Raw genomic sequence first — 57,671 nt, 5'->3', positions numbered from 1 at the left:
CAATACACCGATCAACCTGGGAGGCATGGTCATTGAATCGGGAGATCTGATCCTCGGCGATAGCGACGGTGTTCTCGCTGTTCCCTTCGACGATGCCGAGACGGTACTGAAGGCTGCACAAGCCAAGCAGGCAGCCGAAGAAAACCAGATGGCTGCGATCCATGCCGGAAAGAACGATCGTACCTGGGTGGATGCAGCACTCAAGGCCACAGGATGCGAGATGGTCTGAACAGACACTCAGAGATGGTGACGTTGCTTCAAGACCACGTTTCACGTCGCATCGGTATCACGTACAACCAAGCCACATATTGCAGCGTCACATCTCGTTCAGGGATACATCATCTCGATATCCATCGCACGATTCTCCAGACTTTTCGTGCCATCAAGGCTTCAATAAAGACTATCTGCCCTCTTTCAAGCGACATGTCATACATAAAAACCAAACATAATGACGGCGATTTAGAAAAGAAATTCACCCATAACACCAATCGTCATTTTTCAGGAGCACGCCGTGAAATTCTCCAAGCACTACCTGCTTGCAGGTTTACTGCTCTTCACTAACGCAATATCAGGCACGGTTCAGGCTGAAACCTGGACGGGTTATACCTACTCGGCCGTTTCCACCACGGCAGCCGTTCAAGGCATGCAGCGGATCGCAGATCGCGTCAAGCAAGAGACGGACAATGATCTGTCCATCACACTGCACCTGGGCAAGACACTACAAATCGCTTCCACCGATATCACCCAAGCGGTTGGAGACGGCATCGTAGACTTTGCAGGCGACCTCTATCTTGCTGGAAATATTCCCATCGCCCGAGTCCTCAATCTTCCTCTGTTGATCAACAATGAAGAAGAGTGGGAGAAAGCCTATACCGTCATGAAGCCCTACCTGGACAGTGCATTTTCCCGCCAGGGCATTACTTATCTCGGCAGCTACCGCTATCCACAGCAGGTCGTCTTTACCCGCTTCGAGATGAACTCTCTCGACGATCTGGCCAACCACAAGATTCGCGTGACATCTCCGGAACAAGGCGCATTTATCGATGCCTTTGGCGGCTCCCCTATCACGCTGTCAGGATCAGAGGTTCCAACCGCTCTGGAAAGAGGCGTCATTGATGGGGTCATTACCGCCAGTGCGGGCGGCGCCAAGAACTGGCACGAGTTCCTGCCCTATAACTACCGAATCCCCGTCAACTATACCTTCAGTGCCATCATCGCCAACGACACCGCCCACCAGAACCTGCCAGATACCACCCGCGATGCGCTTGACCGAATCGTCAACGAGGAAGCCCAGAGGATCACTCAGGACTTCATCGCAGATGAAAAAAAACAGAAAAAGAGCCAAGCCAGTGCAGGCATGAAAATCATGGAAGCTTCTCCAGAAGACATGCGCATAGCCCGAGAGGCGATGGCCCCTTGGTGGCATGAGTGGGCCAAGGAGGCAGGGCCAGAATACGAGCAGGCCCTCAAGGATATCTTGACGACCCTCGGCAAGTAACGGGAGACCTCACATGAGTCAGACCAATTCCAAAAAAGCCAGTCAGACAGGCTCATCCGGATCGATCTTCGATACCATTGCGCTGTGTGTTCGCTTCTTGTCGGGACTTATCCTGGTGCTCCTGGTGGCGCTGATATCTGCCGAGATCATCTCTCGATTCTTCTTCAATTATTCATTGAAGGTTGTGGATGAAATTGCAGGATATCTTGTCGTGGCTCTGACCCTTTTCGGGGCCAGCCTGGCATTACGAGACAAACGTCTCTTTCAGGTTAGCTTTTTATTGAACAAGCTACCCTCTGCTGCACAGAAATATCTGAACTACGTTTACCTGATCATTTCCCTGGGTGTTTGCAGCATACTTATCTGGAATACTTTGCAGCTTGTCCTCAGCTCGTTCAATTGGGGAAATTTCGCACCGACCAACTTGATGACACCGTTATGGATTCCACAACTCGTGCTACCCATTGGTAGTTGCTTTATCGCCATTTTTCTCATCGAACGCGCTATCCTCTCACTGCGCACCGGAGGGCATGACTGATGGATGCTCTCATTGCATTCGGCATCTTGTTGATCCTGATTATCGGCGGCCTTTGGGTCCAGTTTGCGGTAGGCGCTGCAGCATTGACCTACCTCTGGCTGATGGAAGGCACCTCCGCCTGGAAGGCCCTCGGCCTGGTTAGCTGGGGCTCTGCCAACAGCTTCACCCTGGCTGCTATCCCGCTGTTCATTCTGATGGCGGAAATCCTGCTGGCCAGCGGCTTGAGTAGCCGTCTCTATAATGGCATCGCCCCTTTCATGCGGCGTCTTCCCGGCGGCCTGCTTCACACCAATATCGTCGGCAGTGGTGTCTTCGCGGCTGTCGCTGGCGGCAGCGCACCAACGGCAGCAGCGATGTCTACCGTTGCTCTGCCGTCACTGACGTCGCGCGGCTATGACCGTCGCTTCGTGGCCGGCTCTCTCGCTGCCGGTGGCACGCTGGGCATTCTGATTCCGCCCTCGATCACCATGATCATCTATGCCACGTTCACCGAGACATCCATCGCCAAGCTGTTCGCCGCGGGGCTCGTACCAGGCATTCTGCTCGGGGCCTTCTATAGTCTCCTCATCATTGCCCGAGCCCTTTCCAACCCAGGGCTCGCACCTCAGGACACCAGCCACCGAAAGCTCGGGGACTACCTACGAGCAGCACTCGATGTCTTTCCGTTCACCGTCTTGATCGTGTTCATTCTGGGCAGCATCTATGCCGGTCTTGCGACTCCGACCGAAGCAGGGGCACTTGGCGTCATTGGAGCAATACTGATCTCGGCTCTCTACGGCAGACTCAACATCGACATGTTGAAGTCCGCGCTTTCCCGCACTCTGACGATGAGCGGTAACGTGCTGTTCATCGTATTCATTTCGATGCTCTTCGCTTACGCATCGGCACTTTCCGGGGTGGGCGAAGCGTTGGTTGACCAGGTCGCAGAGGCCGGCCTGTCGCCGACCGCCATGCTTCTGATTCTGGTAGTGGTCTTTGCCATCCTGGGATGTTTCATGGAAGGACTGGGCATGATCGCCATCATCGTGCCAGTCATATTTCCCACACTCATGGCCATGGGCATCGATCCCATCTGGTTCGGTGTCTTTGTCGTCATTCTGGTCGAGCTCGGACAACTGACACCGCCCCTTGGCGTTATTCTGTTCGTCGTTGCCAGCTCGGATTCCAGGACCCGCGTCGAAGACGTAGTGATGGGTGTGCTGCCCTTCTTCGCGATCATTCTGACCTTTCTTGTCCTCCTGATCGCTTTTCCTGATATTGCACTTTGGCTTCCCAACCTGACCTCTGGAGGTTGATTCATGGCGTTTCCTCATCCCGACCCCATCCTGATCGAGGCAGAGGTCTTCACCGCATTGCCGGATTCCCTGCGCAACACAGGCAAGCCTTCATACTGGGCAGACAAGAACCGCCGGGGAGCTACCGTCGACAGCTTTATCGAAGGCCCCTCTTTCGATCTGGAAGGCAACCTCTGGTTCGTCGACATTCCCTTCGGCAGAATTTTCCGCGCCTCCCCAGAGGGGCATATTGAATTGATCAGCCAGTATGACGGGCAGCCTAACGGTCTGAAGATCGATGCAGAAGGGCGCATTTTCATCGCCGACTTCCAGAACGGCATCATGACGCTCGATCCAGACACAGGTGAAGTGACAACGGCTCTGGGAGACGCGGACACCGAAGGCTTCAAGGGATGCAACGACCTGCATTTCGGTCCCGACGGTGCCCTCTATTTCACCGACCAGGGGCAGACCGGCCTGCATGACCCCAGCGGCCGCGTGTACCGCTGGTTGCCTGACAGCGGCCGCCTGGAATGCCTTATCGACAAGGTTCCCAGCCCCAATGGACTCGTGCTGGATACCAGCGGTCATACCCTCTACGTCGCCGTTACCCGCGCCAACGCTGTTTGGCGCCTGCCTCTGTCGCAAAGTCAGCGGGTAGTCAAAGCCGGGCTGTTCCTGCAGTTCTCGGGAGGCCGTGCAGGTCCGGATGGGTTGGCCCTGACGCGTGACAACGGCGTTGTCGTGTGTCAAACCGGCATGGGCCTCGTCTGGGTGCACGATGCTCTCGGCATCCCCATCGCCGTTGTGAAGTCACCCAAGGGACTAGGCACGACGAACTGTGCATTCGGCGGACCCGAGGGGCGCACGCTGTATATCACAGAATCGGACTCAGGCTCGATCCTGCGTGCCGAACTTCCGGTAAGCGGCTATCCCATGGCTTCAGGCTGGGGCAAGCCTGGGAGCCATTGATGTCATGATATTGAATCTCGATGACTACGAATCAGCGGCGCGGCGTCGCCTTCCTCGTCCACTCTTTCACTACATCGCGGGTGCAGCCGAAACATCGGCATCCTTGCATGACAACCAGGCAGCACTGAGCGAGTTGAAGCTTGTCCCTAGGGTTCTGCGCGGTGTCGAGGGACGCACAACCGAGAGCCCGCTGTTCGATGAAACCTGGTCGGTTCCTTTCGGGATTGCACCGATGGGCATCAGCGCATTGATGGCCTTCGATGGCGACAATACTGCGGCCCGGGTCGCCTACCGCGAGAAGATGCCTTATATCTTGAGCGGTTCATCTCTCACCAAGATGGAAGACATCATAAAAGCCAACCCGAATGCATGGTTTCAAGCCTACATTCCTGGGGAAGAGGACAAGATCGATGCATTGCTTGAGCGAGTCGAAAAGGCAGGTTATCGCACCCTGGTTCTGACGGCAGACACCGCGGTTCTTGCCAATCGGGAAAATAACCTTCGTGCTGGATTTTCCACTCCTTTGAGACTGACGCCACGCATGGTCTGGGACTTCGCCATAAAGCCACGCTGGGTCCTCACGACATTCGTGAGAACGCTATTTCACAGCGGCATGCTGCATTTCGAGAACTCAAGCGCCCAACGCGGGGCGCCGATTGTCTCGAAGCATGTCGCTCGCGACTTCGGACGCAAGGACCACCTGAACTGGGAGCATGTCCAGACCATTCGCCGCCAGTGGCGAGGCAAGCTCATTCTGAAGGGGTTGCTGTCACACAGAGATGTCGCTCTGGCACGGGATATCGGCTGCGATGGTGTGATTCTCTCCAACCACGGAGGGCGCCAGCTCGATCACGCCATTTCCGCGATCCGAGCCCTGCCGATGGCAAAAGCGGTGGCCGGTGATATGCCCGTCATGATCGACGGCGGTATAAGGAGAGGGACAGATGTCATCAAGGCCATGGCCCTGGGTGCTGATTTCGTTTTCATCGGCAGACCATTTCTCTATGCCTCCACGATCGGCGGGGAACCGTCTCTCGAACACGCCATACAGATCATGAAAACGGAAATTCATAGAGACCTGGGTCTACTCGGCCTGTGTCGAATTGAGGAGATCACCTCTGAATTACTGTTTGACCCGGCAGCCCTCCCTACATGACCCCACGTCCCTCTCTATGTACCCCACGCCCCTCTCTATGTAACCCCACGCCCCTTACTCGCGACGGCGCGGTATGTCCTGCGTGTCCGGTGCAGCGGCGCCTAGGGCGGCAAGACGACGGGCTGCCTGTACACGCACATAGGTCTTCAACGCCTCTCGCAAGAGGTCCGACGGATTGTCTAGCCCTGGGTCGGCCACTTCCAACGCCTGTTCGTATCAGGCGTCATCCATCGTGACAGTGATGCGCATGGCAATACCTCATCTAATGATCCTGCTCGTCATCAGGTGAACGATACGCCTTGATCAGTCGCTTCTGCACGCTCTCCGGTACCGGCTCATAGTGGCTGAACCGCAGGCTGTAGGTGCCGGCTCCGCCGGTCATGGCATTGAGGCGGCTCGGATAATCGAGCACCTCGGCGAGCGGTACCAAAGCCTGGAAGCTGACCTGGTCCCCCAGGCTACGGGTGTCGAGAATACGCCCGCGGCTTGTTGTGAGATCAGCGGTGAGATCGCCCATGGCGCCACCGGGAGCATCCACGGCGAGTTCTGCCAAAGGCTCCAGCACCAGAGGGCTGGCCTTGCCCACGGCATCCAGAAAAGCCTTGCGACCCGCAATCACAAAGGCGATTTCCTTGGAGTCCACCGGATGCGTCTTGCCATCGAGCACCGTGACGCGTACGTCCTGCAGCGGATAGCCTGCCAGGGCACCGCTGGCCATGGCCTGACGCACGCCTTTCTCCACCGCCGGCAACAACGATGACGGAATAGCCCCGCCGCGGATGGTATCGCTGAACTCGAAGCCAGCCCCGCGGGACAGGGGCTCCACCTTCAGGAACACTTCGCCGAACTGGCCAGCGCCGCCGGTCTGCTTCTTGTGCCGGCAGTGTCCTTCTGCAGGCGCGGCGATGGTCTCGCGGTAAGCAATGGAAGGTATGCTGGTCGTCACCTCTATCCTGAAACGCTGGCCAAGTCGCTCCAGGGCTGTATTCAGGTGCAGCTCGCCGAGCCCTCGCAGCACCGTTTCCTGCGTCACGCCATCCCGCGCGACCTCAAGCCCCGGATCTTCCTCCACCAGTTTGGCCAGAGCTTCGGAGAGGCGCTGCTCATCGCCATGGCGGGTGGTCTGAATCGCCAGGCCAAATACTGGAGCCGGCAGAGCCACCGGGCGCAAGCGGATATGGTCTTCATCGTGGGAATCATGCAGCACGCTATCCAGCGTAGCTTCCTCCACCTTGGTCAAGGCGCAGAGTTCGCCGGGCCCACAACGCTCCACCTCTTGAGGGCGACGCCCCTGAAAACGCAATAGCGTGCCCACTCGAAACGGCTTGCGGGCGTCCCCGGCAAATAGCCGAGTGTCGCGAGTAACAGTGCCTTGATGCACGCGAAACAAGGCCACCTTGCCCAGGTAAGGGTCATGTTCGATACGCACCACATGCGCCAGCACATGGGCCTCGGGATCGGGCTGGGCCAGGAACTCGGTTTCTTGCTTGATCTCGGTCTCTTGCTTGAGTTCTGTCTCTTCCTTGAGCCCTGTCTCTTTCTGGACCTCCGCGCGTAAAAAAGGAGGCGGGTTGCCCTCCAGCGGATTGGGCATCATGCGTTCGAAGACATTCAGCAGTTCCACGACCCCGGCGCCGCTGGTCGCTGAGACAAAGCAGATCGGCACCAGATGGCCCTGGCGCAGGGCGGCCTCGAAAGGATCATGCAGCTGGGCCGGCTCAAGGGCCTCGCCCTGCTCCAGATATAGCGCCATCAGCTCTTCATCCAGTTCCACGACCTGGTCCACCAGCATCTCGTGGACATCCGCCACCGAACCGAAATCCGACTCGCCATCGGGAGCGAAGAAACAATCCACCACTCGACTCGCTCCCTGAGCCGGAAGATTGAGAGGCAAGCATTCCGGCCCGAACTGTTCGCGCAGGCTTTCCAGCAATGCCGGCAAGCGCTCGGGAGCGGCATCGATACGATTGATGACGATCAGCCGGCACAGACCACGCTCCGCGAGCCACTGCATCATCCGCCGGGCACTGACGTCGATACCACGTTCAGCATCAATGACCACGGCCACCGTTTCCACGGCAGGCAAAATGGAGAGCGCCATGCCCTGAAAGTCGGCGTAACCAGGCGTATCGATCAGATTGATATGCGCCTCGCCCCAGGTGAGCCCCATGGGCGTGGCGGTGATGGAGTGTTCGAGCATGGCCTCCTGAGCCTGGCTATCGCCAAGGGGAGTGCCCTTGCGCAGTTGGCTGGTTTCACTTTCTCCAGCCGCCTCCAGCAACGCTTCGGCCAATCGCGTCTTGCCTACCCCGGCCTGGCCGGCCAGAGCGATATTGCGAATCCGTTCGGGACCTCGTTCGACGTCGCTCATCGGAGCACCCTCCAGGCAGTGGCAGCCTTAAAAGGGTAGCAGCTGGAGCGCTTATCGGATCTATCGACGAATGGCCAGATTCCTTTCGAGAAACGGCCAACTTCCTCACCCTTCTTTGCGTCTTTCTTCTTTGCGCCGTTCCCCTTCACCTCTAGGCGAGAGTTCTTCGCGAATCAACTCGGCCAGACGCCGGGCAGGTTCGGTGGGACGCCGCGCAGCCAGGTGCAAGGCCAGTTCCACGGCAGGCAGCGGTGGCAGGCCACTACTCTCGTCCAGCACTCGCAACTGCGCGGTCAGCATGCTGCGGGTCACCACCACGATGGCCAGGCCGGCCTGCACGATCGGCGCCAATCCTGCCATCGACTGGCTGGTATAGGCCACGCGCCAATCACGGCCGGTCGTGGCCAGTGCCTGTTCGACCACTTCGTAGCACCAATCGACGCCGGGGGCATACAGCGCCAGTGGCAAGGGATCGATCAGCGGGGGCTGCCGCTCCAGCCCTACGGCCCAGACCAGAGGTTCGCGGCGGATCACCTCGCCCCCAGGAGCATGGCGCTGGCGACTGACCAGTGCCATGTCCAGCTCATCGGCACGTACCTGCTCCACCAACGAGGCGCTGTTGCCACAAGTCACCTGCAGCCGCACCTCGGGATAGAGCTGATGAAACCAGGAGAACACCGACGTCAGCAGGATCGCGTAGTCTTCGGGAATCCCTAGATTCAACTCCCCCGTCACCCGCCTGCTGCGCATATCAGCCAGCGCTTCATCGTTGAGCGCGAGCAGGCGACGAGCGTGCCCCAGTAAGCGCTCACCATCAGCCGTGAAGCGTAGCTTCCGCCCTTCCCGTTCATGCAGCGCCACGCCCAACGCTTCTTCCAGGCGCTGCAACTGCATGCTGACAGTGGACTGGGTATAGGCCAAACGCCGCGCAGCGGCAGTGACACCTCCGGTATCGGCGACAGCCACCAGGGTACGCAGCAGGGTCAAATCGAGAGTCGGGGCACGCATCAATACATCACCCATCTTGATGAATAAGATCAATAAAGATCGTTTTCATGATGAATCATGGCTGATTATGCTGCTGGCGTCATCCACCCGGAAACAGGAGCTTCGACCATGCAGGCCCAGACGCCCCGCCCCTATTCCTCCACCTGGCACGGCACCGGTGCCGCCCTGTTGGCGGTGGTGCTGTGGGCGCTGATACCGTTGCTGGTGGCCTCGGCCGAAGGGCTGCCACCATTGCGGCTTTCCACACTGGCACTGCTGGCCGGCGCACTGGCGACCCTACCCATGGCACGCCGTCGGCACCGGGGCGAAGCATCCTGGCCACTGAGCCGCGAGTTGGCTGTCTACGGCGGAGTATCGTTGCTGATCGCACTGGCAGTGGGCGGCTGCTTCATGAGCTTTTCCCTGGTCCCGGCCGCCGAAGCGGCGTTGATCACTTATACCTGGCCGGTGTTCTTCCTGCTGGCAAGCCAATGGCTAACGACGAAGCGCTTGACGCTGACCACGCTGATCGGGGCCTTGCTGGCGTTCTCCGGCGCTGCCCTGCTGGTCGCGCCTCAGGCACTGGCGAGTGGTCTGTCCGGACACTGGCATGGCTATCTGCTGGCACTGCTCGCTGCACTGTGCTGGGCACTTTATTCTCTGGCCTGCCAGGTTCCCGGTTATCGCCTCAGCCAGCGCCTACCGCACATGCTGCTGATCGCCAGCCTGATCACCGGTGCCGCCAGCCTGGCTCTCGAAGGAATGAGTGCCATGCCCTCACCCACGGCACTGCTGGCCACAGCCGTTCTCGGACTCGGCCCTTATGGCATCGCCATGCTGGCCTGGGGACGCGCTCTGCAAGCGCCGCAAGCCCAGCGCCTGGGCAACCTGGCCCATGCCGTACCCGTGCTGGCGACCCTGTTCCTGATGTTGGCCGGGGTGGCAACGCCGGACTGGCGCTTGCCGCTATCCGCTGGCCTGGTGGTATGGGGCAGCATCGTCGCCAGCGCCGGAGCGAAGCCCAACGCACCGAAAGGCAGCCAATTCGGATAGCTCACGAATCGGAAGCGCCCCACCATTAAAGTAATTTCTCATTCGGCCGACACTCCATGTATGAGTCGATGATTGCATCATCTGAATACTGGATGGGCTTGCGAGTATCGCGCCATTGACACTCGGAGCATAAATGCCGGAACGCTGCTCTGAGGACAGAAGACCGCCTCACCAGTGGGTTGCCACCTCAGGTAGGCCTCGAGAGGATATCGAAATAGATACTTTAGACATGAAACACCCTCGGCCCGCCTCGACAATGCATGAGCCGGCCCCACATCCTGTTCACTCGCATGCTGCCTTTTCAACCACACCGCAGGAATTCAATTTCCCCGATAACGTTACGCTGATGTCCACCACGGATACCAGCAGCCACGTGACCTATGCCAATGAGGCTTTCCTACGTGTCAGTGGTTTCACCCGCGCAGAGCTTCTTGGCCAACCCCACAACATCGTTCGGCACCCGGACATGCCCAGGGAAGCATTTGCCGACATGTGGGCGACTCTCAAGTCTGGGGATGCCTGGACGGCACTCGTCAAGAACCGCCGGGCCAACGGCGATTACTACTGGGTTCGAGCGAACGTTACCCCCATTCGACGCGATGGCCAGACCGTAGGCTACATGTCGGTACGTACGCGTCCCGATCGCGCGGAGATAGAAGCGACCGAATCACTCTACAAGCGGTTTAGAGAAGGCACGGTCCGTGGCAAGGCTTTTCATAAGGGGCTCATTGTTCGCCGAGGGCTGCTTGGCTTCACTCGTTGGGGGCAGTTGATGCCCGTTCGCTGGCGGCTCCGTATTGCCCTGGGATGCGTGGCGGCATCCTCGGTCGCAGGCAGTTTGACGATCGGCGACATGGGGCATCTGCTGATTCCTGCCATACCTGTCTTCGTGGTCGCATGCCTGGCCAGCCTGTGGCTCGAAAAGCAAATAGCGAAACCCCTGACCCAAGCGCTTGATCAAGCGAAAGCTGCGGCAGCCGGACAACCCGGTGCCAACATCAACATGAACCGTGTCGATGAGATCGGGATGATCATGCGTGCGGTGAACCAGGCAGGGCTGAATCTTCGCTCGCTTGTCGACGATGTCGCCACACAAACCAGTGGCCTTCATCAATCCAGCGGACAGGTTGCCAACAGAAACAAGAACCTTTCCAAGCGCGTCACCGACACACAGCTCAAATTGCACGAGACCGCAGCCGCTGCAGAACAGATCACGACGGCTGTAGAGCAAAGCGCCACGAACGCACGTTCTGCTCGGGACCTGTCGACCGGCGCACATCATGCTGCAGAACATGGCAGGCAAGTCGTCGACCAGGTTGTTCAATCGATGTCAGGTATCGCTGCCGCGTCGGCTGAGATTAGTGAAATCAACAACCTGATCAACAGCATCGCATTCCAAACCAATATCCTGGCATTGAACGCAGCCGTTGAGGCCGCACGTGCAGGAGAGGCAGGACGCGGTTTCGCGGTTGTTGCAGAAGAGGTCCGCAATCTGGCTCAACGCTCGGCAGTCGCAGCGGCTGATATCAAGATTCTGATCGACAAAAGCGTCCAGCAAACCTCCGAAGGATCAAGGCTTGCCACTCAAGCCGGCACGACGATGGGAGATGTCGTTGCCGAAGTCCAGCACGCCAACACTCTGATATCGGAGATTTCCACCAATGCACAGGAGCAAAGCATCGGGATTGCCCAGATCAGCCAGGCAGTCGCCGACCTGGGGCGCATTACCCTGCAGAACGCTGACCTGGTACAGGAATCCTCCGATTCCGCCCATGACCTTTTCGCTCATACCGCCATGCTCAACAGCACGATTAGTGTCTTCGAACAGAACCGGCAGAACACACCCGCTGCATCCACGACCATCACGCCATGAGCCATGCTCGAAGGGGGTGGTGAAACCAGCTTGCGGCGAGAAGGTGACACCAGGAAATATATCGCAGCCACAAAGCGGGCACTGACTTGCAGGATGACCTCACCCGACTACATTGAGCGGGGTGCAAGCAAGGAGGTAACGCCATGAACAGCGACGAACTGTCGGCCCGCTATCGCGGCTACATCGAATGCCTGAACCAACAGGACTGGGACAACCTGGGGCGCTATGTCAGCGAGAACGTCAGCCACAATGGCAAAACCCTAGGCCTGAGTGGCTATCGCGCCATGCTGGAAGGCGACTTTGCAGCCATTCCGGACCTTCACTTCAACGTCGCCCTGCTCGTCTCACAACCCCCGCATATCGCCAGCCGCCTGAAATTCGATTGCACCCCCATCGGCATGCTGTTCGGGCTCCCCGTCAACGGCAAGCCCGTGCAATTCGAAGAGAATGTGTTCTATGAATTCGATGATGATGGAAGGATCAAGGCCGTGTGGTCGATCATCGACAAGAGTGCTATTGCTGAGCAGGTATGAGGGTTGTTGACACTTTAAGGTGTCAGCAGGTTTTCTCAATCACACTACTAATGGCAATGCACTTTCCCAACGCTATTATCCATATGGCAGCACTGCCCAGGAGGAGAGCTTTTCCGGCATCCACCACCGTGAGCCAATGCTGTACCACTCACCAACACCAAAGCAATTGCAACAATAAAAATTTTCATAACATCCCCTACGCGCACTATTTTTTATATATACACATTAATTAAAAACAACGTTTCCTGACCTCTATCCCTCCTCGCTCTTGAGATATCTTTCACATCAGAAATTTAGCGCGTTTCAGCAAAAAATAAAAGTTAACACAGATGAAACAGCGCTAGCCATTTGTAGAATAAAGACTCATCTGACTTTCTCATTACTGATTTCACAGAGCTTGGTGTAAGCACTTACTTTCGTGATTCTCTAGAAGTTTCTGCGACTTCCTTCTCCGATCCTTCAAGAACGGCTTCCTGACGCACCTGACAAGCGAGTACTTACTTACAAGATACCTCCACCCTGAAACATTGAGCGGGAGCAAGTGAATGAGGTAAAGCAATGAACAGCGACGAACTGTCGGCCCGCTATCGCGGCTACATCGAATGCCTGAACCAACAGGACTGGGACAACCTGGGACACTATGTCAGCGAGAACGTCAGCCATAGTGGGAAAGCCCTAGGGCTGAGCGGCTACCGTGCCATGCTGGAAGGTGATTTTGCGGCCATTGCGAATCTCTACTTTGACGTCGCCCTGCTGGTCTCACAGCCCCCACATATCGCCAGCCGCCTGCAGTTCAACTGCCCCCCCATCGGCATGCTGTTCGGGCTCCCCGTCAACGGTAAGCCCGTACAATTCGAAGAGAATGTGTTCTATGAATTCGATGATGATGGAAGGATCAAGGCCGTGTGGTCGATCATCGACAAGAGTGCCATTGCTGAGCAGGTTTGAGGGTTGTTGGGAGCTTTGGGTCTAGTAGAGACTGACGTCTCTTTTCGGCCAAAAGCTGCCTTTTAGGTGTCTCTGATATAACGCTTGCTTAAGGGGCGCCGTAGGCGTCCCATTTGAAGCACTTGTTAGCCGCTGATTTGTTTGTAAGTATCACCGACTTTAACAAATGTCCTTCTTTTGACCCTCATTGGCTCATCAATTAATGCTTGCACAGGGATGATTTGACTAATATCTGTTAAATCACCGACATTGAACTCAAAAGCTCCTTTGCTATTCAAATACCTACTTTCTACACCGAAAGAAATCCTAAATTCCATTTGCCATGAATATTTAGAATCTTTAGTGTATAAACCTATCGCCCCCGAATAGTTTTCTAAATCTTTGTAGCCTACCAATCCATATCCGTCATGGAAAAACTTAGAGCCAAAAGCGGAAGCCGCGGAAGCCTCTTGAGCCAATGCTGTATTGATGCGTTTTGAGAATTCTGTAGAATTGTTTATCAGAAGCATATGTGAGCCAAATTCAAGAAATCGCTTATCAAAGATAATCTGATTGTCTATTTCACCTGGAATCACCCCGTCTTGGCCATCAGCCAATGCCCCCATACAAAACAGCATAGTATTTTTTGGTCGCGGAAACTTCGCTGTAAGTATTGCTTCAGAACCTAGGTCCATTTCCTCTCCATTATTTATCTTAAGAGAAAGAGTAGTGAAGCCTTTTTCATTTGGACCAGCACGTAAGATACCGTATATTTCTTCCAGTTCATCGACTCTTAGTGCTAGTGACTCTTCATCTTTTAAGTTAGAAAAATAATCCAAGCTATTCATATACAAAAGACCTTTCTGCATTTGCAGAAGCCTTTCATATGATGAAACTTTGAATAACAACAAAAACTCAGTTTGTGGTGGTTCTGACTCAAAAAAATCTTGGCTATTTTCAATTTTCATATTTAACTCGATGCTGAACTATGGTGGCGGCTAACGCCCGCCACCACCGGTGGCAAAACCGCGCGAAGCAGAGGTATTGGCATCTGGTGCATGGCCTAGTTAGTGATCAAAGTAATGCCGACAGTGCGGGTATGAAAGGAGCAACGACCGTCATATGATTCGCTGCAGAAGTCATAAATTGCTTGTATGCAGCAGCGAATCCGGATGCCCCCCGAGCACTCCTCATTTCTTCAACGCATATCTTGAGAGCTTCCTTCTGATCAATATCTGCCTCATCGATTGCAGTCATCAGATCAGCAAAAATGGCATCTGTGCCTTCTATATGCTGATTTACGTTTGAAGATTCTACTGAAATATTACTTCCAGAAACATTGCTTATCGAGATATTGGAAGTTTTATTATTCACGGGAATTCCATTCTCAAGTTTGTATAGATCTGATTCTTTTAATGAATTTAAAGTGCTTCTCACCACTTGCGCCAAACGCATCTGATCCTTGAACATCACTACCATTTGCTTAAATGCCCAGCAGTTTAGTTCGTACTCTTCATGAACTTTTTTCGCTTCTTCGATAACGGGCATCAGATCAGAGTCAATCCAAGATCCGTTAAACCTATCGATGACACAGGTTAGGGTTGGATAGGTATTTACGTCGTAATTGATTGAGAGCAGCGCATCGGACATGAAAAGCCCCATGTCGCGTCCAACACTATATATTCTTTCGAAGAAAGACCGTTTCCTGTCATCGAGGATCTTGTGAAGATTGCGCTCCCAATCTTCATTGTTTTTCATATGGGCCCAATCCCTGTCCTTGCCATGAAACTCCTCACCGATGGCTAGCAGCCTGGCAATTTTCCCTTCAACTTCCTTAAAATCCCCACGGATGTCGGTTGTCATTTGTACTCCAATTTTTATTTGTCGCTAATAGGTATTAGATAGCCCGCTCGTTTATTGACTTGAATGAGCGTGCGTGTTCAGCATTTTTATGCCGCCACATCAAGCCATTATTTTTTCGACGTTTTTTCTGGTGTGGCTATATAATACCAATAAACGAGCATGCTGCCTTTGCCAGCATGGCCGCTTTGGGACGTCAGTTGCCTCTTCCATCAGAGTAGCCTGAAGATCGGCACTCGGGCAAAAGTGGTATTTTAGCTAGTGATGATATAATGCCTGCAACATGCGAGGCTACGAAATGAAGGCGAAGCCGCAATGCAGTAGCCGTCGCCGTGACTGGCCTGGTTAGACATAAACCCCTCTCTGCAGCTCATTCTCCCACTGCGCCTGGGTGGTCAGTCCATTCACACACCCCACAACTCGAGAAGTATTCACCATCGTCACCCATGGAAATATCGAAATGGGTTCTAATGTTCCGTGACTTACAAACCGGGCACTCCTCGTTCTTATCAATCCGGCTCCTTTCCAAAATCTGGATAAAATGACCAATTACCGTTTGGCAAGAATGAATTGCTATAGAAGAGGCTGTCTTATTGGCATTTCTAGAGTGCGTGAGCCAGTTCACCAACTGCCACGATTCTTTCGCGACACTCTTCAAATGTTGCCTTAGATTCTTATTGCTACTCCCAGAACACAACTGGTTCATCAAAACGTTTGACCAACCAATAAAATTGGCATCTTGCGGCCGCTCTATTTCCTCTGATATCTCCGCTCTACGTCTTAATGCACCAATCAACGAAATTAGAGCCTCCCTTAGCAACATCCCGACGGTTTGGTAATCTTCAGCCTCAACAGCAGTTTCATGCCTGTGGGAAGCCTGCTCTTCGCGGCGAATAACTTCATCGAATGGACTTGGCTCTCCTGCGTCGACATTATCCGACCGGCTTCTCAGGCGCATCATAAGCCCGATATGAAACGACAGAGTGTAGTCAAGGCTTGGAAAATGCCTTTGGGAATAAAGGTTGGTGAGATTCGTTATGACCCACCAACGGCCACTATCGGTGCTTACATCCCACATTTCGTAGGTATCACCTAGCACAACCTCTGTTTTTATTCGCTCAACGTGTTGAACTTCTTCATCACGAGCCTGGCCCTCAACATAGCTTGCAATATCGGCCTCAGAATAAGGATCTCGGTCAACACTATATCTAGCGAGCTCTTCTGGAGGAACAGGGTGATCATGCACGACACAGTCGTCAGACACTTCCTTTTCATCGTGTGGCTTGATCACGTCAACTCCCTCCTAACAGGTATTAAACTGCTGATATTATGATTGGAGGAACGTGCCGGCACGCTCCTCCGACAAATGCAGCCTACAAAATCTACGCTAAATCATTGATAGGTATAATTACCAATTTCCATTAGACTGCATATCCAAAGTTCACATGCCTGCTGCATTTCCCCACATGTCCGCTCAGGGTTGCCAGTTGCCAGTTGCCTCTTCCATTAGAGTAGCCTGAAAATAAGCATTCGGCCAAGAGCGGCCTTTCAGAATTTGCTGATTTAACGCCAGGCTCACGCGCCGATTAAAAGCCACAAAGCGGTGTAAAATCGGTCGTTGTGCAGCCGATTATTAGATCTGATCATCGTTAACAAACTTTCCCCGCTTAAAAATATAAGTGCTACTTTCCGATTGCATTATTCCACCACAGTTCGGGCACTTATCGCTCGCAGTTAAGGCGCCATTTACTGTGAGGTCTATATTTCCAATCTCAGGAACTATCTCCCCCACCAAACCGCATCCCTCGCAACTCACTTGCACAGTGGCTACATCACGGGATTTGGTAGCAACAAATGCTTTCGCTTCTGGTACGATATAGTGACCGAGGCATGGCAATCCTCGGCTGTCAGATACAGAGCGGTATGTGTTGGTAACCCCACCTATAAATGCCAGAACTTCATCGTAATCCTCCCCATCTTTGAACCCGACCCAGTAGTTTCCATTGTCATACCAATATTCTTTACCAGCCACACAAATAGCCCGAAGGTGGGCAGCTTCATCTCCATATAACTTCCTATATCTCTCAGCTTCGTTAAGACGATTGCCAGTTAAATCTGAATCTAGAGCAAAAACGACAGATCTTAGTTTTTCAATGGAGTGGTGCCTCTCTTTGCCCGCATCATCTTTTAGCCCAGGCAAATAGCCAAAGTTTTGTGCTAAGTTCTTTGCACTTTCATGCGCCCCCTTCAGCTCTGTGGCATTAAGGGTTGTTTTTACCTCAATGGTATAAAGGACCGACTCAACCGGGAATATACCAACCTTTTCATCCATCAAAATGGGTGGGAGAACAGCTCTATTGTATAATAAGATGTCTATTTGACCAGAAATCCTTCCACTATAACTATCGATTATTTGTCCAGTACCCACACCAATGTCAGCGGGAAGCAATGGACCAAATAGCTGCCCCACCAGTATTTCCAGAACCGTTCCTTTTACACCTTGATGACTGAATCCAGACGCAGCCTTTGCTTGAGAGATTGCAGAGACCACCTTGGATCTCAGCAATGATTGGTATTGATTATTTACAGCCATACTTCGATCTCTACTCAGGCTAACAGTGATTAGGCTACACGCTATGACATTGGATGAACGTGCATACGGGATCAAGTCAAAAAACGCGCAAAGGCTGAGTCCGCTATGGCATTGTTGTTTTCATATTCATCAAGAGCACCTCTGCAGCCTATTCCCAATAACCGTGCCTGCAGCATATTCCGGAAAGCCAGCTTTGGGTCGTCAACTGCCTAAGCAATCCAATCAGCATTGACTAAAGTTCCTCACACAGCCTCGGCCAGAGGTTGACGTTCAGAACATGTCGATATAGCGCGAAGCTCATCCGCAGCGATGCAGTCGGCTGAAACTTGAAATTATGTGCTGCCCATGGGGTGAGACCTGACTACCCCTCAAGGTGATTAGTGATGAAATCGGTAGCGAATTCAATCGTAGTCCTAACATCTGACTCATCAAACTCATCCCACTGGGCATGGGTTGCTTTCGTCCTCACGTCTGCCGACACGCGAGCGCGTTTTGCTTTTGTGGCCGACAGGTATCCGGATTTTGCGAGCTCGCTAATCAGCGCATCGAGCTTCTGTCCATTTTCATCGATGCCACTCTTTCGGCAAACGCGGCGGAGGGAGTCCTCGAACACCACTCCGGCAATGACGCCCGCTTCATTCTTCCGCCCCTGTTTTAGGTACAGCTTCGCATGATCAAGGAAATCGTCGAAGATTTCGGCTCGCGCATTATCAGCTACGGAAGCGACTAGCCCTGCCTGTGCATCCCTTAGCAGGTTAGTGAGAACTTCCGACATCTCACCGACGCCCTGCGGTATCACGTACCCGTAGTCGTGCTCACGAATTCTGTCGGCTACCCTTCTATACCCCGAATTTGCATCGGGAACGAGCAGCTCCACGATGTTCGAGGCGGCAGCAATCCAACCCTTACACTTCTCTGCATGCTGAATTGAGGATGCTTGCCCGTATTCGTTTCCTCTTCGGAGCTGCGATGATTCGTCCAGAAGCTCTTCGATACGTCGAACAACAGTGTCTTCAATCGCCATAGAACGAACCTCGATTATACATAACGCCCACGTAATAGGCGCGAGCTTGCGAGCGTCTTAATTGACGCGTTTATTAAATTATTATCTCCAATCTAGTTCATTTTCTTCGACAGCCACCTCTATGCCACCTGCTGTTTCAGCAATATAAAGACCATCGTCCTCAGCATTTACAAGTTCGCCATCGATAAACTCATAATGTAAAAACACCTCAACAGTAAAAGTGGTCGTGATAGTACTTGATCTGGATGTGCTATCAAACGTATAAACTCTCCCATCTTCCCGGTCATATATTCCATTATTAAAATCTGGGCCAGTTACCGTCACTTCGAACTCCACATCGACGTCAAAAGCAATCTGGCTTTCTTCGTCATCTATATAGAGTACAGATGGTTCAATATCTCCAATGTGCGTAACCGTCAGTCCGTCATCAACCTCAGCATCTTCCCAGGTCGAGGCGTTGTATACATCACAATCTTCAAGAAACTCTTTAATCTTAGCTTTAATGACCGTTTCATTAATGACAAAGTATTGCTTTACTTGCTCATGCCTGACATTTGTATGAGTGGTATAGATATCCAGTAATTTATCAAGTGACTCGACAGAAACAAACTGTGGGTCACTGTCACAAAAGACTTTTAAGTCGACATCATCTGAAACCACATAGATCTTCTCATCTTCATTTAGATGTGATTTTAACGACAAAACAGAAATGGCATCTGGAAACTCAGATTTTTTCTTTCCATCACCGAATGGTGGCTTTTTATCAAAATAAAGCGCTAACAACTTTTCAACATTCACACCGTCTGCTTCCACTACCGCCGTGGAGCATCTCTCCATAAACTCATCAAAGACTTCTTCAGATTTTTCGTATATGTCTTGATCTGGAACTTCTTCGAAAAGCCCTTTTATCTTATAATCATCAAGTGAAGCTAAAAGCCGGGCTTTTCTTCGAAAGGTTTGGATGGCGTTTAGGGCATCTTTTACAGCCCCTTGAATTTTAGATTTCACCTCACGCTCTACCACACTCGTAGATACGTGGAAAAGTTCGTTGGATTCACAGTACTTTCTAAAAGACTTAAAAGCAGCCCCATCAAAATGAAGGCCAGCTTTCACAAATGACTGTGTATCAATAAATACCTTTCTAGTTTCTAGCACAATACTTCATCCTGAACTTTAATCAATCACCGCGCTTGCTGCATAACACGAATCAAGGTGCCCGCTGGATCTGCCGTCATGTCGCCTTTGGGTCGCAAGCAGACCTCGTCCCCCGTTCCTGCATCCAAAACACCCTTTACTCCAAAACCTAGACCATTTCATAAAGAAACAAAAGGAAACACAGATGAATCAATACTAGCCAATGGTAGAACAAAGATTCATCTCAACCTCTTGTTAATGATTTCACAAAGCATGGTGTAAGCACTCACTTTCACTCCCTGCCTAGAAGTGTCTAAGTGCTACTTTTCTGAAGCTATCTAGATCGTGACTTTTGATATACCTTGCCTGCCGTACAAGAAGGTATGGACAACATCCTGGCGACGTTTTGCCGCGGGAATATAGAGGCAGTGTGATAGAGGAAGGCGGCCCCATTGCCTCCTCGCTGGCAGCCTCATCAGGTAGCTGAACCAGCAGGACAGGGACAATCTGGGCCGCTATGTCAGCGAGAATGCCAGCCACAATGGGAAGATCCTATGGCTGAGTGGATATGCACCCACAGCAAATTACGGCGAATTTTTACGTGTGATATTCCATGATGAGTTCGGAATGGCCGGTATGTATGTCAACTTGCTCGCCATGTGAAGTAAATCCATGCTTCTCATAGAACCTGACACTCGGGCTATTGTCCTTATAGACAGTGAGCTGTAAGCGCTCTCTCCTTCCCTTGGCGTCGTCAAGCAAAGCCGTTCCCATGCCTTTGCCTTGCATATCTGGAGACACAAAGATCGCCGCCAGCGTATTACCGAACAGGCTATAGAATCCGGCAATTTTCCCGTTGGACTCAAGCACAAAAGTCTCCGATGCGGGGATGTATATACTGCGCATGTCACTGATCCGGGATTCCCAAAAACCCGGATCAACAAAACAATGCGCCTTAATTGATGCTGACAACCAGATATCCAAGACTTCATCGATATCCGCTTCTTGATATTCACGAATCATCTCGTGGTTCCTTGAAACTCGTCACATCCACCTTCAACTGCCGATACAGGATTGCCTTGCAGATTTCCTGCAAGGTTCTGTACGAAAAGTGCCTGCACTTGCTCATGCTTTGTTGGACTTGATCTCAAAATGCTCATTTACACCCCGTAAACTCCGCTTTTTCGATCAATTCCGCCTTGCCTGACCATCATTCGTCGACTTTTCGTACAGACCCTAGTCAGACCAAGCATCTCCCCATGCTACCGATCCGCGGGATGATGGACGCCGTCGTTGGTAGGTACATCGGGAATATCGAAGGGATTGACGCCTTCAAGGCAGCCGACGTTGTATCCGTACTCGTTCGGGCTGGAGCGGCGTTGGTGGTGGGTATAGATGCCGCAGTTGGAGCAGAAGTAGTGCTTGGCGGTATGGGTATTGAACTGATAAAGCTTCAGGTGTTCCTCGCCTTTGACAATGCGGATGCCATTCAAGGGCACGGATGCGACAACCGCACCCTTGCGTCTGCAGATGGAGCAATCGCAACGTCTGGGGCTGACGATACCGTCAGGAAGGTCCAGCTCCAGTTCTACTGAGCCACAATGACATGTCGCCCGATGCTTGGGCTGAATTGCTACTCCGCCAACTTCCTTGAGCATTGCTGTTTTCTCCTCTAGGCACTTCTCGTACAGACCCTATGGCCAGATAGTGATTATCGTATCTGTGAACAACACGCGATTGGTAACTTTATACCGGCTTGCCGGAGGCATGGCTGGAAAAGAAGGTGATGACATGCCCGGCAGGTTCACGAAGGGTAAAGGTTTCATGGTCGATTTCCGGGCGCGGCTCAATCGGCGATGGATCAAGCCCTAGTGACACACATCGCTGATGGGTCGCATGCAGGTCATCCACCATGAGGTCGAATGGTGCGTCACCCGGCGTGATGCTGTCTGTCTGTATCAGGATCAGGTGCGTTCCACCGCGCATCTCGTAGATCGATACCTTGGGCCCATCAAAGATGGGCCGCATACCAATGGTTTGCATGAACTGGGCAGACGCTTCCATGCGGTCGGTCTTCAGTACCACGTGTGCTACGCCCACGGTTGGGCGTTGATCGTTTCCATCCATCTTCCTGGCCCCCAATGCGTGCAGTGCCCAGGGTTTTCACTCCGCAGCCTCAACCGCGAAGTGCTGCCTCGATGGCGGCGACGTCGATCTTTCTCATCTCCATCATGGCGTTGAACGCGCGCTTGGCAGCGGCAGGATCGGAACTCGTGACTGCTTGGGTCAGCACCACCGGAGTAATCTGCCAGGAGATGCCCCACTTGTCCTTGCACCAGCCACATGCGCTTTCTTCACCGCCGTTATTGACGATGGCGTTCCAGTAGCGATCCGTTTCTTCCTGGTCGTTGGTGGCAACCTGGAACGAGAACGCTTCATTGTGCTTGAACGTCGGCCCGCCATTGAGCCCGAGACATGGAATGCCCATCACGGTGAACCAGACCGTCAATACATCCCCTTCCTGGCCGGACGGATAGTCGCCAGGGGCGCGGTACACCGCTTTAACGGCTGAATCGGGAAAGGTCTCGGCGTAGAAGCGTGCAGCCTCCTCGGCGTCGTTATCGTACCAAAGGCAGATCGTGTTCTTTGCTGGCGTTTCCATGTACTCCTCCATCGTGTTGGCCACGCGAAGCGGAGCAAGTAATGCCATCGCAAGCGCCTCGGGCATGGCATAGGCGGGAGAATTTATAAGCTCAGAATAAATAAACAGTGGATGGCTCGTCGGAGCCGTCCACTGAGTATAGTTCGGGCCACCCCTAGCGTACCTGCTGAATCCTCAGCAAATTCCCCGCCGGATCACGCACCGCGAAATCGCGCACGCCATAAGGCTGTTCCATGGGTTCCTGAACGATCTCGGCGTCGCGGGCCTGCAGGCGTTCGAAGGTGCCATCAAGGTCCTTGGTGGCAAACAGCATCATGGCGTAGGTGCCCTTGGCCATCATTTCCATGATCACGCGACGCTCTTCATCGGTAACACCGGGGGCGGCGCCTGGTGGAGCGAGAACAATCGAGGTGCCGGGCTGGTCGACAGCGCCGACCGTGATCCAGCGCATGTCCCCGTAGGCCACATCGTTGCGTACCTCGAACCCGAGGGTGTCGCGGTAGAAGGCCAATGCCGCTTCCGGGTCGTTATGCGGGAGGAAGGTGGAATGGAGGGTGATGTTCATGGTGATAGCCTCAGCCGTTATGGAGCTATCAGCTTATGCACGCTTCTCGGCTGCCGCTTCTTGATTCCTGATCGGTCTGGTCACTTGCTTGGCCACGCAAGGTGGAATGCCCGCTGTGGCATATTCTGACTGCTGTCGGTAGACCGTGGGCGGCACACCCACCAGTTCGGTAAAACGCGTGCTGAAGGTACCCAGCGATGTACAGCCCACCTCGAAGCAGACCTCCGTGACACTGAGATCGCCACGCCGCAACAGGGCCATGGCCCGCTCGATTCTGCGTGTCATCAGGTAGGAATAAGGGGATTCACCGTACTCGATCCGAAACTGGCGGCTCAGGTGCCCCGCTGACATGTTCACGCCCCGGGCCAGCGCTTCCACGTTCAGTGGCTGGGCGTAATCTCGGTCCATGCGATCACGCACCCGGCGCAACTTCACCAGATCATTCAGCCGCTTGGTGGAAACGAGAGTTGTAGGAACGGGAGTTTGAGGCACGGGTATTTCACTCCACAGGGGGAAAATTCAACCCAGCAAAAGTGCTTCATCTATCGGGACAAACTTACTGGCCGCATGGATCAATGAATTGGCGGTGAGCTGAGGCACGCCATACACCTCCACGGTCTTGCCATGCACGTGACGCAGTTTATCGGCCAGCAGATCAAAGTCGCCATCGCCGGATACCAGCACGATGACATCGGCCAGTTCGGCGTATTCCATGGCATCCAGGGTAATGCCGACATCCCAGTCCCCTTTTGCAGAGCCATCCGACCTTTGAATGAAAGGTTTCAGCTTTACCTCGAAGCCAATCGCCCGAAGGATGTTCTGAAATTCACGCTGTTTTTTATCGCCTCTATCGATGGCGTAGGCAAACGCCTTCACCACTTCTCTATCCGCAGCGACTTCTGACCAGAACTTGTTGTAGTCAAAATTGCGCCGATAGGCTTCGCGAACGGTGTAATAGACATTTTGTACATCTACAAATATCGCCACTTTTACCATGTCATGAACTCGTTCTCTCGATCGCTACCCTGGGTGACGACTGCAAAGCCAGCCTTCTGGCATTACACGGCCTTCGCTGTTCTGTCTCGTGTCGCTCTGTCCTGTACTGTTCTCTCTTGTACCGCCCTATCCTGTACTGCTCTCTCTTGTACTGTTCTGCGTTCTTCCACACGCTCCAGTGAAAACAGGGCGCGCAGGGATTTTTCCCCTTCCTGCGTGAACACAATGGTGCGAGATCCCTTCTCGCGCTGTGCCCAGCCCTGTTCCTGCATCCAGCACAACAATGCGGCGCCCAGCGCCCCGGCAAGGTGATACCGGCGCTCGCTCCAGTCCAGGCATTCGCGACACAACGCACGCTTCTGTGCCACCGCCTGCTCGGTATCGATGCCAATACGCTCGAACCACTCGCGTCCGCGTTGGGTCAGCGCCAGCCCGCCGTCGTCACGCTGAAACAGACCGTGGCGCAGCATTTCCTGGAAAACCCAGACACCCAACTCTCCGGCAAGATGGTCGTAGCACACACGCGCCTTGCGCAACGCCGGTTCGCGCGGCCCGAACAAAGGGGGAACGGGTACTGAGCTGGCGGCGAGCCCCATCAGCGATTCCAGCAGCTCGGCCACTTCATCGCCTGCCAGGCGGAAGTAGCGATGCCGACCCTGCTGGGCAACCTCGATCAACCCGGCTTCGCGCAGCTTGCCCAGATGCGAACTGATGGTCTGGCGAGTAACACCCGACATGTCGGCAAGCTCAGTGGCGGTAAGTGCATGACCCCCCATGAGCGCGGACAGCACTTCTGCCCGGGCATTGTCGCCGATCAGCGCGGCAATGCGTGTGATGTTCGGTCCTTCCGCCATGTTTCGATCCCCATCGAATCAAGTTGAACAGGTGCTCCCTTACGCTTTGTCTAGCTCATTCATTGCCTATTCCACTGATTGCCTGCCCTATTCACCGGAGACACTAGCATGACGATAGCTTGCGTGATTCGCTACGAAATCGACCCTTTCCAGAAAGAAGCCTTCAAGGCATACGCCGAGAACTGGGGACGCATCATTCCGCGTTGTGGCGGCCATCTCATCGGCTATTTCCTGCCCCATGAAGGCAGCAATGACATCGCCTGGGGCCTGGTCGCCTTCGACAGCCTTGCGGCCTATGAAGCCTATCGTGCCCGCCTGAAGTCAGACGATGGAGGACGAGCGAACTTCATTATGGCCCAGGAGCTGAAACTCATCCTCAAGGAAGAGCGCTCTTTTGTCGAAGTGGTGGAAGGCACCCTGGGTATCGCACCCGTACAAGGAGGATTCGCCCAATGATCGCGGTAATCTTTGAAGTCGAGCCCAACCCCGGCTGCCAGCAAGCCTATATGGATATCGCGGCAGAGCTGAAACCCCACCTGGAAGACATCGATGGTTTCCTCAGCATCGAACGCTTCGAAAGCCTGACCCAGCCAGGCAGGATTCTTTCACTGTCGTTCTGGCGCGATGAAGACGCCGTGCACCAATGGAAGAACTTCGAAGCGCACCGCGCCGCGCAGATCAAGGGCAAGCAAACCCTGTTTGCCGATTACCGCCTGCGTGTTGCGCATGTGGTGCGGGATTATGGGATGGAAGGAAAACAATAACAGAATGACACCGGCTTGCTCAGGCCGGTGTCAGACGTGTCACGTCAGGCATTATCCGGGTTGTCTTTGCGCACGTCATAACGCAGCTCGACCATGCCGCTGCCCATCTGCCGAACAGAAGTCAGGTGTAGAACCGGGCTTAATACCCTGCGGGGAAAAAGCGGTTTCCCCTGCCCCAATGTGGCCGAACCCACTTGCAGGATCAGTTCGTCCAGCAGGCCTGCATCGTAGAACTGTCCGGCAAGATCACCACCGCCCACTATCCAGATATTCTTTCCTTCGGCAGCCGCCTGCATCTGGGCATGGACGTTGCGCACATCCCCATTGACGAACTGGATGTTCGCCCCCTCGATCATCGGTAGCTGGCGACTCGAGAATACCCAGGCCGGTTGGGTATATGGCCATGCAGATCCTGTTTCGGCAGCCACGCTATCGGCATGACGCACCATCCATTCATACGTTGCCGACCCCATTGCCAGGGCCCCCACTTCGGAAATGAATTCGGGATAGCTCGAGTCATTCAAATCGCCGAGGGGAAATAGCCAGTCAAGGGAATCATCTTCCGTGGCGAGAAAGCCATCGAGGCTCGTCGCGGTGAAGTATTGCGTCTTCATTGCTATGGCGGCTCCTGTTTTATCAACCGCTTATTTTACCGATTTCTTATATTGTTGATCTTTTATTTTACAACCCTCTTATATAACTCTTATTCATATAAGGGTGTCCCTGATATGGCCTCGACTGCAGCAGAAGAAAAACTTAACACCGTGACCGAGATTAGTGGACCACTGCATATCGTGCTTAAAACCCGGCGAGGCGGCGACGCCTGGATTCGCCCCACTCATAACCGGGTGTTTCTTCCCGATTCGCGAGTGGTCAATGGTCAGGGAAGTCGACTTGCTCACTTCCTGCCCTGGGACGAACCTCCATGCAGGGCGGCGTTTCCCCAACTCTGCAGGGCGTTCTGTTTGATACTCGATATCTTCCACTCGCCCTGTATGTCACGAAGCTGGAATTCATAGTTGCCGCAGGAGTGAAAGAAGTTCTCTTCTGATATTGCCGGCACCTGAGACTGAGTTTGAGCCTGGGACTGAGTTTGGGTCTGAGCCTGGTTCCGAGACGGAGACAGATCAAAGCGCAGGATCAGGTAGTTGCAGCGCGCACTGACAACGCCCTCTCCCGCTTCCTGGGTAATGAGCAGGTTAGAAAAGCTATGCTGCTTGGTCAGGTCATCGACAGCATTCTGCCGGCGCTCGACGAAGTCTCGGCGGCTCATGGTCGAAGGCGGCTCTCGCCCGGAGGATGCGTAATCGATACTGACCTGAGGGGCCAGACACTCGACCATGGATGGCCAGTCGCGCTGGTCAAAGCAAAGGAAAAAACGACACAGGACATCATGGATCTGTACGAAGACGTTCGGATCGGGGGACGTCATATTTTCTCCTGCTGGAACAACTGGACGAATTGCTGGAATGCCGGCATCTCGTAGCCGCTGCGCCATACAAGGTGAGTCCTTGTCGAACCTAGCGCCAATGTCGCCAGATCCGTTGGTACGCCACTCAGGTCCAGCACACTACGGGGTAGCAGGGTGACACATGAACCCGCAGCGACCGCCGCTATCATCGCGTGATAGGAACCCAGTTCCTGGATGTTCCATTCACTTCCGGCTTCAATGCCCAGCCACGCCTCCGCCACAGCCCTGTAGGTACAACCCGGTTTGAACGCGGCCAATGAACGGGTACCTATCTGGGCAGGCTTGGTTGCTTCGGCATCGCTGGTGGGCAGGAGCAGCAACAGCGCTTCATTCCAGAGCGGAATGCCCTGCAGCCCCATCTCGGCCAGGCCTGACTCATCCTGAAGCATTGCTGGAAGTGCTGCGAAAGCACAGTCCAGTTGCCCATTGCGCACCTGATCCAATAACTGTGCCGAGGGGCCGGTGCTGACTTCGATCCGAGTCTCGGGATTGGCCTTGCTGTATATCGCCAGCGGCGCAGGCAGCCGACTCGCCGCCGTGCTTTCTATGCTGCCAATGCGCAAGGTGCCACCACCACTGCCACCGACGGCATGTCTGGCCTCGTCTGCCAGGGCCAGCATGCGTTGTGCATATGTCAGGAAGCGCTGCCCAGCCGTAGAAAGCGTGATGCGCTTGCCGATGCGAATGAATAGCTCGGCCCCTAACTCGGCCTCCAACTGCTGTATGCGTGTCGTGACGTTGGAGGGCGCGCGCCCCAGCCTGGAGGCCGCTCGCGTGATACTCAGTTCGGCAGCCACCACTTCAAAGATCTTCAGGGTTTCCAGGTCCATGTTCTTCATGCCGTTTATTCACAAAACAGGAATGATATAGACATTATATTCTGTATATGAGATCAATGAACACCCATTGTTCTCGAAATCCGTATTCTTCGACGTCATGCCAGAGGAGGTCTCCGACATGAGCATCGCTAGTCCACTTGCCGCCCGGTTGGGCATCCACCCCATCATTCAGGCGCCGATGGCTGGCGTGTCCACACCGGAACTGGCCGCTGCCGTATCGAATGCTGGAGGTCTCGGTTCCCTGGGCATTGGCGCGAGCATCGTTTCTCAGGCGCAAGAGATGATCGAACGGACACGTGCGCTGACGACACGCCCTTTCAACGTCAATGTCTTCTGCCACCAGCCCGCTGTGCGAAACACGGCGCAGGAAGCCGCCTGGATGGCACACCTGGCACCGCTTTTCGAAGAATGCGGCATGGATGTACCGACTTCGCTCGAGGAAATCTACAAGAGCTTCATCGAAGACGATGAAGCGTTCGAGATGCTTCTCGAAACCCGGCCTGCGGTAGTCAGCTTCCACTTCGGCCTACCGCCCACAGAGCGGATCCGTGCACTGCAGGACGCCGGCATCTACACGCTCGCGACGGCTACCCGTCTCCAGGAGGCAAGGGAGATTCAGGAACGGGGCATCGATGCCATCGTGGCCCAGGGGATCGAAGCCGGCGGACATCGCGGCATTTTCGATCTCGACGCTGCGGATGAACAACTGAGCACGTCTGTGCTCGTTCGCCTGTTGGTCAAGCAGACCGATCTACCGATCATCGCGGCCGGCGGCATCATGGATGGCCAGGGGGTTCGCTCAGCCCTGGAGCTGGGGGCCGCAGCCGCTCAACTCGGCACTGCTTTCATCCTGTGCCCCGAATCAGCGGCAAACGCGAGCTATCGCGCCAACCTCAAGAGCCAGTGTGCCGCCGAGACACGCCTGACCTCGGCCCTTTCAGGACGGCCGGCGCGCGGCATCCTCAATCGCTTCATCCGCCACGCCGAGTCAGAGAGCGGGATTGAGCCTGCGGCCTACCCCGTGGCCTATGATGCGGCCAAGCGACTGAACGCAGCAGCAGCCAAACTCGGCAATCATGACTTCGCCGCACACTGGGCAGGCCAAGGCGCGACGATGGCGCGCGAGCTTCCCGCTGCCGAGTTGATGCACCAGCTGATTCGGGAATGGCAAGACACGCAATAACAGCGCCGACAGGCTTTAACCGCGATAGATCACAGCATGGCGCGATAGATCAAAGCATGTCATGAAAAAAGAAAAAACAGACGGCCAGGCGATCTCAATGAGATGGCCTGGCCGTCATCTGCAGCAGTGCGCTATGCCAGCCAGCAGGCTTATACCCGCCAGTGGCTATTGACGATCGCTCGCCTCGGTTTCTGCTGCGGCCCGCATGCGCCGACGCAGGATCGGTCCGACGATATACGGCAGCACCAGGCCAACAAGAGCCACGATCCACAAGCCCATTGCCAGGCCGCTATCCCACAGGGCCGACCAGTCGCCATTGGAAATATCCAGCGTATGGCGCAGGTTCTTCTCCATCTCCGGCCCTAGCAGCAGACCCAGGATGATCGGCACCAGCGGGATTTCCAACTTGCGCAACAAATAGCCTGCGACACCGAAGGCGACCATGAAGTACAGATCGAAGGTCGAGTTGCTGATCGAGTAGATGCCGACGAAGGCGACCAGGGTCACGACCGGCAACAGGTACATCGGCGGCACCGACAGCAGCCTGACAAAGATCCCCACCAGCGGAATGTTGAGCAACAGCAGCAGGAAGTTACCGATCAACAGCGCAGCAATCACGCCCCACACGATATCCGCGTTTTGGGTGAACATCAGCGGCCCGGGCGTGATGTTCATCGAGATCAGCAGCGCCAGCAGCACCGCGGTGGTGCCACTTCCCGGCACACCCAGGGTCAGCATGGGCACCAGCGCCCCACTGGAAGCCCCATTGTTGCCGGCTTCCGGCGCCGCCACGCCACGCGGGTCCCCGTCACCGAAGTGGCCCTTCTTGCCGACGATCTTCTTCTCCAGGGTGTAGCTGATGAAGCTGCCCAGCGACGCCCCGGCTCCCGGCAGCACGCCGGCAATGAAACCGAGCACACCACCACGCAAACTGGAAGGCAGCACATGACGGATATCGGCCCAACTCAGCTTGAGCTTGCTCACCGCGATGGTCTTCCTGCCCTTGCCGGCCCGCTCTTCGATGAAGAACAGCAGCTCGGAAATGGCGAACAGACCGACGATGGCGATGATGAAGTCGACCCCTTCATACAACTCCAGCATATTGAAGGTGTAACGCTGCACCCCGGTGCTGTCGATGCCCATGGTCGAGATCATCAGGCCCAGGCAGGCCGCGACCACGGTCTTCATCGGGTTCTTGCCGGTAATGCCACCAAGAGTGGCAAAGGCCAGCATGAACAAGGCAAAGTATTCCGCCGGACCGAAGGTCAGGGCGAAGTCCGCCAGGACCGGTGCCAGCAGGATCAGGCCGATGGTGGCGATCAGGCTGCCGATGAAGGAGGCGATGGCGGAGATGGCCAGGGCCTCGGCGGCCTTGCCCTTCTGGGCCATGGGATAGCCATCCAGGCAGGTCATCATCGCCGGCTCGTCACCAGGGATATTCAGCAGAATCGAGGAAATACGCCCGCCGTACATGGCCCCGGCATACACCGAGGTGAGCATGATCAAGGCCGTTTCCGGACGCAGGCCCAGAGAAAACGCCAACGGAATCAGGATCGCCACCCCATTGGCCGGCCCCAGACCGGGCAAGGCGCCGATCAGCGTGCCGAGGAAGGCCCCCAGCAGCGCGAACATCAAGTTATGCGGTGCCAGGGCAACGCCAAACCCATCGATCAGATAACCCAGGGTTTCCATCAGCTTCCCTCCAGCACATCAAGCACGCCCAGCGGCAAGCTCAGGTCGAGAGCGTAGCTAAACAGCAGATAGACCACGATGCCGGCCACTCCTCCGGTGATATACGCCCGCACCGGTACGGCCCCCATGCGCCAGCACAGCGTGCCCACCGCCAGCAAGGTGGCAACGATGAATCCCAGTGGCTCCAGCACCAGCGCATAGCCGACCAGTACCAGTACGGCAATGATCAGCTCCAGGGCAATGCGACTCATGGGCCAGGCATTATCGGGGTCTGGCTTGACCATCAGGTAGAGGCTGGACAGCGCCAGCACTACAGCAATCACCTTGGGAAAGGTATCGGGGCCGACCGTCCCGGCCCCACCAAACGGCTCCGGGAACTGGGTGGTGCCCCAGCCGTAGGCAACGGCCAGGACAAGCATCAGTACTCCGAAGATGCGGTCATTAAGATGGGTCATTGGATGATGCCAACTTCCTTGGAGAGCGTTTCGATATCGGCGATCTGGTCAACCACGAACTGGCGGAACTCGTCTCCCTGTACATCGAAGGGGATCAGCCCGTTCTGTTTCATGACGTTCTGCCATTCGTCACTGGCATACAGCTGATCCAGAGCATCGACCCAGTACTGCTTGGCTTCATCGGAGATATCCGCCGGCATGTAGAAACCACGCCAGTTGGCCCCCGTCACATCAACGCCCTGCTCCTTGGCGGTGGGTACATCGCTGAGCTCACCAGGCAGGCGTTCGTCGGCAAGAACCGCCAGCACACGCAGGTCGCCGGACTCCATGAACCCCTGGGCTTCGCTGATATCACCGCTAAAGGCCCCGATATGGCCGCCGACCACCTGGGTCATGGCCTCGCCCCCGCCGGTGAAAGGCAGGTACTTGATGCGCTCAAGGCCTTCAACACCTGCTTTCTTGGCCAGCATCAGCACCTTGAGATGATCCCAGCCGCCTTTCGAACTGCCTCCGGCGAATGTGACCGAGCCAGGCTGATCCTTGAGCGCTTGCAGCAGGTCATCGAGGTTCTTGATCGGAGAATCCTTGGCGACAGCAATGATGCCGTAGTCGGCACCCAACGCACCGATCCAGTTGACCATATCGGCATTCATGCCCGGGAACTGCCCTTGGGCGAGACGAGTCGTTGTTGCCGTCGAGGCAGCCACGAGCACTTTCTCATCCCCTGCCCGCTTGCTGACAACGTGAGCAAAAGCAACGCCCCCGCTGGCCCCTGGCATGTTGATGGTCTGCACATTGCCAGGAACGAGATCCAGATCCTCCAGGGTTTTTCCAACACTGCGACAAGTGAAATCCCAGCCACCACCTGGATCAGCCGGAGCGAGACATTCCACCTTGCCGGCTGGCTCGTAGGCACTGGCAGCCAAGGGGAAGGCCATCGCGCTGGCGACGAGTGCTGCGCCGAGTAAAGCCTTGTTCATGGGTATGCTCCATTGATGGGTCAAATCGTTGTTCTAGTGAATCGCTTTGGTAAATCAGCTTTGGTGGACCGGTTTGATGAACCGGTCTTGGTGAACCCGCTTTGGTGAAGCGGTTCTGATGCACCTGCTTTGGTGAACCACTGCCTTGATGAGACACAGGTTTGATGGGCTGCGGTTTTGCCAGGCGGCGGTTTTGACAGACGACAGCGTCAACCAACCTTTGTTTTATCTGCCGCACCCTGTTTTACAGGAGAGAAACTAGTGAACGTACAGATACGCCGTCAACGAAGAACGGAAAAATAGCGACTAAAGTCGCAAGGCAAAGTCATGAACAAGGCCAAGTCACGAACAAGGAAAGCAAGGCGCATAAAAAAACCCAACGCTAAAGCGTTGGGTCGGCTTCGCTGCTCAGGGGCAGCATGCCCACACGGGAATCATGCTCAGACGGTAGACCCTGGCTTTACACTCAGGCTACAAACCCAGGTTACAAACCCAGGCTGCAATTTCAGGCTGGACGCAATCCCTTGGGCCACTGCCGCTCCAGCAGAACAGCATACTGGGTCAGAAGTGGTGCATGACGGTCGCGCACCATAGCGTCGAAGCGCTCGCTGGGGCCAGACAAGGCCAAGGCTCCCATCAGTTCCCCTTCACTGGTGTAGATACCGATTGCCGCCGCGGACAGCCCGACCTGGCGCTCGCCGCTGGATGTCGCCACCGTTCCTCGTGGTGCATCGTAGTTCAGGACACGCCCGGCGGCCCCTCGCCCCAGAGGCAAGCGCACCCCTTCTTCAAGGTGATGGCGAACTTCCAGTCGGCCGTTCTCCCGCAAACGACAGATTCGCTCATCGCCATCCCTGATGTAGAACGATGCCGTTTCTTCGCTCGCATCACGCAGCGACTCCAGAATCGGCCGTACCAGGTTCTCAAGCTGCGGCCCCTCTCCCACCAATGGGGCCATGCGAACAAAGGCTGGCCCCAGACGGTAGATACCTCGCTCGTCTCGCACTACATAGCCGAAGACCTCCAGAGACGCCATGAGCCGCAGGATGGTGCTCTTGTAAAAACCGGTCGCATTCGCCAGTTCGGTTAGCGAAAACTCGCGCCGTTCGGCAGAGAACGCCTCCAACAAGGTCAACGCTCGTTCGACAGCCTCGACACGTCGCTGAGTCATGCAACTTCTCCTGAATGAAACTAAAGGCCAATGTTCTGATAGTCAGAACTGGCTTGCAACAAAACGATGCCGCTCATATTCTCTTAGAGAAAACACGTTCTACTTAAGGAAACATATGAGCGCATTACTCTCCGGCTATCGCGTTCTCGACCTGACCAATGTCCTGGCAGGACCGTTCTGCTGCCACCAACTGGCCCATATGGGGGCCGAGGTCATCAAGGTCGAGCGTCCCCAGGGCGGCGACCTGGCGCGTCAACTGGGGGCAGACCCTGAGCTCAACCGCGATTTCATGGGTGTTTCCTTCCTGGCGCAGAATGCCGGCAAGCGCTCCATCACCCTTGACTTGAAACAGCCCGACGACCGCCGTCGTTTTCTTGAGCTGGTCAAGGAAGTGGATGTTGTGGTCGAGAACTTTCGCCCCGGCGTGATGCAGCGCCTTGGACTGGGCTATGACACCTTGTGCGAGGCCAATCCGAAACTGGTCTACTGCGCCATTTCTGGCTTCGGCCAGGATGGCCCATTGGCGAACTATCCTGCCTACGACCAGATCATCCAGGGCATGGCAGGCGTCATGAGCATTACCGGAGCGCCTGACAATGCCCCCTACCGCGTCGGTTACCCGCTGGCAGATACGGTCGGCGGCTTGACGGCAGCCATGACGATCAATGCCGCCCTGGCCGAGCGCCCACGTCGCACTCACTTCATCGATATCTCCATGCTGGAATCGGTACTGGCCACCATGGGCTGGGCGGTCTCCAATCTGCTTGTCGCAGGCAAGGAACCGCGTCCCCTGGGGAATGACAATGTCACTGCCAGCCCATCAGGCACATTCCGCACGGGAGATGGGCTGATCAATATCGCCGCCAACAAGCAGGAGCAGTTCGAAGCGGTCTGCCAGGTTCTGGGGCACCCCGAATGGATCGCTGATCCCCGCTTCGCCGAACGCCAGGCACGCCTGGAACACCGCAGTGAACTGACCCGCTGCATCGAAACCGCCCTGGCAAACGACACTACCGAGCACTGGTGGCGCGCACTGGTCGAAGCCGGTGTTCCGGCCGGCCCGGTATATAGCGTTGCTGAAGCTTTGGCCCACCCCCAGGTTCGTGATCGAGGACTGATCGAGCGCTTCGAGCACAGCACTATCGGCCGCCCGCTGGAAGTGGTCAGCGGAGGCTATCGCATCGACGGACGGGCCCCTCGTGTTGCCAACCCACCGCCACGTCTCGGCGCCGACAATCACGAGCTGCTGCCCGCTCATGCCGCCAACGACGAATAACCTACCGGAATGAATGCCATGCCCCTGACAAATGATGACACTGCACAACAGCTTGATCCACGCCATGCCCAGCAGTGGTGGCATACCGACATCATCGATATGAAGCCCGGCGAGATTCGTTATCGCGGGTACCCGATCGAAGAACTTATCGGTCAGGTCAGTTTCGTCGACATGGTATGGCTGATGACCCGGGGAGAGTTGCCCAGCCGTGCAGAGTCGACCCTGCTGGAAGCTGCGCTGGTCAGCGCCGTCGACCACGGCCCGCAGGCCCCCAGCATTGCCATTGCTCGCATGACCATGACTTGTGGCGGCAGCCTCAACAATGCCATGGCATCTGCCGTCAACGTGCTCGATGACGTACATGGCGGTGCGGGAGAGCAGGCTGTCGAGCTCTACCAACGCATTCTGCAATTGAAGAAAGATGGACGCTCTCTGGAAACCGCCGTGCGCGACGGCATTGCCGAGTGGCAGCAATCACGCACCCGGATCATTCCCGGTTTCGGTCATCGCTTTCATCCCCTGGATCCGCGCGCACCAAGGCTTCTGGGCCTGGTGGAAGACGCCGCCGCACGAGGCGAAGTGGCCGGCCACTTCGTCGCTATCGCCCGTGAAATCGAACGCCAGCTGATCGCCATGAAAGACAAGCCGATTCCACTGAATATCGATGGCGCCACAGCAGTAATCTACGCAGAACTGGGCTTCCCTGCCCCTCTGGCACGCGGCCTGTTCTGCCTGTCCCGTTCAGTGGGCATCCTCTCCCACGCCTGGGAACAGCAATGCCAGGGTGGCCGCAACAAGGGACCCATGCCCAAAGGCTGGCTGTGGCCGTATGGCGGACCGGAAAAACGCTCGGTTCCCGAGCGCGGCGCTTGATGAAACAAGCTCAACACAACGGTGTCCTCACCCCGTTCGTGCCGACTATTCGTCGGATGGCCCACTTTTGCCAGACCCGCTCTTGAGAAACTCGATCTCGAAAGGCTCGTCCGTGACATTCCCTTGTTCAAAACGGCTCGCGCCCTCACGGTCACGTTCATATTGCGTCATGTGATCGAACGGCGGCAGCCAGGACTCACGGCGAATCGTCCAGCTTTCGTAGGTGGGCACCAGTTGATTCGGGGCGTCCAGAATCCCCAGGTGTACTTCAATCTCGTCTGCGCTGCGGGCAAACACGGAAGATCCGCAGCGCGGACAGAAAAACCGTCCGGCGTATTCACGAGTTTCCCCTTCGACTGTCACGGCATCCTGAGGGAACACGGCGGATGCGTAAAAAAGCGCCCCGTGATGCTTGCGACAATCGAGGCAATGGCAAAGACCCACCCGATATGGGTTCCCCGACGCCACCATGCGGACATTGCCGCAAAGGCAGCCACCTGTGAATCGTTCCATGCTGCACCTCCTTTCATGCGCGCCCCTGGCCTTCACGCACGAAAAGTACGCCATAGCTTGAGGGTGATGCCGATGACCAGGGCAGCATAGATCGCGGCCACCACATCATCCGCCACGATACCCACGCCACCATATAGGGATTCCACCTGGGCTACGGGCGGCAGCTTGAGAATATCGAATAGGCGAAACAGCCCGAATCCTGCAATCAACAGAGGCAGGCGTCGCACATGCGGATACGCCAACACAGCCAGCGGCATGGCCACCCACTCATCGGCCACGATAGGCGGCATATCGCCTCCGCCGAGCCACAGCGAACCCCAATGGCACAACGGTATTGCCAGAACGATCAGAATGACCGCCACCGTCCAGCGCTTCACTGCGGAATAACGCAGCAACCACCAGGCCAATGGAATGCCCAGCAAGGAACCGAACGTTCCCGGTGCCCAGGGGGAAAGCCCCAGGCCAAGCCCTGACGCCAGCCACAGCAGTATCTCTTGCATCGGGATATTCCCTATCCATCCGAGAAGTACGCATTATCACATCACCATGGCATGCAAGACGATATGTCGCTCTACCGACTGTTGGTATGAAGAGGACAGTTAGATATGGATAGAGGACAGTTAAATCTGGAGAGCGGCAGTTAACATGGAGAGTGTCAGTTAACATGGAGAGTGTCAGGTAAAATGGAAAGTCACTGTTGGCACAGTGAGTGAACGGTATACTCATACATGCACGTACAGTTACATGCTTTGACGGTTATATACATGGAAAGCGAACAATATGTATGAGATCTCGTACATGCGATTAAGCTTTCGCTTACAAAAATAGCTATCAACCCCGCTGTGTTGAACAGCCTGCTTACTGTAAGGTGCACAACAGCTGAGGATTGGGTGATATTGGCGCAGAGGAAGACGACATCATGTTCACGGATGATTCCAGTGACCTGTTGGCCCGCATTCTGTCGGGACCGCTGTCACAAAACGAGCGTTTGCTGACACTGCAGTTGGGTGGCACGGACATGATCCCCCACCGGCTGGTCGGCGAAGAGCGTATCTCGCGCCCCTTCACCTATACCCTGGATGTCATCTCCCAGCGCGGCGACATCGAACTCAAGAGCCTGATTGCCCAGCCGGCGCAACTGACCGTACGTCAGTCCGATGGCCGCTATCGCCCACTGCATGGGCTGGTGGAATCGGCTGCCCTGCTCGGAGAAGATGGCGGCGTCTATTATTACCAACTCGTTCTGATGCCGTGGCTGGCCATGCTCAACCTTGGGCGTGACAGCCGCATCTTCCAGGACAAGACTGTCGTCGAGATTCTCGACGCCGTATTCGAACAGCACGATACCGCCCAGGGTCGCTGGCGTTTCGACCTGCGGCGTGAATATCCGCCGCGCAGCTTTTGTGTCCAGTACCGCGAGAGCGATGCCCATTTCGTCAGCCGGCTGATGGAACAAGAAGGCCTGTTCTATTACTGGGAACACGCTGATTCGGAAGGCGACTTCAGCGGCCATCGGCTGGTCATTACCGATGATGTGGCGACCTGCATGCCGGTGGCACCACAGACCATCCGCTTCCACCGCCAGGCCGCCACCGAGCATGAAGACGCCATCACCCAGTGGAGCGGCCAACGCCGCCAGCAGGCCAAGCGCGTCAGCCTCGCCACCTTCGATTACAAGCAACCGCGGCTGGAAAAACGCACCAGCCTGGAGACCATTCGCGATCAGGGCAACCTGCCGGATATCGAAGTCTACGATTACCCTGGCGAGTACTATTACCACGACTATCCACGTGGCGAGCGCCTGACCGTCAACCGCATGGAGGCGCTGGAATCCCGCGCCAAGCGTTTCCACGGCGCCGGTGGTACCCGCCAACTACAGGTCGGCCAGTGGTTCGAGCTCAGCCAGCATGCGCGTCATTCGCATGGTGATGAAAGCGAACGCCAGTTCCTGGTGCTTGGCCTGAGCGTGCATGCCGAAAATGCCCTGCCCGTCTCGGCCCATCTACGCACCTTGCCGGGCAGCCTGCAGGAACCGCTGGCCAAGGCACGCAAGGCACATGGGCTCGAGGATGACAGCCAGCACCGCGACGACTATCAGCAGGCCGGCACCGGCCATTACCTGGTCGATTTTGAAGCCCAGCGTCTCAGCCAGCCTTACCGTTCGACCCTCGATCACCCTCGCCCGGAGGTGACAGGGCCGCAGACCGCGATCGTGGTCGGGCCGGAAGACGAGGAGATTCACACCGATCACCTCAACCGGGTGAAAGTGCAGTTCCATTGGGATCGCCAGGGCCAGCGCAACGACCATTCCAGCTGCTGGCTGCGCGTTTCCCAACCCAATGCCGATGCTGGCTGGGGCGGCGTGTTCGTACCGCGTATCGGCCAGGAAATGATCGTTTCCTTCCTTGAAAGCGATCCTGACCGGCCCATGATTACTGGCCGGGTGTACAACGGCGATCAGACCCCGGAATGGCACAGCAACGGCATTCTGTCCGGGTTCAAGACCAAGACCTATCGCGGTGGCAAGTACAACGAACTGGTGTTCGACGATGCCACCGACCAGGAGCGGATACGGCTCAATTCGGAGAATGAAAAGAGTCAGCTCAACCTGGGCTATCTGATTCACCAGAACGGCAATGCTCGTGGCGCTTTCCGTGGCACCGGCTTCGAGTTGCGCTCCGACGCCTACGGCGCCATTCGTGCCGACAAGGGCTTGCTATTGACCAGTTGGGGGCAGATCGATGCGGGAGGCGAACAACTCGACCTCACGCCTGCCACCGAGCAACTGCATAGCGCCCACCGCCTCGCCGACAGCCTGAGCGACAGTGCCACGCAGCACAACGCCGAAGCCCTTGAAGCACGCGACAACATCAAACAGGCCGGTGACGATAGCCAGGGCCGCCATGCACCACACGGCACGGAGACTGCCACCAATACGGACCAGTCCACCGCCCAAGGTGCCAGCCAGGCAGGTCGCGGCGAAGCCGCCCGCCTAGAAGCGTCCTGGCTGCACCTCAGCTCGCCAGCCGGTATTGCCCTGAGCACGCCCTCTTCCACCCACTTCGCCCAGGAAAAGTCGCTCAGCGTGACCAGCGGTGAAGACATCAACCTGGCCACCGGCAAGAGCCTGATCGGTGCCCTGGGCAACAAGCTCTCGCTGTTCGTGCAGCGTGCCGGCATCAAGCTGTTCGCCGCCAAGGGCAAGGTGGACGTTCAGGCCCAGAGTGACGAGATGGCCCTGACCGCCGAAAAGGACCTCAAGGTCACCTCTACCGAGCAAAGCGTCAACCTTGCCGCGGCCGAGGAAGTCCTGCTGGTCTGCGGTGGTGCCTATGTGCTCATCAAGGGTGGCAACATCGACCTCCACGCCCCGGGCAAGATCGATGTCAAAGGCGTTTTGCAGCGCCTGGGCGGCCCGACCAGCATGAGTTATGCGTTGGAAGGCTTGCCTAATAGCACGCCTTCCAACCTGGATCTGGAGCATGTGTACGCCAACGGCGAACCGGTATCAGGAGCAGCCTATCGTGCCACATTGCCCGATGGCTCAGTGTTAACAGGAGTCCTGGACGATCTGGGCAAGGCCTCGTTGGCCGGCGTGTCACCAGGCGGAGTCGAAGTCGAGTACTTCCAGGACCCGGATGACATTGAACAAAGGCCCCAGGAATGGGCACGTAATCGGGCAGCGCCACCAGATCTCTCCGCCTTGGCAAGTGGTAGCAAGCTCAGTAACGATGAATCAGCCAGCTAAGTCCGGTATAGAACGACAGGGAATTCACCATGACCGACCAGACATCGGATAACAACATACCGGATGAACTCCGCGAACTGGGCATCAACATGCGCGTGGTCACGGAGGCGATTGATGCGCCTCCGCAAACACCCAATGTGGATGTTGATCTGGAGCCAGAAAACAGTACCGCACTTCGCATCGTGCGAGAGGCAGCTTACATGCTGCCCGTGGTGGGTAATGTCATGTCACTGGCGGATGTGGCCCAGGATGTCATGGTGCTGTGCGAAGACGATGAGAAAGGGTTGCCGAATACCCAGAACACCTGGCTATGGGTCATTCTCGTCATCGATGCTGTCGGGGTTATTCCTGCTGCAGGAAATGCCTCACGCTCCATTCGAGCAGGTGCACGAGAAGCGATCCTGACCTTCATTCGTGGCGAGGGCATTGCCATCGTCGCCGAAATTTTATGGGACAAGGCTGGCGGCGCAGCGCTGGACTTTGCCGCCAAAATGCATAAATGGCTGGAGCAGCAAAAACCTGAACTGAAGAAGTTCATTTCCGATATCGTTTCCAAACTGCAGTTGCTGGTTGCCAACCCCGTAGATGGCGCGCAGCAGTTGGGGCTTATTGAAAGCAACCCCGGGTTCTGGGATTTTTACGAACGCGGCAAGACATATGGATTCGAGCTCTTCGACAAACTGATCGAAGCCTTTGGTGAAGATGCCCGCCAAGCGCTGCTCCAGGCCTTGAGTGACCTGGGCGTGGCTGCCAAGGACATGGTCATCAAAGCCATCGACAACCTGCTTCCCGTGGTGGTGGGTTTGGCGGTAGCCATGGTCGCCTACAAGACCCGCAAGGCCAATGTGACCAAACGGGCACAGGCCAGCACAGGGCAACCCAATCGACACCAGCTCAACGCCAGAAGACAGCAATCAACACATGAAGGACGTAAGCCCAGCAAGACCCCGGCGAACTGTGCCTGTGGTGTTGCCGGAGCGAAAGTCCCGCTACAGACAAGTAATCACCCCATCGACTATGCCATGGGGGACGAAAACCTGTGGCATACCGATTTCCACGTTGCAGGCTTGATGGATGTCGAGTGGGTGCGTTTCTACCGTTCCAGCATCGACCAGCTTGATGACAGCGAACTCGGTGCACGCTGGAGTACGCCCTACCACCAGCGTTTCGAGCGGCATGGAGAACAACTGGTCTTCATCGATGTCCTGAACCGTGCTCTCGACATTGAGCCCCTCGCCATTGGTGAGAGCCGCATCCAACCCCGCGAACGCTTCACACTTAGCCATCCCGATGCAGATCATTACGTTCTGAGCTACCTGAACGGCACTACTGAGCGCTATCAGCGACTGCAGACAGCCGATGACAGTGCTATGCATTTCCGCCTGGTGGAACAGCGCGAGCGTGATGGCCGCGCTCTGACCCTGAGCTACCATAACGGCCGCCTGGATCGCATCACCGATGGCGCAGCTCTGGAGCTTGGCTTCCACTATTACGACAACGGCCTGCTTGAGCGGGTGGTTCGCCGCTATCCACAAGGCTCTGGCAGCACGGAAGCGGTACATGAACCAGAAGTCCTTGCGCTATATGCCTACGACGATGAGCGCAACCTGATTGCCCATCAAGATGCCCGGGACTATCGCCGCGAGTACCGCTACACCCATCACCTGCTGACGCACTACACCAACCTGAATGGTCAAGGTGTCGAGCTGACCTGGGAGTGGCCGGGCAAGGATACAGGGGCACTGCCGGAAGCGCGTGAAGCACGCTGTGTGCGTACCCGCCTGGAAGATGGCAGCGAAGATACCCGCTTCGAGTACCATCGCGAGCTTTGGTATACGCGAGTGACCGACGCCCAAGGTGTCGTCACTATCTATCGCTACAACTATCACAACGAGATCGAATCGATCTCTCATCCTTTCAACCCAGAACTGGGTAGTGAATATTGGCAATGGGATAGCCAGGGGCGCATGGTCGCGCATACCGATGGCGAAGGCCGCTCAAGCCACTACCGCTATGACGCCCAGGGACATGTCACCTCGTTCACGGATTCAGCGGGCCTCACAACCCGCATCGAGTACAACGAACAGGGACTTCCTGTACGTGTCACCGACCCGGAAGGGCGAGTCCACGAGACACGTTTTGACCGCAATGGCTTGCCGACGCAGGAAGTCGCCCCCAGTGGCCGCAAGACCATCTTCGAGCACGACGAACGAGGCCTGCTCACCGCGCTGACCGATGCCGCCGGCAATACCTATCGCTATGAGTGGAACGATCAGGGGTTGCTGGTCAGTGCCAGCGACTGTTCACAGAAGACCACCCGCTACCATTACGACCATCGCGGTCATCTCCGCGAGGTGATCGATGCAACAGGCAACCGCACACATTACGCCCTGGATGCCGGCGGCCTACTACTGAGCATCCAGCATGCCGATGGCGGCACCGAGACCTTTGCCCACGATGGTGAAGGCAACCTGATCGAATACCTTGATCCTGCTGGTCACAAGACCCGCTACCGTTATAACGCCGAAAACCTGTTGCTGGAGAGACGCGACCCGTTGGGACAGTCTCTCGCCTATCAATATGATCGCCTGAATCGCCCGGCTCATCTGATCAACCAGAACGGTGATATCTGGAGCTTTCGCTACGACGGCAGCGGTCGCGTACTGAGTGAGCGCGGCTTCGATGGCCGCACCAAGACCTATCAGTACGACATGGCTGGCTACCTGGCGGAAATGCACGAAGGCGAGCAGGTCACACGCTTCCGCAGGGACAGTTTCGGCCGGCTGCTCAAACGCACCACTGAGCGCCCCGGCATGTCGCCAGTGAAGACAGACTTTGCCTATGATGCCCAGGGCCGCCTGGTGCGTGCCGCCAATCTCGACAGCGAGACCCGTTTCCATTTCGACGCTGCCGACAACCTGATCGCCGAGATACAGCATCACCAGTTGCCCAATGGCAGCGAATATCGCTCTGTCACCCGTCACACCTACGATGCCCTGGGTAATCGCGAGACCACTACCCTGCCGGATGGCCAGACACTGAGCTGGCTGCGCTATGGCTCCGGCCATGTGCATGCCATGGCCCTGGACCAGCAGGAACTGATCGGCTTCGAACGTGATGACCTGCATCGCGAAGTGCGTCGTCATCATCGTGGACGCGAGACACAGCTACGCTATGACCCAGTGGGCCGCCTGATTGGACAAGAAGTGCATCAGGCCGGCGGGCGCAAGATCCAACGCCAATGGCACTATGCCGAGAATGGTCTGCTCACGGCCATCGATGACAACCTGCGCGGCACCACTCGCTATGGCTACGACCCCCTGGGTCGACTGAAAAGCGCCATTTCGCCGGTTCGCGAAGAGCACTTTGCCTTCGATCCCGCCGGTAATCTGATCGATCCCCTAGACCCAGGCGAAGACGGGACTACCGCAGCCACCCGCTGGCGTCAGGAGCGCCCGAGTGACGCCTTCGACCATGAACCGCACGAACATATCCGTGTGGATTATCCCAATGCGCCCAAGTTGTCACCGGCCATGGGCAACCTGCTCAAGCGCTACGCAGGCACCCATTATCACTACGACGACTTTGGCAATCTGCAGCGCCATATCGCCCCCAACGGCGAAACCTGGGAATACCGCTACAATGCCGAGCACCGCCTGACCGAAGTCAGCCGCTTCGCTCAGGCCCCGGCCGCCGGTGATGACAGCACACCACTGATCCGCGCCCAGTACGCCTATGACGCCCTGGGGCGGCGAATCTACAAGCATGTCGAGCAACAAGGCCAACCCTGCGAACTGACCGTGTTCACCTGGGACGGCGACCTGCTGCAGAGTGAAGAACGCTTCCAGGGCAATATGCAGGCATCTCGTGCCTTCGCCCTACCCGAGCTCGAGCCGGAAGATCCAGAGCGCCGCTTCTCGTTGCCGCTGGCCCAGCGTCAGCAGATGCTGACCGAGATTCCCGGCATCATCCCGCAGCGTCGCGTGGTGTATCTGTTCGAACCGGACAGTTTCATTCCCGCAGCCAAGCTGGAAGCCCGCTACGAAGCCGTCACCCAGGCCACCGGTACCCAGGCCTACGGCTTCACCCTGTATCAACTGGCGCAACCCGCGCTCTACTACTTCCAGACCGACCACCTCGGTACCCCGCTGGAAGTCACCGACAGCGACGGCCAACTGGCCTGGGTCGGCCATTACCGCGCCTGGGGCAAGCTGGAAAAAGCCAATGACGGCAACAACCAGCAAGCATCAACGGATAACCCCTTCCGTTTCCAAGGCCAGTACCACGACCCAGAAACCGGACTGCACTACAACCGCCACCGCTACTATGATCCAGAGATAGGCCGCTTCACCACCCAGGACCCCATCGGCCTGATGGGTGGCGAGAACCTGTATCAGTACGCGCCTAACCCGACTGGGTGGGTGGATCCGCTGGGGTTGAATAAATGTAAATGTGGAGAAGGCCTTTCTGGGAAGAATTGGTCATTTAACTCAGAGAAAGATGTGGACCTCAGAGGTACGGGGAAAGGATATAGAGATGGATTAGATGAAGCCTTTAATAGAACAGGTCTATCTCGAGATCAGTTTGAAGTAACCAAATGGGGAAAAGATGCAAATGGGAAATCCATTCCTGTTGAGTGGCAAGGGCCAGGAGGAGCAAGTGTAAACATGGATATTCCAGAGTGGAATAATGTAAAACCAGGAGGAAGTCTTGGTGAAGGTCCTCATGCACCTCACATTGGTTACCAAACAGCTGGAAAACCAAGAACAAGAGGTCATATATTTGTGGACAATGTCCCAGCGACCAGGAGGTAAAAATGGAACTTCACAAATTTAATCACGCATATGAGTTGCTATCAGTGGCTAGAAAAATTGGTATTACTGTTGAGCTACTAGATCAAGAAGAAGCTAGGCATTATATTATCGAAGTGATGGAAAAGTTCTCCCCTTGGAAAAAGGAGGGCCACCTATCGCTAGGGGATGACAGTAATACTCTATCCACGGAGGAATATGAGGACAAGTTCTCTTTTCTTCTAGGGAATGATGCTGCTTATATATTTTTTGAACAGAACCATATAAATAAGAATACAGTGATAAAAGTTAAAAATGCATCAAGGCTTTCTGAGTTAATGACAAACAGTTACGGCATGGAGTATTTTATCTCAGACTCAAATGCAAGATATTTAATATCAGTAAATTGGTATTCTATACAATGGAAAGGTGATATAGATCTCAGTCCAATAGCCAAGCCCCGAAAGGACTGAAAATCTTATATGGGGAAATGAAGAAGCCTTATATATAAAATCACCAGTAAATTATAAATAATATATTTTCGTTGACATAGAAGCATCATCGTTATCACACTTGTTTCTAGCTAGGACCCTATCGGCCAGAACCTGTATCAGTACGCCCCCAACCCGACGGGATGGGTGGATCCGCTGGGGTTGAGTAAAGGAAAGAATTGTAATTGTGGTGGTGGATCTCAGGGGAGTAAATCTCCTCATATAGACCCAAAGAATGTAGCCAACAAGACTCCTGATCAAATCGATGCTCATGCTAAAGAGAATGGGCTGATACCAAAAGGCCCTGATCCTAAAGCAGGAAAAGGAGCCTATGTTGACCCTGAGACAGGTACTCAGCGGGTTTTGTGCCACACTAATTGTGATAGCCCCCATGCGCATGTAAATAATTCACAAAGGCAGCGGTTAGATATTAATGGCAATACAGTTGCACCAGAATCTCCAGAAGCACATTTGCCTATAAACTACCCATGAGGAGCACCGACATGATGCACGACTGGACTTTACTCAGCATAAACTTTGAATGGGAAAAAGGAGTTACATTAATAAATCTAAGAAACCCGAAATCTCAAGAAGTTTCTGTGGTTGCAAGGGGCACAAAAAAATTAATCATACCTCGCCAAGAAGGCTGGGGCCCTAGTGTATCAATCAATGATACCGAAGGTCCTTTCCCCCTTGAAAACGGAAACCTCTACTTTTCCTTAGAGATACAGTCAGGTGATAACATTGAGTTAGAAGCAAAGGGTATTTCTCTTCCTCATAGCTAGGATATTATTGCTATGAACAGATTTGATGCCTTAAGAGACCTGATAGGCTTTAACAAACCTGTATCTGTTTTATCAGATACCTTAAAAAATTACGAATGGGACTATGATGGGGAACCATTTATCATAACTCCATTATATGTCAGAAAGATATTGATCCGGTTTCTTAACAAGGAATTTTCTGCTCAAGATCTAGAAGATTGGGCAAATTTAATTGAAGGGCGAGAAGATCTTGAGTTTGAAGAAGCATATAACGATGAAATTGAGAACATAATTTATTCTCTAGCAAACCCTGTCCTGCAAGGAGAAATAACTTTTGACTCTTGTTCTCAGCTATTGAAAACACTAGGTTGAGTACAAATCCACATCGTCCTGTATCATTTGGATAGCCCTGAAGCAGCAATGCTTCCAGGCCAACCGTTTCGGTAATTCACTGGAATTACCGATAACGACGACCAGCTGATCTGAAGAAATTACTGTGCTAAAGGTAGTCCTCTTCGCCATCCATCGGCCTGATGGGTGGCGAGAATCTGTATCAGTACGCACCGAATCCGACGGGGTGGGTGGATCCACTGGGGTTGAGTGGTTGAACGGAAAACCTGCCAGCACCCCTGTGGGACGATCTGGGCAACAGAATTCCTTCCCTAATCCCAACGCTCCGCGTCCTAGGAATGCTCCTGAAGTAATTAACGGGAGGCCATATAGTGAACATGCTATTGATCGTATGCAGGAGCGAGGGTATACCCCATCGGTAGAAGAGAATGCTATCAATAATGGCACATCCACTGTCGGCAATAAGCCTAACACCCTGCTCCCTACCGATATGGGGAACAACCTCAAAGTAATTACTAATTCTGAAACAGGAAATGTTGTAACTGTTATTCCTGGAGTTAATTGATGATGGATAATAGAAGTTCCAAGCTTTACACTGCTGTACGTGAGGCAACCCATAACCAATGGGACCCGATCGGGGTTTGCGCATACTCAAATGAGATGGGGGAATATGATGGATATATTCCTAAATTATGTGAACTTCTGTTGAAAGATGCGTCAGAAGACGAGATCTCTGAATTTCTATGGATCGTAGAAACAGAAAGCATGGGCCTTTCTGGCGATAAAAATGCCACCCGTGAATTTAGCAAGAAACTCATCGAGCTGAGAGAACAATTTTAAATAATCCCTACCACTAACACTAAATTCACTATATGAAGAAATATCAAGGTCACACACTGTAGACCTTGCTATAGTCCTAAACCCACTATGATCCAGAGATAGGCCGCCTTACCACCCAGGACCCTATCGGCCTGTTGGGTAGCGAAAACCGGTATCAGTACGCCCCCAACCCACGACGCCTGCACCGATTTCATGGATGGCTCAACACTTTCGAGATAAAACCTTGCCCCAAGTCAACAAAACAAATTCATGGCTATTGGCGAGGTGAATAATGCTTCAGTTATCCTCTCAACACAGAGGATATCTCCCCTGTGACTGCTCTCCCGGAGCTGACGATTGTCTTGATATCCGCCGTATGCATTCGGTCTCTTTTCAGATAGAGTCTTGATTCCATTGATAGGGAGTAATCTTCATGAAACGCATCATCCTGACTGTTCTATTACTTGCCACAGTGTCTGGCTTATCAGCGTGTACAACGACTCAACCCATTCATGATGTTGAGAAACAGGCCGTTACATCGTCAGCAAGTCAAGATGAAGTGCGTCAAGCCATTGTTGATGCTGCAACAAGCCTTGGATGGGTGATTACCGACGATTACGACAATGAAATCACGGCAGTCCTTGATATCCGCACTCATCAAGCGACAGTGAGTATTCCTTATTCAAGTCACGATTATTCCATTCTTTACAAGAATTCCATCAATCTGAATCACAGCGGTGACAAGATTCATCGCAACTATAATAATTGGGTGGCTAATCTTGATCGAGAGATTCGCCGCAATCTCAATATTGCAAGAACAGACCTCTGAGCGATATAGAGGAAAATGGGCTAATCCGTCATTACCGCCCCAAAGGAACGGATCTACCGATATACAGCTTGAAGGAGTTGGATGCCTCTTCCTTCAAGCTGAACATGCTCGCCGACTTATTCAAAGCCCCTAGCACAGCCCCTTTCCCCATACAGGCAGGATGGTATCTATCCGCCTCTCGCCCCTGGTCCGCTGGGTCACTTAAGTAGCAGATATCTCACACTCATAGTCATTTATTTCTTACATCTTTTCTATGAGATCAGACCTAGTCTGCGAGTGTGATGCAACTAGTTTCGCATGTATTCATTTCCCACGGATGGCCTCACCCCTCCTGTCTCTTCACTGGCAGACCAATGACGGATCTCAGTCATGCCATGGTCGCCATGCGGTGACGCTCCAGGAGATCCCGCAACAGGGATGTTACCCAGATCAGCAATATGCAGGGACCAGCGGTGCTTGATGGCTTGAGTTCAGGTTGAGCAACGAGCTATTCCGTGGTCTCCGGACGGCGCGATTGTCGTGTCCGCAATTTCAATGACGATTCGGATAGAGATAACAGACAAGTTCGGAATCACAGCATCATACCTATGTCCTGACAGCTTCATCGACATCGAGAATGGAGAAAGTCACATGCACGGACAATGGAGTAAATATAAAGACCGTGGGCAGTTGGTTGCCTCTGACCGCCAGGCAAAAACGCAACCGCTGCTGAAACATGGATATTACGCAGGTATCACACTGATCGGGCTGATGGCCTGTAGCCTTTCCACCAGCTTGTCAGCGCAGGAGACAAGTCAGGCGGAATCTGCAGACAATACCACTACCGCTCCCACGAACACTCTCACAAGCACTCCCTCAAACACTTTGCCAACACTGAACTCGACCATCCCGCTTGAAATCACCTCCACCAAGAGCCCGGTCACACTCGAATCATTGCAACACGACTTCGATGTCTTTTCCTGGCAGAGCTTCATTGCGCTGAACTGGCCAGCGACTGCCGACGGTCAGCCGAACAACGATATGGTGATCGGCCAGGATCCTGGCGGGCCCGTTGTCTGGCAAAGCTGGCGAGAGAGCCGTTCGATCTTCCTGCCTGGTGGTGCCCAACCACCGGCCTGGGGACAAGGTAGCGCTGTGCCCGAGGTATGCCAGGGTATCGACCCTGACTCCATTCCCCCGGGTACCCTCCATCTGACCCAGGTAGGCAAGACCCCCGACGTGCTGGATGAAAGCGAAGAACCGTTCGAGACCGGCCCCCTGATCGATCAGAACGGCCAATATACGCGCTACGAGATCCTCACCAACGAAACCATGTTCAACTACGTGTTGGACAACCAGCTCTATTCGAAAGCGGGCCAGCAGACCTTCGACAAAACCAACGATGTGGCTTTCCCATCGAGCAACACCAAGACGCAGGAGGTGGGATCCATCATGCTGAAGGCCGCCTGGATCATCATGGGCGGCAAATACGACGAGACGAAGTACCACACGTCTTACGCACTGGTGTACAACAATCCGGCCGAGCAGCCCGGCGTCAAACCGGCTTGTAGCCTGGAAAAGGTCGGGTTGGTGGGCTTTCATATCGCCCATAAGACCCAAAAAGAACCCCAGTGGGTCTGGTCCACTTTCGAGCACGTGGCTAACGTGCCCACCCAGCACGAAAAACCTCAATTGAGCGCCTACAATTTTTACGACGCCAGTTGCACTGACTGCCCGGTCAATGAGCCGCCACCGCGCCCCTGGAACCCGGGAAACAGCCACAGCCCTCCCTCGCAAATCGAACGCGTGATTCCTATCACCGCGGACACCAAGGCGCTCAACGAGCTGTACCACAAAGCCCTGAGCACCGCAGTGCCGGACTCCGTGTGGGTGAACTACGAATTGGTGAGCACTCAGTGGCCCACCAATGCAAAAAGCACGACCGACCCGACGGGAGTGCCAGCGCCCTCCTTCCTCGCCAATACCACGCTGGAAACCTATATCCAGGGTGAAGTCAAGCAGACCTCCAGCAGTTGCATGGCCTGCCACAACAACGCTACCGACACGGCCGGCGCCTTCTCCGACTTCACCTATTTATTGCAGCGAGCCCAGTAGCGATTGCAACGAGCCCAGCAACGATTAGAACAAGCCCAGCAAGAGCGTGACGAGCCCAACGAGAAGGTTCGCAACGCTTGAGGAGGACTATCTCATGAGCAGCAATGACGACATGGCCAATTTCATCGGCCTGAGCGCTGTCCTGACCGGATTCAATGCCAACATTCTCAACCCTTTTCTGGATCCGGTGAATATCAAGTCAGAGTACCTGCCGTTTTTTTGCGCAAAAATCGCAGAGGAATCCAAGAACCCGGAGCTGGTGGCAAACATTTTTGCCAAATTCGCCCAACTCCATGACCAGACAGATCCCAAGTTGAGCGATCAGCAGATCGGCGAAGCAATGCTCGACCCCGCCAACGGCGCCGACTTCGTTCTCGCCTGCCGCAAGCTGATTTTCATGTGGTACTCAGGAGCCTGGCCAACCATCATCCCGGCCTCATCAACCGCGCCAGCCACCACCGTCAGCGAGATCATCTCCGCCAAGAGCTATACCTGCGGCCTCGCCTGGCAGGTAATGCAATCGCATCCAATGGGGGATTCCAACCTCCATTATGGCTACTGGGCCAAGGCGCCCATCCCGCTTAGCGACTACACCGGCAACTGATGAGGAATTCATCATGACTACCCAGAACGATGAGCAGAACTATGAGCAGGACTATGATCTGGTGATCGTCGGCTCAGGTGTTGCCGGATCGATCGTCGCCTACCAGTTGGGATCTCAGGGCAAGAAAGTGCTGATACTCGAAGCCGGTCCGGAAGTGCCGGCGGACCGTAGCGGCTATATGGAGACGTTCTTCAAGGCCAACGCCAAGACACCCGAGTCGCCCTACCCGCCCACCACGCAAGACCCTTCGGCTTCGACAGCAGATAACCCGTTGGGCCTGCCCGACCCTGCGCAGGAAAATACGCCGCGCTACACGGTGCTGCAGATAGGCGCCTGGCGTAATCCCAAGCAGTGCTACTTCGATTACACCGAGCAGGAACCGGGCCTGAGCGGCGATAGCCTCCAGGCCAAGTTCGCCTTTGCCAGTTCCTACGAACGCATCGGCGGTGGCACCACCTGGCACTGGCTAGGTACCTGCTTGCGTCTGTTCCCCAACGATTTTGAAATGCAGACCAAGTACAAGCAGGGCGTGGACTGGCCTGGCGGCGCCAAGTTCTACGATGCGCTGGTGCCCTATTACGAACAGGCGACCCGGCATATCGGGGTATCAGGCGACAAGCAGGCGATGGACCAGATCTACAGCGAGTTCGGGGTCTCCTCCAGTGGCAACTATGGGCCGGAGTACGATTACCCCATGCCCGGCATCGACCCGTCGCTGGTCGACAATAGCCTGAACATACCGGCGGTGACGTCGCTGAAGGTCGATGATATCCCGGTTTCCATCACGCCTACGCCCCAGGGTCGCAACTCCCGTCCGGGCGAGCGTCGCCAGTGCGCAGGTAACACGAACTGCATTCCTATCTGCCCTATCCAGGCCAAATACGATGCCACCGTCACCCTGGCGCAAGCACTGCAGACCGGTAACGTGGAAATCCGCTACCGCTGCGTTGCCAGCAACATTCGCCTGGATGACACCACCAACGAGGTCAGCGGTATCGACTTCATCACCTACGACACCCACAGCGGTATCCAGACCGGTTCGGGCACGGCAGTCGGGAAAAAATACTTCCTCGCCGCCCACGCCATCGAGACACCCAAGTTGCTGCTGATGTCGAACAAGAACAAGAACTTCCCCAACGGAGTGGCCAACTCCAGCGACCAGGTAGGGCGCAACCTGATGGACCACATCATGTACCTGGCCTGGGGGCTGGCGAAGGATCCGGTTTTCCCCTATCGCGGTCCGCTCTCCACCTCGGGGATCGAATCGCTGCGCGACGGCAAATTCCGCAGTGAGCGTTCGGCCTATCGCATCGAGATTGGTAACGAGGGCTGGCAGTGGGCAGCGAACGACCCATTCACTACCCTCGCGGATTTCGTCTTTGGTCAAGACGGCAGCCAGACCAATGGCAATGAGGTCAACGCACAGGGACAACCGCTGAAGTTCGATCCAAGCCTGCCGGACAATGCCCAGTTGTTCGGCGCCAAGCTCGTCAGCACTTTGAACGGGATCTACACCCGCCAGATCCGCCTGGGTTATCTGATCGAGCAGTTGCCCGACCCGGAGAACCGCGTGGAACTGTCAGAAACCCTCACCGACCACTTGGGTCTGCCGCGCCCCAAGATCACCTACCGGATAAGGAACAACTACGAACGCAACGGCTTCGTATCGGCCAAGCAGGTGTCGACCGAGATCTTCCAGGCGATAGGAGCCCGCGAGTACACCAAGACACCGCCGCCCCCGAAGCTTTACGGCAGTCCTTCCGAGGTAACGCCCACCAACTTCGAATACCAGGGCCAACGCTTCACCTTCTACGGCGCCGGACATATCGTCGGTACTTACCGGATGGGCGACAAGAAGGAGAACTCTGTGGTCAACGATCGCCAGCAATCCTGGGACCATTCCAACCTCTACATGGGAGGAAGTGGGCTGTTTCCCACGGTGGCCACGGGGAACCCCACCCTGACCATCGCCGCCCTGGCATTCAAGACGGCAACGCATATCCTGGAGGACTTTAGTAGTTAGTGAGCTCGTGAGTTAGTTAGTTAGTGAGTGAGTAAAAAAGCTTAGAAACCCCGCTCTGGTGCCTTGCGCTCCGTGGCATCAGAGCGGGGCTTTCGCCCCTCTACTCTTTCATTCTTTCCACTTCCCCCCTTTTTTCGCCAGCCGGATATAGCTCCAGAACCATTTCGGGTGAACTGCCTCGGCATAGATGGGTCACATCATTAGTCACTGATGTACTTTCAAAGCGTTCAGTGACGGTCCCTCAATCATGGAGAATGCTGAATGGATACACGACTCAAGACCATCGCCTTTGCTGGATTGCTTGGTTTCATGTCGATCGGACAGGCACAGGCCTTGTCTTTCGACAGTGTGAAGGAGAGCGCGAGCAGCATGCTTTCAGAAGGCGGCGGAGAGGGAGGCGGATTATTGAGCTCGCTATCCAGCGGCTCCTTCAGTTCGGGAAGCCTGACCAACCTGACCGGTGTCATCAACTATTGCCAGGAGAAAGGCTATCTCGGCAGTACCGCCGACGTTGCGAAGGATCAACTGATGGAACAGCTTGGTGTTTCCGCCGAGCCCACGGAAGATAGCGACTACCAGCAAGGTCTGAGTGGCATTCTGCAGGGAGAAGATGGCGAGTCGTTCAATCTGGCCTCCCTGGGCGACACGGTAGGTGAAAAGGCCTGCGGTATGGTGGCAGATCAGGCCGTGTCCATGGTGGGGGGATAAGCGTTTGTTCCCGGCCCCGCTGCGGCGGGGCTTTCTATCCTCTGTTTCATGAACCTGGCTCTATAACCCTGTTTCTACAACCCTGTTTCTACAACCCTGCCTCTATCCCCTGCTTCTTCTGCTTTCTATCCCCAGCCTTATCGCTATGCCTGCCTTCTCGTTATCCCTGCCTTCTCTATCTCTCTTCCCCTCTACTCTTCCCCTCTACTCTTCCACTTCTGCTCGCCTGCGTGCGGCAACATGGTCGAGGAAAGCTCGCAGTTGCGGGGTAACGAGGCGATTGCCGGGATAGTAGAGGTAGAAACCTGGTTCCCTCGCGCACCATGGGCCGAGCACTTCGACGATATCGCCGGTCGCCAGAAGGTCACATGCTTCTGGCTCGAGGAAATAGCCGATACCAAGGCCATCCTTGACCGCGCGCAGCCGGGTTGCCACATCGTTGGTACACAGCGGGCCAGCCACAGCCACCTGAACAGACTGCCCATCACGCGCGAATTCCCACTGGTACAAGTGTCCTCCACTTGGCCAGCGCATGTTGATGCAGGCATGTTCCTTCAAATCTGTGGGATGCCCTGGTGTGCCCGTCCGCGCCAGATAGGCCGGTGATGCCACGGCGATCCAGCGCAAGGGATCACTCACCGGCACGCCCACCATGTCCTGCTCCAGGTTTTCACCGAGGCGCAACCCGGCATCGCATTCGCTGGCGACGACATCTTCCAGACGATCGGAGATGACAATCTCGACCTCGATTCGGGGATAGGACTGGGCAAAGCTCGTCAGGTGTGGTGCCAGCGCATAGGAAGCCCCGGTGCGCGATGCATTGATGCGCAACCGACCACCGAGCTCGCCCTGTTGGTCCTGCAACTGGGCTTGCGCCTCGGCGATTTCCTTCAAGGCGGGCCGAATACGCTCATATAGCTGCTGCCCCGCTTCTGTCGCCCGCGTGGCACGCGTGGTTCTGTTCAGCAGGCGTTGACCCAGGCGCACCTCCAGCCGCCGGATCGTCTGGCTGAGCGCTGAAGGCGTAACTCCAAGCCACTCCGCCGCCCGGGCGAAATTGCCGTGTTCGATGATTGCGGCAAAGGCACGCAGTTCCGCTACGTCACTTCCTTTCATTGTGATCTTTCCCTACGGACTGTCATCTCTGCCTTCCATCGTTACCTTTCCATGATGTATCCCGGCACCGCTGTTTATCCCGGCACCGTTATTTATCCCAATGCCATTATTTATCTCAACTTCATGGTCCATGAAGATACCAACATATTCTGTCCATTTTGAAACAGATCTATCTTCCCAGGAAGCCAACAGCGGAGGAAAGATCCCATGCAGCTTGACCATTACCGTTTGCTGGGCCGTTCAGGCCTGAAGATATCGCCCATGGCGCTTGGCACCATGACCTTCGGTACAGAATGGGGATTCGGTGCTGATGAGCCGACATCCCGCGCAATCTTCGATCGCTATGTCGAGCGTGGCGGCAACTTCATCGATACCGCGAACTACTACACCGGCGGCTCTTCCGAGTCCTTTATCGGCCGCTTTGCCAAAGGGCGGCGTGAACGCTTGGTCATTGCCACGAAATACACTCTGCCGATGCGCGCCAACGACCCGAACTCCGGTGGCAACAGCCGACGCAGCATGGTCCGTGCGGTGGAAGACAGCCTGGCCCGCCTCGGCAGCGACTACATCGACCTGCTGTATCTGCATGCCTGGGACTTCACCACGCCCGTGGAAGAGGTACTGCGCGCCATGGATGACCTGGTGGCGGCGGGTAAGGTCGTGTACCTGGGGCTGTCCGATATCCCCGCCTGGCAGGCCTCACGGATGCAGGCCATTGCGGACCTTCGCGGCTGGTCACCGCTGATCGCCATGCAGTTGGAATACAACCTGATCGAACGCAGCGTGGAGCGCGACCTGGTGCCGATGTCCCGCGAGATGGGCATGGGTATCGTGCCCTGGTCGCCCCTGGCCAGCGGGTTGCTGACCGGGAAGTACCAGCGCGCCGAACTTTCTCCGGACAGCGTAGCCAGCGGCAGTCGTGCAGCCATCGTGACGGAAGCCGGCCCTGTCCCGGAACGCAGCTTCCGTATCGTCGATGAGGTGAAGCAGGTCGCTCAAGAACAGGAGGCATCGCCTGCCGCCGTGGCATTGGCCTGGCTGCTCACTCGCCCCGGCATGGCAGCGCCGCTTATCGGGGCTCGCTCAACCGATCAGCTCGACGCCAACCTGGCCGCACTTGAGCTGCAACTGACGGATGACCAGTTGGCCCGGCTCGACAATGTCAGCAAGGTGTCACTGGGGTTTCCCCATGACTACCTGCAACGCCCTGCCATCCAGGCCAATATCTATGGCGGCATGTCGATCGCGACAGTGACCGGCGCTTGAAGCTAGCACATGCACTAGGCCCGCGATGGCACATCCAGCTCACGCACTGGGCGAACCTCGACACTGCCCACCCGCGCGGCGGGGATACCCTTGGCGATCTCCAGGGCTTCGGTTTCGTCCTGTGCGTCTACCAGATAGAACCCCGCAAGCTGTTCCTTGGTTTCAGCAAAGGGGCCATCGGTAACAACGGTCTTGCCGGCCCTTACCCGCACGGTCTTGGCAGTCAGCACCGGCTCCAGGGCTTCAGCGGCGAGCATGCGGCCACTACCTTGGACTTTCTCGGCATACGCCAGGCATTCCTCGTCGTGCGGGCTTTCCGGCAGGCTATGCAGCAGCTCTTCATCACTGTAGACCAGGCATAGATATTTCATTTTCGTCCCTCATTCATGGATTGTCGTTCTTATGGTCGCGTCAGGTTGCTGCAGATCGACATACGGTTGTGATCTTTTGCGTTCAACACCACGGAGGGCCTTCTATCCAAAACCGCTGAGGGCCTTCTATCCAAAACCGCTGAGGGCCTTCTATCCAAAACCGCTAAGGGCTCTCAATCACGCCCCTCTGGCGCGCCCAGTGGAAACAGGTGCCGATAAGGACGCGCTTCATCAAGCACCTGTGCATAACTCGAGCGCGCCAGCAGTCGTGCGCGGTAGGAGTGAACATGGGCGAAGCGTTCGGGGATGGCATGCGTCCAGTCGGCATACAGGAGCGCGGGTGCTGCGGCGCAATCAGCCAAGCTGAAGGTCTCTCCCGCGACCCATTTTCGACCTGCCATGCGCTGGTCGAGAATGGCGTAAGCGGTCTCCAGTGCGGTTTTCCATTTCGCGCAGTCGTCACCATCGTCAGGCTCGCGCCCGAGCGCGACATAGATCATCTGTTGCTGAGGATAGCTGATGTAATTGTCGAAGAATCGATCCCACATGCGGACCTCTGCCGCGAGAACCGGGTCCAGCGGGATGAGCCGGACCTGCTCCGGATACAGCGCCTCGAGATATTCGATGATGCCGGTTGCCTCGAAGATCAGCTGATCGCCATCGACCGCTACCGGAAACTTGCCGATGGGCCACAGCGCCGCGAATTCACTTGCCACCGGTTCACTGCCATCCAATAGCTTCACCACGAATGGCACGCCCTTTTCATAGAAAGCCACCTTTGCCTTCTGGCAATAGGAGGAAAAAGGATGAAGATAGACGGTCAACGCAGCGCGCTGATACATCGTGGCGTCTTGTCCCATGGTGATATCTCCTTAACGTCGCCAGGTTAGTCCGGTTCCTGTGAGTCGCTTCAGGGAGGCAGGAATCGACAATCAGCGGTTTGTCTGCCGCATTCCAGACACCATAGACCATCGTTATCAATCGTTCAGAAACATCAATTTCAACCAACAAAAGCGCCTTGATAAACTACAAAACCTTATATTTTTCATACAGGTTTTATTCCTGTGATTGTCAGAACCGATAAACATCTGTTTTCCACATTGACCGCGATAAAAGGGTCCATCGCCAAGCGTATCGCCTGGCGCTGTATCATGGTCACGGCACTCGCCAGCCTGATTGTGCTGATGGAAATGCACTACCCCTCCTGGTTCACCCGGGTCAGTGCCACCCCTTTCACCTTGCTGGGCCTGTCACTTTCCATTTTCATGAGCTTTCGCAACAACGCCTGTTATACGCGCTGGTGGGAAGGCCGCCAGCTGTGGGGGAAGATCATTGTCGAGATACGCTCGTTCGCCCGCGAAAGCGTGGCGATTGCCGATCCGCAGGAAAGACAGGCGATGCTGCGCCGGCTTTGCGGGTTTGCTAATGCCCTGAATGCCAGGTTGCGTGGCGAAGATGAACATCAGGCAGCACAAGCCTGGGTCAATCCCATGCCTGACCGCCATGCCGACAATCTCAGCGATGCCATCCTGAGACAGCTGGGAGAAAGGTGCTCGCAGTTGGCAGCTGAACAACAGATCAGCGAATGGCGTTACATCACCCTGGAGCAA

At 55.4% G+C, this 57,671-nt stretch carries 58 protein-coding genes (2 of these 58 cut by a window edge); 29 read left to right on the top strand and 29 right to left on the bottom strand.

Going from position 1 to position 57,671, the window contains the following annotated elements; translation table 11 throughout:
- From Q1K07_RS13330 to Q1K07_RS13305, 6 genes are all read left to right on the top strand, one after another.
- Positions 1-229: the 3' end of an RraA family protein gene (locus Q1K07_RS13330; RefSeq protein ID WP_300311612.1), read on the top strand. Its footprint begins 446 nt before the window's first position; only the last 229 of its 675 coding nucleotides appear in the window; its start codon lies beyond the left edge, outside the window; its stop codon occupies positions 227-229.
- A 282-nt stretch (positions 230-511) separates the two neighbouring features.
- Entirely contained in the window at positions 512-1,498 is a 987-nt protein-coding gene (dctP, locus tag Q1K07_RS13325) for a TRAP transporter substrate-binding protein DctP (protein ID WP_300311610.1), read from the top strand.
- Positions 1,499-1,511: 13 nt separating this feature from the next.
- Positions 1,512-2,036, top strand: coding sequence for a TRAP transporter small permease (locus Q1K07_RS13320; protein WP_300311608.1), 525 nt, complete (start codon positions 1,512-1,514; stop codon positions 2,034-2,036).
- Entirely contained in the window at positions 2,036-3,331 is a 1,296-nt protein-coding gene (locus Q1K07_RS13315) for a TRAP transporter large permease (RefSeq protein WP_300311606.1), read from the top strand. Before Q1K07_RS13320 ends, Q1K07_RS13315 begins: the two co-directional genes overlap by 1 nt.
- A gap of 3 nt (positions 3,332-3,334) precedes the next feature.
- The gene (locus Q1K07_RS13310) at positions 3,335-4,282 is read left to right on the top strand and encodes an SMP-30/gluconolactonase/LRE family protein (protein WP_300311604.1); all 948 of its coding nucleotides are present in this window, start codon (positions 3,335-3,337) and stop codon (positions 4,280-4,282) included.
- 4 nt (positions 4,283-4,286) lie between these two features.
- A complete protein-coding gene (locus Q1K07_RS13305) occupies positions 4,287-5,438 on the top strand; it encodes an alpha-hydroxy acid oxidase (protein WP_300311601.1) in 1,152 nt (383 codons plus the stop codon).
- A 54-nt stretch (positions 5,439-5,492) separates the two neighbouring features.
- Here the strand turns inward: Q1K07_RS13305 and Q1K07_RS13300 are convergent, their stop codons facing one another.
- From Q1K07_RS13300 to Q1K07_RS13290, 3 genes are all read right to left on the bottom strand, one after another.
- Positions 5,493-5,642 (bottom strand): type II toxin-antitoxin system VapB family antitoxin, encoded by a 150-nt coding sequence (locus Q1K07_RS13300; protein ID WP_300311599.1) that lies wholly within the window; start codon positions 5,640-5,642, stop codon positions 5,493-5,495.
- A gap of 58 nt (positions 5,643-5,700) precedes the next feature.
- On the bottom strand, positions 5,701-7,809 hold the full coding sequence (gene fusA / locus Q1K07_RS13295; RefSeq protein WP_300311597.1) for an elongation factor G: 2,109 nt from the start codon (positions 7,807-7,809) through the stop codon (positions 5,701-5,703).
- A 105-nt stretch (positions 7,810-7,914) separates the two neighbouring features.
- A complete protein-coding gene (locus Q1K07_RS13290; RefSeq protein ID WP_300311595.1) occupies positions 7,915-8,817 on the bottom strand; it encodes a LysR substrate-binding domain-containing protein in 903 nt (300 codons plus the stop codon).
- Positions 8,818-8,874: 57 nt separating this feature from the next.
- On the opposite strand from Q1K07_RS13290, the gene Q1K07_RS13285 reads away from it, so the two are divergent.
- The 4 genes from Q1K07_RS13285 (at position 8,875) to Q1K07_RS13270 (ending at position 13,203) form a co-directional block, all read left to right on the top strand.
- Positions 8,875-9,849 carry a DMT family transporter gene (locus Q1K07_RS13285; protein WP_300311593.1) on the top strand — a complete coding sequence of 325 codons (975 nt, stop codon included), beginning with the start codon at positions 8,875-8,877 and terminating at the stop codon, positions 9,847-9,849.
- A 346-nt stretch (positions 9,850-10,195) separates the two neighbouring features.
- On the top strand, positions 10,196-11,722 hold the full coding sequence (locus tag Q1K07_RS13280; RefSeq protein ID WP_366945075.1) for a methyl-accepting chemotaxis protein: 1,527 nt from the start codon (positions 10,196-10,198) through the stop codon (positions 11,720-11,722).
- A 143-nt stretch (positions 11,723-11,865) separates the two neighbouring features.
- On the top strand, positions 11,866-12,255 hold the full coding sequence (locus Q1K07_RS13275) for an ester cyclase (RefSeq protein ID WP_300311591.1): 390 nt from the start codon (positions 11,866-11,868) through the stop codon (positions 12,253-12,255).
- Between the two features lie 558 nt (positions 12,256-12,813).
- Positions 12,814-13,203, top strand: coding sequence for an ester cyclase (locus Q1K07_RS13270; protein ID WP_300311589.1), 390 nt, complete (start codon positions 12,814-12,816; stop codon positions 13,201-13,203).
- A gap of 125 nt (positions 13,204-13,328) precedes the next feature.
- On the opposite strand, the gene Q1K07_RS13265 is transcribed toward Q1K07_RS13270, so the two are convergent.
- The 14 genes from Q1K07_RS13265 to Q1K07_RS13200 all read right to left on the bottom strand — a co-directional run bounded on the left by Q1K07_RS13265 (position 13,329) and on the right by Q1K07_RS13200 (position 24,870).
- The gene (locus Q1K07_RS13265; protein WP_300311587.1) at positions 13,329-14,150 is read right to left on the bottom strand and encodes a hypothetical protein; all 822 of its coding nucleotides are present in this window, start codon (positions 14,148-14,150) and stop codon (positions 13,329-13,331) included.
- Between the two features lie 106 nt (positions 14,151-14,256).
- Entirely contained in the window at positions 14,257-15,045 is a 789-nt protein-coding gene (locus tag Q1K07_RS13260; protein WP_300311585.1) for a hypothetical protein, read from the bottom strand.
- A gap of 367 nt (positions 15,046-15,412) precedes the next feature.
- Complete coding sequence (locus Q1K07_RS13255; RefSeq protein WP_300311583.1) at positions 15,413-16,333, bottom strand: hypothetical protein; 921 nt, start codon at positions 16,331-16,333, stop codon at positions 15,413-15,415.
- Between the two features lie 342 nt (positions 16,334-16,675).
- Positions 16,676-17,635, bottom strand: coding sequence for a DUF6602 domain-containing protein (locus tag Q1K07_RS13250; protein ID WP_300311581.1), 960 nt, complete (start codon positions 17,633-17,635; stop codon positions 16,676-16,678).
- A gap of 361 nt (positions 17,636-17,996) precedes the next feature.
- Positions 17,997-18,659, bottom strand: coding sequence for a hypothetical protein (locus Q1K07_RS13245; protein ID WP_300311579.1), 663 nt, complete (start codon positions 18,657-18,659; stop codon positions 17,997-17,999).
- Between the two features lie 81 nt (positions 18,660-18,740).
- Complete coding sequence (locus Q1K07_RS13240) at positions 18,741-19,814, bottom strand: PIN domain-containing protein (RefSeq protein ID WP_300311577.1); 1,074 nt, start codon at positions 19,812-19,814, stop codon at positions 18,741-18,743.
- 576 nt (positions 19,815-20,390) lie between these two features.
- Positions 20,391-20,816 (bottom strand): GNAT family N-acetyltransferase, encoded by a 426-nt coding sequence (locus tag Q1K07_RS13235; protein ID WP_300311576.1) that lies wholly within the window; start codon positions 20,814-20,816, stop codon positions 20,391-20,393.
- A 239-nt stretch (positions 20,817-21,055) separates the two neighbouring features.
- Positions 21,056-21,451: a GFA family protein gene (locus Q1K07_RS13230; RefSeq protein ID WP_300311574.1), complete on the bottom strand. Its 396-nt coding sequence runs from the start codon at positions 21,449-21,451 to the stop codon at positions 21,056-21,058.
- An 88-nt stretch (positions 21,452-21,539) separates the two neighbouring features.
- Positions 21,540-21,920 (bottom strand): VOC family protein, encoded by a 381-nt coding sequence (locus Q1K07_RS13225; RefSeq protein WP_300311572.1) that lies wholly within the window; start codon positions 21,918-21,920, stop codon positions 21,540-21,542.
- A gap of 49 nt (positions 21,921-21,969) precedes the next feature.
- On the bottom strand, positions 21,970-22,503 hold the full coding sequence (locus Q1K07_RS13220) for a VOC family protein (RefSeq protein WP_300311570.1): 534 nt from the start codon (positions 22,501-22,503) through the stop codon (positions 21,970-21,972).
- A 106-nt stretch (positions 22,504-22,609) separates the two neighbouring features.
- Positions 22,610-23,020, bottom strand: a complete 411-nt coding sequence (locus Q1K07_RS13215) for a VOC family protein (RefSeq protein ID WP_300311547.1) — start codon at positions 23,018-23,020, stop codon at positions 22,610-22,612.
- Between the two features lie 33 nt (positions 23,021-23,053).
- Complete coding sequence (locus Q1K07_RS13210; RefSeq protein ID WP_300311545.1) at positions 23,054-23,512, bottom strand: helix-turn-helix transcriptional regulator; 459 nt, start codon at positions 23,510-23,512, stop codon at positions 23,054-23,056.
- A 27-nt stretch (positions 23,513-23,539) separates the two neighbouring features.
- Positions 23,540-24,016 carry an NYN domain-containing protein gene (locus Q1K07_RS13205; RefSeq protein WP_300311544.1) on the bottom strand — a complete coding sequence of 159 codons (477 nt, stop codon included), beginning with the start codon at positions 24,014-24,016 and terminating at the stop codon, positions 23,540-23,542.
- A gap of 62 nt (positions 24,017-24,078) precedes the next feature.
- The gene (locus Q1K07_RS13200; protein WP_300311542.1) at positions 24,079-24,870 is read right to left on the bottom strand and encodes a winged helix-turn-helix domain-containing protein; all 792 of its coding nucleotides are present in this window, start codon (positions 24,868-24,870) and stop codon (positions 24,079-24,081) included.
- Between the two features lie 108 nt (positions 24,871-24,978).
- Between Q1K07_RS13200 and Q1K07_RS13195 the strand changes: the two genes are divergently transcribed.
- Positions 24,979-25,326, top strand: a complete 348-nt coding sequence (locus Q1K07_RS13195; protein WP_149285766.1) for an NIPSNAP family protein — start codon at positions 24,979-24,981, stop codon at positions 25,324-25,326.
- Entirely contained in the window at positions 25,323-25,634 is a 312-nt protein-coding gene (locus Q1K07_RS13190; RefSeq protein ID WP_149285767.1) for an antibiotic biosynthesis monooxygenase, read from the top strand. Before Q1K07_RS13195 ends, Q1K07_RS13190 begins: the two co-directional genes overlap by 4 nt.
- A gap of 44 nt (positions 25,635-25,678) precedes the next feature.
- Here Q1K07_RS13190 and Q1K07_RS13185 read toward each other — a convergent pair whose 3' ends face one another.
- From Q1K07_RS13185 to Q1K07_RS13175, 3 genes are all read right to left on the bottom strand, one after another.
- Complete coding sequence (locus Q1K07_RS13185; protein ID WP_300311536.1) at positions 25,679-26,248, bottom strand: dihydrofolate reductase family protein; 570 nt, start codon at positions 26,246-26,248, stop codon at positions 25,679-25,681.
- Positions 26,249-26,532: 284 nt separating this feature from the next.
- Entirely contained in the window at positions 26,533-27,066 is a 534-nt protein-coding gene (locus Q1K07_RS13180) for a nuclear transport factor 2 family protein (RefSeq protein ID WP_300311534.1), read from the bottom strand.
- Complete coding sequence (locus tag Q1K07_RS13175; protein WP_300311533.1) at positions 27,063-27,944, bottom strand: LysR substrate-binding domain-containing protein; 882 nt, start codon at positions 27,942-27,944, stop codon at positions 27,063-27,065. Before Q1K07_RS13175 ends, Q1K07_RS13180 begins: the two co-directional genes overlap by 4 nt.
- Positions 27,945-28,062: 118 nt before the next feature.
- Between Q1K07_RS13175 and Q1K07_RS13170 the strand changes: the two genes are divergently transcribed.
- Positions 28,063-29,127, top strand: a complete 1,065-nt coding sequence (locus tag Q1K07_RS13170; protein WP_300311531.1) for a nitronate monooxygenase — start codon at positions 28,063-28,065, stop codon at positions 29,125-29,127.
- Positions 29,128-29,292: 165 nt separating this feature from the next.
- Here the strand turns inward: Q1K07_RS13170 and Q1K07_RS13165 are convergent, their stop codons facing one another.
- From Q1K07_RS13165 to Q1K07_RS13150, 4 genes are all read right to left on the bottom strand, one after another.
- Positions 29,293-30,819 carry a tripartite tricarboxylate transporter permease gene (locus Q1K07_RS13165; RefSeq protein WP_300311529.1) on the bottom strand — a complete coding sequence of 509 codons (1,527 nt, stop codon included), beginning with the start codon at positions 30,817-30,819 and terminating at the stop codon, positions 29,293-29,295.
- Positions 30,819-31,274: a tripartite tricarboxylate transporter TctB family protein gene (locus Q1K07_RS13160; RefSeq protein WP_300311527.1), complete on the bottom strand. Its 456-nt coding sequence runs from the start codon at positions 31,272-31,274 to the stop codon at positions 30,819-30,821. The genes Q1K07_RS13165 and Q1K07_RS13160 overlap by 1 nt, the downstream gene beginning before the upstream one ends.
- The gene (locus tag Q1K07_RS13155) at positions 31,271-32,254 is read right to left on the bottom strand and encodes a tripartite tricarboxylate transporter substrate binding protein (protein WP_300311525.1); all 984 of its coding nucleotides are present in this window, start codon (positions 32,252-32,254) and stop codon (positions 31,271-31,273) included. Before Q1K07_RS13155 ends, Q1K07_RS13160 begins: the two co-directional genes overlap by 4 nt.
- Positions 32,255-32,759: 505 nt before the next feature.
- On the bottom strand, positions 32,760-33,425 hold the full coding sequence (locus tag Q1K07_RS13150) for a helix-turn-helix domain-containing protein (RefSeq protein ID WP_300311524.1): 666 nt from the start codon (positions 33,423-33,425) through the stop codon (positions 32,760-32,762).
- Between the two features lie 115 nt (positions 33,426-33,540).
- Between Q1K07_RS13150 and Q1K07_RS13145 the strand changes: the two genes are divergently transcribed.
- Positions 33,541-34,701 carry a CoA transferase gene (locus Q1K07_RS13145; RefSeq protein WP_300311523.1) on the top strand — a complete coding sequence of 387 codons (1,161 nt, stop codon included), beginning with the start codon at positions 33,541-33,543 and terminating at the stop codon, positions 34,699-34,701.
- A gap of 18 nt (positions 34,702-34,719) precedes the next feature.
- Complete coding sequence (locus Q1K07_RS13140; protein WP_300311521.1) at positions 34,720-35,574, top strand: citryl-CoA lyase; 855 nt, start codon at positions 34,720-34,722, stop codon at positions 35,572-35,574.
- A gap of 45 nt (positions 35,575-35,619) precedes the next feature.
- Here the strand turns inward: Q1K07_RS13140 and Q1K07_RS13135 are convergent, their stop codons facing one another.
- On the bottom strand, positions 35,620-36,087 hold the full coding sequence (locus Q1K07_RS13135; protein WP_300311519.1) for a GFA family protein: 468 nt from the start codon (positions 36,085-36,087) through the stop codon (positions 35,620-35,622).
- Positions 36,088-36,119: 32 nt separating this feature from the next.
- On the bottom strand, positions 36,120-36,587 hold the full coding sequence (locus Q1K07_RS13130; RefSeq protein ID WP_300311516.1) for a phosphatidylglycerophosphatase A: 468 nt from the start codon (positions 36,585-36,587) through the stop codon (positions 36,120-36,122).
- A 419-nt stretch (positions 36,588-37,006) separates the two neighbouring features.
- On the opposite strand from Q1K07_RS13130, the gene tssI reads away from it, so the two are divergent.
- The 12 genes from tssI (at position 37,007) to Q1K07_RS13070 (ending at position 53,308) form a co-directional block, all read left to right on the top strand.
- Positions 37,007-39,835 (top strand): type VI secretion system Vgr family protein, encoded by a 2,829-nt coding sequence (gene tssI, locus Q1K07_RS13125; protein ID WP_300311514.1) that lies wholly within the window; start codon positions 37,007-37,009, stop codon positions 39,833-39,835.
- 29 nt (positions 39,836-39,864) lie between these two features.
- The gene (locus Q1K07_RS13120; protein WP_300311512.1) at positions 39,865-44,649 is read left to right on the top strand and encodes a polymorphic toxin type 47 domain-containing protein; all 4,785 of its coding nucleotides are present in this window, start codon (positions 39,865-39,867) and stop codon (positions 44,647-44,649) included.
- Between the two features lie 2 nt (positions 44,650-44,651).
- A complete protein-coding gene (locus Q1K07_RS13115; protein WP_300311510.1) occupies positions 44,652-45,098 on the top strand; it encodes a hypothetical protein in 447 nt (148 codons plus the stop codon).
- A gap of 180 nt (positions 45,099-45,278) precedes the next feature.
- On the top strand, positions 45,279-45,608 hold the full coding sequence (locus Q1K07_RS13110; protein ID WP_300311508.1) for a hypothetical protein: 330 nt from the start codon (positions 45,279-45,281) through the stop codon (positions 45,606-45,608).
- An 11-nt stretch (positions 45,609-45,619) separates the two neighbouring features.
- Positions 45,620-45,901, top strand: coding sequence for a hypothetical protein (locus tag Q1K07_RS13105; RefSeq protein WP_300311507.1), 282 nt, complete (start codon positions 45,620-45,622; stop codon positions 45,899-45,901).
- Positions 45,902-45,913: 12 nt separating this feature from the next.
- A complete protein-coding gene (locus Q1K07_RS13100; RefSeq protein WP_300311505.1) occupies positions 45,914-46,252 on the top strand; it encodes a hypothetical protein in 339 nt (112 codons plus the stop codon).
- 543 nt (positions 46,253-46,795) lie between these two features.
- Positions 46,796-47,071, top strand: coding sequence for a hypothetical protein (locus Q1K07_RS13095; RefSeq protein ID WP_300311503.1), 276 nt, complete (start codon positions 46,796-46,798; stop codon positions 47,069-47,071).
- Between the two features lie 412 nt (positions 47,072-47,483).
- Positions 47,484-47,879, top strand: a complete 396-nt coding sequence (locus Q1K07_RS13090) for a hypothetical protein (protein ID WP_300311501.1) — start codon at positions 47,484-47,486, stop codon at positions 47,877-47,879.
- A 630-nt stretch (positions 47,880-48,509) separates the two neighbouring features.
- Positions 48,510-49,973, top strand: a complete 1,464-nt coding sequence (locus tag Q1K07_RS13085) for a hypothetical protein (protein WP_300311499.1) — start codon at positions 48,510-48,512, stop codon at positions 49,971-49,973.
- Between the two features lie 94 nt (positions 49,974-50,067).
- Positions 50,068-50,577, top strand: coding sequence for a hypothetical protein (locus Q1K07_RS13080; RefSeq protein ID WP_300311497.1), 510 nt, complete (start codon positions 50,068-50,070; stop codon positions 50,575-50,577).
- Between the two features lie 13 nt (positions 50,578-50,590).
- Complete coding sequence (locus Q1K07_RS13075) at positions 50,591-52,600, top strand: GMC family oxidoreductase (RefSeq protein WP_300311495.1); 2,010 nt, start codon at positions 50,591-50,593, stop codon at positions 52,598-52,600.
- 261 nt (positions 52,601-52,861) lie between these two features.
- Complete coding sequence (locus tag Q1K07_RS13070) at positions 52,862-53,308, top strand: YjjA family protein (protein WP_300311493.1); 447 nt, start codon at positions 52,862-52,864, stop codon at positions 53,306-53,308.
- 204 nt (positions 53,309-53,512) lie between these two features.
- On the opposite strand, the gene Q1K07_RS13065 is transcribed toward Q1K07_RS13070, so the two are convergent.
- Positions 53,513-54,424, bottom strand: a complete 912-nt coding sequence (locus Q1K07_RS13065; RefSeq protein WP_300311491.1) for a LysR family transcriptional regulator — start codon at positions 54,422-54,424, stop codon at positions 53,513-53,515.
- A gap of 207 nt (positions 54,425-54,631) precedes the next feature.
- On the opposite strand from Q1K07_RS13065, the gene Q1K07_RS13060 reads away from it, so the two are divergent.
- Positions 54,632-55,690, top strand: coding sequence for an aldo/keto reductase (locus Q1K07_RS13060; RefSeq protein ID WP_300311489.1), 1,059 nt, complete (start codon positions 54,632-54,634; stop codon positions 55,688-55,690).
- A gap of 14 nt (positions 55,691-55,704) precedes the next feature.
- On the opposite strand, the gene Q1K07_RS13055 is transcribed toward Q1K07_RS13060, so the two are convergent.
- Positions 55,705-56,061, bottom strand: coding sequence for a YciI family protein (locus tag Q1K07_RS13055; protein ID WP_300311487.1), 357 nt, complete (start codon positions 56,059-56,061; stop codon positions 55,705-55,707).
- 173 nt (positions 56,062-56,234) lie between these two features.
- A complete protein-coding gene (locus tag Q1K07_RS13050; RefSeq protein ID WP_300311485.1) occupies positions 56,235-56,921 on the bottom strand; it encodes a glutathione S-transferase family protein in 687 nt (228 codons plus the stop codon).
- A gap of 204 nt (positions 56,922-57,125) precedes the next feature.
- Between Q1K07_RS13050 and Q1K07_RS13045 the strand changes: the two genes are divergently transcribed.
- A protein-coding gene (locus tag Q1K07_RS13045; RefSeq protein ID WP_300311483.1) for a bestrophin family protein crosses the window boundary here: on the top strand, positions 57,126-57,671 show its 5' portion. The gene runs 354 nt beyond the window's last position; only the first 546 of its 900 coding nucleotides appear in the window; its start codon is at positions 57,126-57,128; its stop codon lies beyond the right edge, outside the window.

This window comes from Halomonas sp. (assembly GCF_029263665.1).
Classification (GTDB): domain Bacteria; phylum Pseudomonadota; class Gammaproteobacteria; order Pseudomonadales; family Halomonadaceae; genus Halomonas.
This window is presented reverse-complemented; position numbering and strand designations above follow the sequence as displayed.

Coding starts and splice junctions, on each gene's coding strand:
- Q1K07_RS13320 (WP_300311608.1), top strand. CDS start 1,512: ATGAGTCAGACCAATTCCAAAAAAGCCAGTCAGACAGGCTCATCCGGA.
- Q1K07_RS13315 (WP_300311606.1), top strand. CDS start 2,036: ATGGATGCTCTCATTGCATTCGGCATCTTGTTGATCCTGATTATCGGC.
- Q1K07_RS13310 (WP_300311604.1), top strand. CDS start 3,335: ATGGCGTTTCCTCATCCCGACCCCATCCTGATCGAGGCAGAGGTCTTC.
- Q1K07_RS13305 (WP_300311601.1), top strand. CDS start 4,287: ATGATATTGAATCTCGATGACTACGAATCAGCGGCGCGGCGTCGCCTT.
- fusA (WP_300311597.1), bottom strand. CDS start 7,809: ATGAGCGACGTCGAACGAGGTCCCGAACGGATTCGCAATATCGCTCTG.
- Q1K07_RS13290 (WP_300311595.1), bottom strand. CDS start 8,817: ATGCGTGCCCCGACTCTCGATTTGACCCTGCTGCGTACCCTGGTGGCT.
- Q1K07_RS13285 (WP_300311593.1), top strand. CDS start 8,875: ATGGCTGATTATGCTGCTGGCGTCATCCACCCGGAAACAGGAGCTTCG.
- Q1K07_RS13280 (WP_366945075.1), top strand. CDS start 10,196: ATGTCCACCACGGATACCAGCAGCCACGTGACCTATGCCAATGAGGCT.
- Q1K07_RS13275 (WP_300311591.1), top strand. CDS start 11,866: ATGAACAGCGACGAACTGTCGGCCCGCTATCGCGGCTACATCGAATGC.
- Q1K07_RS13270 (WP_300311589.1), top strand. CDS start 12,814: ATGAACAGCGACGAACTGTCGGCCCGCTATCGCGGCTACATCGAATGC.
- Q1K07_RS13265 (WP_300311587.1), bottom strand. CDS start 14,150: ATGAAAATTGAAAATAGCCAAGATTTTTTTGAGTCAGAACCACCACAA.
- Q1K07_RS13260 (WP_300311585.1), bottom strand. CDS start 15,045: ATGACAACCGACATCCGTGGGGATTTTAAGGAAGTTGAAGGGAAAATT.
- Q1K07_RS13250 (WP_300311581.1), bottom strand. CDS start 17,635: ATGGCTGTAAATAATCAATACCAATCATTGCTGAGATCCAAGGTGGTC.
- Q1K07_RS13245 (WP_300311579.1), bottom strand. CDS start 18,659: ATGGCGATTGAAGACACTGTTGTTCGACGTATCGAAGAGCTTCTGGAC.
- Q1K07_RS13235 (WP_300311576.1), bottom strand. CDS start 20,816: ATGATTCGTGAATATCAAGAAGCGGATATCGATGAAGTCTTGGATATC.
- Q1K07_RS13230 (WP_300311574.1), bottom strand. CDS start 21,451: ATGCTCAAGGAAGTTGGCGGAGTAGCAATTCAGCCCAAGCATCGGGCG.
- Q1K07_RS13225 (WP_300311572.1), bottom strand. CDS start 21,920: ATGGATGGAAACGATCAACGCCCAACCGTGGGCGTAGCACACGTGGTA.
- Q1K07_RS13220 (WP_300311570.1), bottom strand. CDS start 22,503: ATGGCATTACTTGCTCCGCTTCGCGTGGCCAACACGATGGAGGAGTAC.
- Q1K07_RS13215 (WP_300311547.1), bottom strand. CDS start 23,020: ATGAACATCACCCTCCATTCCACCTTCCTCCCGCATAACGACCCGGAA.
- Q1K07_RS13205 (WP_300311544.1), bottom strand. CDS start 24,016: ATGGTAAAAGTGGCGATATTTGTAGATGTACAAAATGTCTATTACACC.
- Q1K07_RS13200 (WP_300311542.1), bottom strand. CDS start 24,870: ATGGCGGAAGGACCGAACATCACACGCATTGCCGCGCTGATCGGCGAC.
- Q1K07_RS13195 (WP_149285766.1), top strand. CDS start 24,979: ATGACGATAGCTTGCGTGATTCGCTACGAAATCGACCCTTTCCAGAAA.
- Q1K07_RS13190 (WP_149285767.1), top strand. CDS start 25,323: ATGATCGCGGTAATCTTTGAAGTCGAGCCCAACCCCGGCTGCCAGCAA.
- Q1K07_RS13185 (WP_300311536.1), bottom strand. CDS start 26,248: ATGAAGACGCAATACTTCACCGCGACGAGCCTCGATGGCTTTCTCGCC.
- Q1K07_RS13180 (WP_300311534.1), bottom strand. CDS start 27,066: ATGACGTCCCCCGATCCGAACGTCTTCGTACAGATCCATGATGTCCTG.
- Q1K07_RS13175 (WP_300311533.1), bottom strand. CDS start 27,944: ATGAAGAACATGGACCTGGAAACCCTGAAGATCTTTGAAGTGGTGGCT.
- Q1K07_RS13170 (WP_300311531.1), top strand. CDS start 28,063: ATGAGCATCGCTAGTCCACTTGCCGCCCGGTTGGGCATCCACCCCATC.
- Q1K07_RS13165 (WP_300311529.1), bottom strand. CDS start 30,819: ATGGAAACCCTGGGTTATCTGATCGATGGGTTTGGCGTTGCCCTGGCA.
- Q1K07_RS13160 (WP_300311527.1), bottom strand. CDS start 31,274: ATGACCCATCTTAATGACCGCATCTTCGGAGTACTGATGCTTGTCCTG.
- Q1K07_RS13155 (WP_300311525.1), bottom strand. CDS start 32,254: ATGAACAAGGCTTTACTCGGCGCAGCACTCGTCGCCAGCGCGATGGCC.
- Q1K07_RS13150 (WP_300311524.1), bottom strand. CDS start 33,425: ATGACTCAGCGACGTGTCGAGGCTGTCGAACGAGCGTTGACCTTGTTG.
- Q1K07_RS13145 (WP_300311523.1), top strand. CDS start 33,541: ATGAGCGCATTACTCTCCGGCTATCGCGTTCTCGACCTGACCAATGTC.
- Q1K07_RS13140 (WP_300311521.1), top strand. CDS start 34,720: ATGCCCCTGACAAATGATGACACTGCACAACAGCTTGATCCACGCCAT.
- Q1K07_RS13135 (WP_300311519.1), bottom strand. CDS start 36,087: ATGGAACGATTCACAGGTGGCTGCCTTTGCGGCAATGTCCGCATGGTG.
- Q1K07_RS13130 (WP_300311516.1), bottom strand. CDS start 36,587: ATGCAAGAGATACTGCTGTGGCTGGCGTCAGGGCTTGGCCTGGGGCTT.
- tssI (WP_300311514.1), top strand. CDS start 37,007: ATGTTCACGGATGATTCCAGTGACCTGTTGGCCCGCATTCTGTCGGGA.
- Q1K07_RS13120 (WP_300311512.1), top strand. CDS start 39,865: ATGACCGACCAGACATCGGATAACAACATACCGGATGAACTCCGCGAA.
- Q1K07_RS13115 (WP_300311510.1), top strand. CDS start 44,652: ATGGAACTTCACAAATTTAATCACGCATATGAGTTGCTATCAGTGGCT.
- Q1K07_RS13105 (WP_300311507.1), top strand. CDS start 45,620: ATGATGCACGACTGGACTTTACTCAGCATAAACTTTGAATGGGAAAAA.
- Q1K07_RS13100 (WP_300311505.1), top strand. CDS start 45,914: ATGAACAGATTTGATGCCTTAAGAGACCTGATAGGCTTTAACAAACCT.
- Q1K07_RS13095 (WP_300311503.1), top strand. CDS start 46,796: ATGATGGATAATAGAAGTTCCAAGCTTTACACTGCTGTACGTGAGGCA.
- Q1K07_RS13090 (WP_300311501.1), top strand. CDS start 47,484: ATGAAACGCATCATCCTGACTGTTCTATTACTTGCCACAGTGTCTGGC.
- Q1K07_RS13085 (WP_300311499.1), top strand. CDS start 48,510: ATGCACGGACAATGGAGTAAATATAAAGACCGTGGGCAGTTGGTTGCC.
- Q1K07_RS13080 (WP_300311497.1), top strand. CDS start 50,068: ATGAGCAGCAATGACGACATGGCCAATTTCATCGGCCTGAGCGCTGTC.
- Q1K07_RS13075 (WP_300311495.1), top strand. CDS start 50,591: ATGACTACCCAGAACGATGAGCAGAACTATGAGCAGGACTATGATCTG.
- Q1K07_RS13070 (WP_300311493.1), top strand. CDS start 52,862: ATGGATACACGACTCAAGACCATCGCCTTTGCTGGATTGCTTGGTTTC.
- Q1K07_RS13065 (WP_300311491.1), bottom strand. CDS start 54,424: ATGAAAGGAAGTGACGTAGCGGAACTGCGTGCCTTTGCCGCAATCATC.
- Q1K07_RS13060 (WP_300311489.1), top strand. CDS start 54,632: ATGCAGCTTGACCATTACCGTTTGCTGGGCCGTTCAGGCCTGAAGATA.
- Q1K07_RS13055 (WP_300311487.1), bottom strand. CDS start 56,061: ATGAAATATCTATGCCTGGTCTACAGTGATGAAGAGCTGCTGCATAGC.
- Q1K07_RS13050 (WP_300311485.1), bottom strand. CDS start 56,921: ATGGGACAAGACGCCACGATGTATCAGCGCGCTGCGTTGACCGTCTAT.